Here is a 48,154-nt window from a genome sequence, read left to right as displayed (position 1 = left end):
TCGGACTACTTGACCGCATGATGGGCAAGACGGTATCTACCGCCACCGGCCCACGCAGCGGCAAGCTAGCCCAGACAACAACACGGACAAGGAACACAGAATGCAGCCACATTACCCCGGCCTCGTGCTGGAACAACACGGCACCACCTTGCTGGTGGTGATGGACAACCCGCCGGCCAATACCTGGACCGCACAGAGCCTGACGGCCCTTCACCAGCTGGTATGCGACCTTGACTCGCAGACCGTTATCCGTGCGCTGGTGCTCACCGGTGCCGGTAGCAAGTTTTTCTGCGCAGGGGCCGATCTCAAGCAGTTTGCCGACGGCTCGCACGCGGCGGCCACCGATTTGTCGCGCCTGTTCGGGCGCGCTTTCGAGGCACTGTCGGGCTGGCGCGGCGTCAGCATTGCCGCCATCAACGGCTACGCCATGGGCGGCGGGCTGGAGGTGGCGCTCGCCTGTGACATCCGCGTCGCCGCGCACGGCGCGCAAATGGCACTGCCCGAGGCGGCGGTGGGGCTGTTGCCGTGTGCCGGCGGCACCCAACTGTTGCCGCACCTGGTGGGCGAAGGCTGGGCCAAGCGCATGATCTTGCTGGGCGAACGCGTCGATGCGGCCACCGCGCTGCGCATCGGCCTGATCGAGGAAGTGGTGGCACCGGGGGATGCACGCGCCGCCGCGCTGGCTCTGGCGGAAAAGGTGAGCGGAGCGTCGCCCGATTCGGTTGCCGCCTGCAAGACGCTGATCCAGCGCGCACGCTTCAATGCGCCGGCCTTGAACCTGCCTTTGGAGCGCGAGCTGTTTGTCGGTCTGTTCGATGGTGCCAACCAGCAAGAAGGCGTCGCCGCTTTCCTGCAAAAACGTACGCCGCACTGGCAGTAAAGGACACCGGATGGACAGCCCTGTTTTATTCGACAGCTTCACCACCGCCAGCGGCCACCGTATCGCGTTAGCTACGCTGAATGCCGAAAAATCGCTGAATGCGCTAAGCCATGACATGGTCGGCCTGCTGGCAAACCAGCTCGCCCGCTGGCAGCGCGACCCTTTGGTCGCCTGTGTAGTGCTGCGCGGCGCCGGCGACAAGGCCTTCTGTGCCGGCGGTGATGTGCGCGCCTTGCGCGAGGCCTTGCTGCAAGATACGCGCTACCCCAGTCCTGCGGCGCAAAGCTTCTTTACCGATGAGTACCGGCTGGACTACGCCATCCACACCTACCCCAAGCCGCTTATCGTCTGGGGCAACGGCATCGTGATGGGTGGCGGGCTGGGGCTGCTTGCGGGGGCGAGCCACCGGGTACTCACCGAGCGTACCCGCATTGCCATGCCCGAGATCGCCATTGGCCTGTATCCGGATGTGGCCGGCAGCTGGTTTTTGCAACGCATGCCCGCCAGGCTGGGGCTGTTTCTGGGGCTGACCGGTGCCGCGATCAATGCCCATGATGCGCTGATCGCCAATCTGGCCGATTGTGTGCTGGATCACGCCAGTTGGCCCAAGCTGCTTGACGCCTTGCATCACGCAAGCTGGGATGGTGGCGATGATTTTGCCACCGTCAGCGCCTTGCTCGATAGTTTGGAAGACGCCTGCCCGCATGCCCTGCCCGACTCGCACATTGCACCAAGGCTGATTGCCATCCACCAGTTAATGAACCGCGGCAGCCTGACGGCAGTCGCCGACGCCTTGCAGCAAGCTCATGGCGGCAGCGATGCCTGGCTTGCTGGCGCGGCCAGCGGCTTTGCCGCCGGCTGTCCGATGTCGGCGGCGGTGACGTGGGAAATTTTCCGCCGTGCCCGTCATCTGTCGCTGGCCGAGGCTTTACGCATGGAGCTTGTGCTGTCGGTCAACTTCTGCGCCCGCCCCGATTTTCGCGAAGGGGTACGCGCGCTGCTGGTCGATAAAGACCGGCAGCCGCAATGGAGTAGCCAGAGCCTTGCCGATATAGATCCGGCGGCCATCGCCGCACATTTCACTTCGCCCTGGGCACGCGATGCGCACCCGCTGGCCGACTTGCTATAGGAAACAGAAAAATGGAAAAAATTGCTTTTATCGGGCTGGGGAATATGGGTGGCCCCATGGCGGCCAATCTGGTGCGCAAGGGCTTTGACGTCACAGTTTACGACTTGTCAGCCAGTGCCATGGACACGCTGGCCACACTGGGAGCCAAGGTGGCGACGAGTGCCGAAGATGCCGCCGCTGGTGCGGGCATTGTGCTGAGCATGTTGCCGGCTGCGCGCCATGTCGAGAGCCTGTACCGGGACATCCTGCCCCGGATGAAAGCAGGCACGCTGGCAATAGATTGCAGCACCATCGATGCTGCCACTACGTGCCGCCTGGCACAGGACTTAAGCCAGCATGGCATCGCGCTCTTGGACGCGCCGGTGTCCGGCGGTACGGCGGGCGCGGCGGCAGGCACGCTGACCTTTATGGTTGGCGGCGCAGCGCATGATCTTGAGCGGGCGCAGCCGCTACTGCAGGCCATGGGGCAAGCGGTATTTCATGCCGGCGAGAATGGTGCAGGACAAAGCGCCAAGATCTGCAACAACATGCTGCTGGGCATCCTGATGGCCGGCACGGCCGAAGCACTGGCACTGGGGGTAAAAAACGGGCTCGACCCTGCCGTCTTGTCGCACATCATGAGCAAAAGCTCGGGGCGCAACTGGGCACTTGAAGTCTATAACCCCTGGCCCGGCGTTATGGCCAACAGCCCGGCCAGTCGCGGTTACAGCGGCGGCTTTATGACCAGCCTGATGCTCAAGGACCTGGGGCTGGCACGCGACAGTGCCCATGCGTCTCATGCCGATACGCCGCTTGGCGCGCTGGCGTATACGCTATTTGAAAAACATGTGGCCGCCGGTCATGGTGCAGAAGACTTTTCCAGCATCCAGCAGCGCTACTGCTGAGGTAAATGCCCGGCGAAATTTATAGCGGCAATGCGGGTGGAAGCGTACAAATTGCACGTCTATGCTGAACAAGTCGACAGGTGGCGCAGCTTTATGCCGCCTGTGCGCCGATATCGACATTGTATACACCCGGGTCTATCCAGCAAGCCGGGTATTTACCTAGTTCAGGAGATGTTCACTATGGCTCGCCAGATTACCAATCAAATTTGTATGGTTCGCCCGGTTTCCTTCTATTTCAATCAGGAGACGGCAGCTAATGATTTTTACCAGCACAATCTGGGTGAAAAACGCGACATCGTGCAGGCCAAGGCGCTGATTGAATTCGACAATATGGTGGCCCTACTGCAGAGCAAGGGCATTACCGTGCATGTACTGCAGGACGACAACCAACTGTGCGAAACACCAGACAGCATTTTCCCCAACAACTGGTTCGTATCGCAGGAAGGCGGCAAGCTGGCACTGTGCCCGATGTTTGCCCATGACCGCCGTACCGAGCGCATCAAGTTCCTGGGCCGTCTGATCGAATCCATCGGCTTGGCGCATGTCGAATTGACCAACTACACGCAGTACGAAGAAAAGAACCAGTTCCTCGAAGGCACCGGCGCCATGGTACTGGACCGCGTCAACCGCAAGGCCTATTGCTGCTTGTCGGTACGCGCCGACGAGACGCTGTTCCGCCAGTTCTGCGCCGACAACGACTTCAAACCCGTCGCCTTTCACGCCTTCCAGACCTACCAGAACCGCCGCGCAGCCATCTACCACACCAATGTGATGATGGGTCTGGGCGAGAAATTCGCCGTGATCTGTCTGTCCTCCATCGACGACCCCGCCGAGCGCGCGATGGTGGTCAAGGAACTGGAAGAAAACGGCAAGGAAATCATCGATGTAAGCGAAGAGCAGATCAACCACTTCGCCGGCAACGAGATCGAACTGGAAGGCACCGGCGGCAAGCGCTTTACCGTGATGACCAAGGCAACCTACGACTGCCTGACGGCCGAACAGCGGGCCATCATCGAAAAAAGCAGCGAAATCATCTCGCCGGATGTGAAGACCATCGAAACCTACGGTGGCGGCTCGGTGCGCTGCATGATTTCCGAGCTCTTTATCTGAACGGATAGCGGCTTCGTGCAGTAATAAACATGCCGGGCGCTACGTATCGCTCACGTACCACCCGGCATTTGAGCGTTTAAAAGCGCTCGCCCATCATCAGATAGCGCCACTGGCCCTCTTCCAGATGTCCCAGGGCAATGCGGCCGATACGCTGGCGCTTAACCATCTGTGTCTTGAGACCGGCCTCATCCAGCAGGCGATGGACCAGATACTCGCGGTTCTCGCGCAGGACCAGACGTAGCTGCCGCCCGCCCTGACGACTGGCTTTGAATGGGAGCAAAGGGCCATCGTCCAGCTCGCGTATGGCATTCAAACGCACCAGTGCCGCCTCATCCAGCCCGCCATCCACCCATACCAAGTACTCTTGCTCGTAATCGCGCGCATCCCGCGTTAAGCGGTTGGCCAACGCACCATCCTGCGTTAGCACCATCAAGCCGCTACTGTCCGCATCCAGCCAGCCAGCTTCTTGCAAATGGGTGCTACAACGGGAAAGCCAGGCCCAGCCGCTGCGGTCTTTGTCGCAGCGTGTCGCAGCTTGCAATAAAGGCAAAGGATTGGCGACGCCAGCGGGCTTATTCAACAGCAGGGTGACACGGGAAGGCGGCGGCTGAATCTTGCTGCGCTCCAGCGTAATGGTTTGGGTGGCGCTGATGCGACTTCCCAGGGCTTGTACCGTTTCACCATCTACGCGGACAAAGCCCATTTCTATGCATTCATCGGCTTCGCGTCGCGATGCGACCAGACCCAGTTCGGTCAGGCGGCGACTCAGGCGGATATCTTCTGACATGACTACTCCCGGCTAGAGACACTAGCCTCGACATTATAATGATTAAATTATATATTGTTCGGTCGTCTCAAATGCTTCGTTTATCAATAAATCGACCTCATGCCCGCAGACCGTTTTAAAGACTTCAATGCCAAACTAGATGAAGCGCAAATGCGCTACGCCATCAATCTGGGTGACACGCTTGTCTGTCTTGAGCATTTGCTGGCCCGGACAGAGGCGCAGGATGCGCCGCGTCTCTTACAAGCCTTGCAATTGCGCGGCCAGATACGGACTGCACAAGGCCACTTTATGGTGGCGATGGAAGATCTGGTACGTGCCCAGCAGTTGGCAGTACAGGCCGCAGATAGTCAGGCCGAGGCCCGGCTATTGTGCCTGATCAGCAATATCTACATCCTGCAAGGCTTGTATCCGGATGCAATGGCCATTTTACTGGATGCTGTCCATACCCTGGAAAACGGAGAGCCCAGTACGTGGCTGGCACGCGCACTGAACAGCCTGGGTTTTACCTACTATTTTCTCGGGCAGCACGACAAGGCGGTCTCCTATCTGGAGCGCAGCATACAGCTTGCCCGGGAAACAGGCGACCTCATGGTAGAAAGTCTGGCTTTGGACAGCCTGGCCAATAGCAAACTTGCCATGGGGCAAGGGCGCGAAGCGCTGGTCTATATCCGGCGCAGCATTTTACTGCTACGTAGTCTGGGGCATGAAGAATATCTGGCAGAGTACCTCGTTACACTGGCCAAGGCCGAGGATGGCGTGGGTGAAGACGGCAGCGCCAGCCTGCATGAGGCACTGGCGCTGGCAAGACGCCTGCAACTGCCGCGTCACGAAGCCCAGACACTCTATTATATGGGGCTACGTCAAGTCAGATTAGGGCAGCTCAATGAGGCTGAAGAGCTACTTAGCAATGCATTAGCCCTTGCCGGCAAGACAGGTGACAGCCGGCTGGTTTATCTTGCCCATCAGCAGCTTTCCATGTTGCTACAGCAACAAGAACGCTATCGCGAGGCGCTGCTGCACTATCAGGGCTTCCATGAAAAAAAGGAAGCCTTGCTGGGTGAGGCTGCTGAGCGCCGCCTGCAATATCTGGAAATCCGTCACCGCATCCATGCCGCCGAAGATGCCAAGCATGCGGCGCTCAAGCGCAATGAAACGCTGGAAGAAGAAGTCAGACAGCGTACTGCACTACAAAGAAAAGCCGAAAAGCTGGCACGTATTGATTCCTTGACCGGTTTGTACAATCGACGCCATTTTCGTCATTGTGCAGAACAGTTGCAGCAGGAAGCCTTGCAAAATGGCATGCCACTTAGTCTGATTCTGTTTGATGCCGACCATTTCAAGCAGATAAACGATACCTGGGGGCATGCCGTCGGAGATCAGGCCTTGCAGGCTATCAGCCTGAACCTGCTGGATAGCACGCGGCGCGAAGACCTTTTCGGGCGCTATGGCGGCGAAGAATTCATTATGTTGATGCCGAACACGACAACAGATCAGGCTCTGGAAGCCGCGCGCCGCATGCTGTTCAAGGTCGAGCGCCAAGGTTTGCCCCTGGGAGACGCCACCATCCCGCTCACATTGAGTGCAGGCATAGCCGGCAGCCGCCGTGGCCAGCACATTAGTTTGGACCAACTGATCAAGTCCGCGGATCAGGCGCTTTATCTGGCGAAAAACAAGGGCCGCAATCAGGCGGTGCTGGCCGAAGATTAAATCTTTGCCCACCGCCCAACGGCGAACAAGGCCGCCGCGACTCAGAGCTGATTCTTAAGCAGGCTGCCTGCCAGCTGGCTGAAGCCGTCCCACATAATCTGCACCCCCAGACACAGCAATATAAACGCCGTCAGGCGCATAAAGACCAGTTCGCCGGTTTCGCCCAGATAACGCAATAGCTTCTCGCCATGGCGGTAACACAAAAACACCATCAGGCTGACCAGCGCCACACCGACCAGACTGGCAGCCGGGGCCAGCGTATATTTGAGCAGGCCGTGCTCGGCCTGGGTCATGGAGGCGCCCAGCGTAATGGCCACCGAAACCGAGCCGGGACCTACGGTCAAGGGAAATGCCAGCGGATAAAAAGCATGCTGTTTAAGCTCTTCCTTACTAATATGCTCGCCACCTTGCATGCTAGTCGGACTGGCATCGGCCGGCGTATCGTTCAGCAAACGCCAGGCCGAGAAGGTAATCAGCAAGCCGCCGCTAAGCTGCACCACCGGCAGGGAAACACCAAAAAACTCCAGCACGAAGCTGCCGATATACATACTGCCCAATAACAGGACAAAGCTGCTGATCGCGATACGCCGTGCCAGATAATGGCGCTGCGCTTCGCTATTACGCGAAGTTTGGGCCAGGAAGATGGGCACCATACCCGGCGGGTTCATGATCGGCAGCAAGGCGGCCATGACAAAAAATACTTTGCTGGTAAAAAGCATCAAGGTGGCAAGCATCGCTTATTCTTTCACGAAATTTTACCGCCGATATTAGGCTTTATTGACGTTACACATCGGCAGCCATAAAAACGCACAGGCCATTGCGACCATGCTTTCGTAATTTCGCTTCCGCTTGCCATGGTGAAATGCCACTGCCCGGTACTGCTTCAGCCAGGCTCGGGCCCCTCGGGGCCCGATTTGCCTCCAAATGCGTTCGCTGTCGTAGCCCTTGACCGCCGGGAGCGTCCGCGCCGTGCAGGTAAGCTTGGGGCTAGCCCTGGCTTATCATCAATCACGAAACTCGGCCTGCTGCCTGGTCATGCTGGCCATCACCGCTTTCTGGATGTCTTCCGACATCAACATCCCCGCATTCCAGGTCGCAATATACTGCAAACCATCCGCCACACTATGGTCGCGACTGTAGTTGATAACATGCTTACTCCCGCGCACTGCGACCGGACTTTTGCCCGCGATAGCGCGAGCTACGCTCAATGCGCCATCGACAACGGAAGCTGCATCATCGAATAGCTGATTGACCAGTTGCCACGCCTGGGCCTGTTCCGCTTTGACATCGCAACCCGTTAGCGCCATTTCCCGGCATACCCCCTGACCAACCACATGGTGCAAACGCTGCAAAGTGCCCACATCGGCCACCATTCCCATGTCGACTTCACGTACGCTGAAAACCGCATCCCGGCTGGCGTAGCGGAAATCGGCGGCCAGCGCGATATCCAGCCCACCACCTACGCAAGCCCCATGAATGGCAGCAATGACCGGCTTGCTGCAGTTCTCCAGACTGGATACGCAAGCTTGCAGCTCTAGAATCAGTTTGCGCAGCTTTTCGCGCTTGCGCGTATCGCACTTGTCAGCAACGGCCGCCTGCACCCCCATGAGCATGCTCAGGTCGATACCGGAACAAAAATGTTTACCTTCCCCGGATAATACGGCAGCACGCACTTCGGTATTTTCATCACACCACTCGAAAGCCGCCTTCAGTTCACGCCACATCTCTTCATTCAGCGCATTAGCCTTGTCTGCACGATTGAATCTGACATGGGCAACGTGGTCGATGACGGTTAACGTAAGGGTATTGAAATTCATCTCTGACTCTCCTGATGTATTATTGCGACGGGGTTTACTGACGCTTTTGGGGCACCCAGGCCCAGATCATTTTACAACGAACGGGTTCTTCCCCTGATTCATCCGTCACGCGTACGCTAACCGTGACATCCCCCTTGTCCTGTTCGTGCATGCTCCTTATCTGTTCGGCAGATAGTGTTGCCTCGGCACACATTCCGCCTTGCGCACGCTTCAAATAATCGACATGCATGGACTTGAGCAGCATCAGCTTATTGTCCGGCATATTCATGCCGACAACAAAACCAGTCGCGGTTTCCGCCAGTAATGCCATCGCTGCTGCGTGCACACCCTTGATATGGTTTTGGATCTTGCGCTGATTGCGAAGGGAAACGACCATTTTCTGAGGTGAGACCTCGTCAAAACGCAGCCCGGATGTAGCCAGGAAAGGAACAACACGGCCAAAAATCCGGCTCAAAACCATACTACGCATGCCAGTGGGCAAGCATAAGGTCTTATCCGCAATACGGCTCATCCTGTTTTTTTTATACGTCATACTATTTATCCGCCTTCTCGTGTAAACCGGCCATGTTGATGCCCAGCATGGCTCTAATCTGGTTTTTGACAGTCACCAGTATGTTTTCATCTATGCGTGCCAGTTGCAGTGCACCTTGTAATGTCGAAAACAGGACGGCTCCGATAGCCTCAGCTTCGCCGGCATAAGTCATCGTGGCTTCTGCCCTCCCCTTCAAGGCGATGAGTACAGCCCAGCTTCGCATCTCGTCAATGAATGCCGATGCTTCTGCCTGCATGATTTCGGGCAGGCGCGGAAATTCGGTAGACAGGACGCCACTTGGACAAATCTGCCTGTCTTTGGCGAAATAGGTTTCACTGAGCTCAAAATAACGCTCCAGTTGCTCCCGTCCGCTCAATAGCTGCTGGGAATCGGTAAAGCGGGCAAAACGCCGGCGGTAACGCTGTATCAGCGCCACACCCAGATCGGTCTTATGCGGGAAATGGTAGTGGATGGCTGCATTGCGCACGCCCAATACCTTGCTGATTTGCTGATAACTGAAACCATGGTAGCCATGGCTTAGCAGCAAAGCCTCGGCTAAATCGAGGATTTTCTTGCGGGTTTCCCCTTTGACGGCAGATTCCATTTTCATGGATCTGACTCTACTTACCGGTTAGTAAGCTGTCAATGCCCATGTCTTACCCGGTATTAAGTAGCACGCATATCGTTTATGATATGCCTTACCCTTTTGCACACTCTGCGTTCACATGAAACTAAAATTCAGCAAGATGCACGGCCTTGGCAATGACTTCATGGTGATAGACGGTGTGCGCCAGACAGTCAGCCTCTCTCCGGAACATATACGCGAACTGGGAGACCGCCACTTCGGCATCGGCTTTGACCAGTTGCTATTGGTCGAGCCCGCCCATCAGCCGGAAAACGATTTTTGCTACCGCATTTACAACAATGATGGCAGCGAAGTCCAGCAGTGCGGCAATGGCGCACGCTGTTTCGTCAAGTTTGTCATTGAACAGCAGTTGACCGCGAAGCGGGCTATCCGCGTCGAAACCGCGCGCGGTGTCATCGTCCCGGAAATGGATCTGACAGGGCGCATCGTCGTCAATATGGGCATTCCCCGCTTCACCCCGCAAGAGATTCCTTTTCTTGCCGACACTGCCGCACTCGCCTACCCCATCATGCTCTCTGGCAAGCCGTACCAGATAGCTGCCCTATCCATGGGAAACCCGCACGCGGTGTTACGGGTTGAAGATCTGGCAACGGCAGAAGTTGCGACGCTGGGACCAGTACTTGAATCACATCCGAGCTTTCCCGAGCGGGTTAATGCCGGCTTTATGCAAGTCATCAAGCGCAATGAAATCGCCCTGCGTGTATACGAGCGCGGTGCCGGCGAAACGCTAGCCTGCGGCACGGGTGCCTGTGCAGCCGTAGTTGCCGGCATTCGTCAAGGCTGGCTGGACCATGAAGTCTTGGTACATGCACGCGGAGGGGATCTGACGATACGCTGGCAAGGGGAAGGTCATGCAGTCATGATGAGCGGGCCTGCCGTTACAGTCTTTACCGGTGAAATAGAAATCGGAAAGGCTAGCTGATGCAAAGCGAGGAGGTGCTGGATTTCCTGCTTAACAACCCGGAGTTTATCCGCCAGAAAACCGAAGAATTTGGCTGGCTGCATCCAAAAGATCAGGTCATCATTCCTTTTGCCGAGCAGAGAATCCGCCAGCTTCAGTCACAAAATACCGAAATTAAGCGCCAACTGGCGCAATTGCAGCAACAGGCGCAAGAAAATGAAGTATTGCTTGACCGCATGCATCAACTGACGCTGAGCCTGCTGCCAAGACATTCAACCAATGCCTGCGTTCAGGCTGCACTTGATTGTTTTGAACAGCAATTCGGCCTGAATCGGGTACTGATCCGATTATGGGGCAGCAGTCAATTAGCCCCAAACCTTCGCGCTTCGACAGTACTACAACAGCAGGCGCACAAACTGCATGCCCCTAGCTGTGGCCACTATGCAAGCGAAGAGCTTGTTGCATGCTTTTTGCCCGAGCCCGTACTGCAATCCTTTGCCAAGCTCTCCCTGCGTAGCCCCGACGGAGAAGCCTTCGGCCTATTAGTGATTGCAAGCGAGGATACAGACCGCTTCAGCCCTGAACTGGATACGCACTATCTGGCACAGATCGGGACAATCCTGTCGCATGCCTTATGGCACAGCATGAGCACATGCCAGTGACAGCGGCAAACATCGGCCTTGCGTTGATGCTACTGCTTTATCTGCTACATGGCCTTTGGCTGATTTGTCGTAGCCGCAGCGCCACCGGCATGGCGGCGCTCTTTGCCGCCTACTTTATTGCCGCCATTCTGACCAAACTGACGCTCCCCTCACTCAAGCTCTGGGCGCTTTACCTGCCGCTAGCGTATTTCTACGCAGTGACAGGCATTGCCTCTGCCTTATGGTCACTTAGCAGTGCACGCTGGACGAGCAAAGGTCTGTACTACCCGGAAAAAAGCCGCAAACTTGGTGCTTATTACAACGCCCACTTGGCCGTACATAGCGGCATACTTTTGGCATCATTAAAAGCACCAGAGATCCTGACCGCCTATTTATTGCTACCCAGCCTGATGGTGCTGCTGATCTATGCGGCTTACCGCGTACTTCTGGCAGAGGCCAAGCATAACGGACAGACCCATTGGTCTATTTTTGTGCTACTTGCCATCACCAGCCCTATCCTGCTCAATCTGGCGCGCCAACTGCTGGCACCACTTAGCTATATGCTTGGGCAACCTTAGTCCTCATCTTCGGTGCACCAGATCGGCTTGCGCTTTTCAATAAAAGCCTGCACGCCCTCCAATTGTTCCGCACTGCCGATCAGCTGAAGAAATGCCGATCGTTCCGCCTCCAGCTGGCTCGTCAGCGTCACGTCACTGGAGTTGTCAATCAGCTGTCGTGCCGCCGCCACGGCGGACGTACCTTGCCCTCCGACTTTTTCAGCCAGGCTAACCGCGACAATTTTTGCAAAACCGGGGTCAACAATCTCTTCCAGCAGGCCGATGTCAAAACCTTTGCGGGCATCCACGGTCTCGCCCCCCAAGACAATGCGCTTAGCCCAGGCTTTGCCGACTTTGTCCGCCAGCATTTTGGTGCCGCCGGCGCACGGAATCAGACCAACCCGCGCCTCGGGCAGCCCCATCAGCGCACCTTGCTCTGCAACCATATAATCACAGCACAATGCAAGCTCCAGCCCACCGCCCAGTGCATAGCCATTAATGGCCGCGACGGTCACCCCGTCAAAGTTGCGGATAGCTGCAAATGAGCGATCAAAGGCATCAATGACTTGCGCGGCCTTCTCTTTGTCACCCGAGGTAAACATATTGAGATCGGCTCCAGAGCAAAAAAACCGATCCCCCGCACCTGTTACCACTAATGCGCGGATGTTTTCATCATTCGACAAGCTTTTTACCGTAGACTCCAGCTCAGCGAGGACATCCAGCCCAAGTGTATTGGCAGGGGCATTGTCAATGGTGACAATGGCAGACTGCCCCAGTTTTTCTACTACGATGAATTTCATTTCCACTCCTTTAATCTTGTTCTGCATAAAATCTGCTATAGGCGCAAGGCCTGACTTTAGCTACTTAAAATACAATCCTTGAGTTCTTTAAAGCCAGATCGATAGCAACCTGGCGGCCTGTTCTCAGGCTTTCTCACCAGTGCGTACAATTCGACACTGGCATGACACAGATAGATAACTCATGCTTTATAGACAAGCATCAGCCGTATATCTAAGCAGAGCCTGTTAAAATCTGAATTTTTTACAGGCCACCATGCTGGAAACCAGTCTGTTTTCTCTTTTTGTTGCAGGTTTGCTCGGCGGGGGGCATTGCCTGGGCATGTGCGGCGGCATTGTGACTGCGCTGTCACCACAACACGCCAAGCATCAAGCCAACTGGCTGCTTCTCGCCGGCTACAACACCGGCCGCATCGCCAGCTATGTCCTGATCGGTACATTAGCCGGTGGCATCAGCGGTTTTGCCTTGTCCGGCGGACATCTGGCAAAGGTGCAACTGCTACTTTATATTGCGGCCAATCTGATCCTGATCCTGATGGGCTTATATCTGGCGGGCCTGTCCGGTTTATTGAGCCGCATAGAGGCGATTGGTCGCCCGCTATGGCGTCGCCTGCAACCGCTGTCACGGCGGCTGTTGCCGATCAGGACGCTGCCACAAGCACTGGCTATCGGCGCGCTCTGGGGCTGGCTACCTTGCGGCCTGGTGTATAGCGCCAGCCTGTCGGCACTGGCTAGCGCAAGCGCCAGCCATGGCGCCCTGCTGATGCTGGCCTTTGCACTGGGCACTTTGCCTAATTTGCTGCTGATGGGGGTGTTTGCCACGCGGCTTAAACAGCTACTGCAGCAACGCTATGTCCGGCGGGGAGCCGGTCTGCTGGTTACGCTGACCGGCATCATCCCCTTGTTACGCCTGGCGCTTATTTAAGCGCAGAAACAATAGCCGAAACATTATGGCGGAACAGCGCAAGATAGCTGTCCGCCGGGCCGCCCGAGGGAGACAAGGCATCCGAATACAGCTTGCCACCGACCTTGACGCCAGCTTCACGCGAGAGCTGATCCATCAGGCGCTGGCTGGCCATATTTTCGGCAAATACTGCACGTATCTTGTCCTGTCTCACCTGGCGCACCAACCGGGCCACCGATTTGGCCGAAGCCTCGGCATCGGTACTGACCCCTTGAGGTGCCAGAAAGCTGATCTGGTAACGCGCCCCCAGATAGGCAAAAGCATTGTGCGAACTCAATACCTTGCGCTGTGCTAGCGGTATGGTGGAAAACTGCTGAACAGCCCATGCATCCATCGCCTTGACCTTGGCCGAGTAAGCCGCCGCACGCTGGCGATAGATATCGCGACCTGCAGGATCGGCCTTCGTCAAACCCGCCTCGATATTATGGATGTAGTTTTGCACCCGTACCGGATCATGCCAGGCATGAGGATCAATAGCACCATGACCATGATCGTGATCATCACTCGCCACTTTAAGCGCTGAAACACCAGACGCCGCCGAAACGACGACCCCCTTAAAATTGGCAGCGCGTGTCAGGCGCCCCATCCAGCCTTCGTAACCCAAACCATTGACCACAAAAACCTTAGCCTCACCCACGCGCTTGACGTCGGCCGGCTTAGGTTGAAATACATGCGCATCCTGATCAGGTCCAACCAGCGACACGACCTCAATCCGGTCGCCACCGATTTCACGGGTCATGTCGGCAATAATGCTAAAACTGGTGACAACAGGCATTTTGGCCCAGGCAGAAAGCGGGAAAGCTGCCATCAGCAGCAACATGGCTACTTTTTTCATATTTTACTCTTCAAAATGCCGGGCACGGATGTAGCGCGGCAGCGCGCCGCCTTGTGACCCGAACAACAAGGAAACCAGATAAAACAAGCCGGCCAGCAGGATGATGGAAGGACCGGACGGCAGCTCCACATGATAAGACAGCAACAGCCCGCCAAAACCGGAAAGCATGGCCACGCTCACCGACCAGAGCAGCATGCCGCCAACACTTTGCGCCCACAAGCGCGCAGTAATCGCCGGCAGCATCATCAGCCCCACCGCCATCAAGGTTCCCAGCGCCTGAAAACCGGCAACCAGATTCAGTACGACCAGCAGCAAAAATAACTGGTGCCACCATTGCCCGCCACCTCGCACAGCCGACAAAAAAACCGGATCCAGACACTCCAGCAACAGCGGACGCCAGATAATCGCCAGCATGGTCAAGGTTACGGAGGCCACGCCAGCAACCAGCAGCAAGGCCATATCATCTACCGCAAGAACCGAGCCGAACAGGATATGCATCAGATCGACATTGCTGCCACTCACGGAAACCAGCAACACACCGGCAGCAAGTGACAAGAGGTAAAACGCGGCAAAGCTCGCGTCTTCCTTGACCGAGGTGTAGCGCGTCGCCAGCCCCGCCAATATGGCAACCAGCACACCCGCCACAAAGCCGCCCAGACTCATCGCCGGCAAGGACAGGCCAGCCAGCATAAAGCCGATGGCCGCCCCTGGCAGCACGGCATGACTCATGGCATCGCCCATCAGGCTCATGCGCCGCATGACCAGCAATAGTCCGATAGGCGCCGAGCCCAGCGCCAGCGCGATACAGGCCACCAGCGCGCGGCGCATAAAGCTGAACTCGATAAAGGGCGCAAAAGCAAAATCATAAATAGTCTGCCAGATCATGCGGCCTCCTCATCGGTGTGACACACCGGCGCCTTGTCGTGCCAGCTGGCGGTGCGGTCGACTGCACGGCGCAAATTGGCATCGGTCAACACCGTTTCGGTCGTACCCCAGGCGATGACTTCACGCCCCATCAGCAAGGTATACGGGAAATAGGCGCGCACCTGCTCATAGTCGTGCAGCACGGCAATCACCGTTCTGCCCTCCTCTTTCCATTGCCGCACCAGCTCCAGCAAATCAAAGGTCGTCTTGGCATCCACCGCGTTAAAAGGCTCGTCCAGCAGAATCAGGCGCGCGTCCTGCACCAGGATGCGCGCAAACAGGACGCGCTGGAATTGCCCGCTGGACAAGGCACTGATGGGGCGAGCGGCAAAACCGGTGAGTCCCACCTGCTCGAGCGCATGGGCCACACGCGCCAAACCAGTCCGCCCCATGCGGCCAAAAGCACCAGACTCGTGCCATAAACCAGTCGCGACCAGATCGGTCACAGACACCGGCAAGGAGCGGTCTATTTCCGACTGCTGTGGCAAATAGGCGATGTCCCGCACCGCCAGACCCGATAGCTCAACCGACCCCGCATCCGGCTTGAGCGCACCCATCATCGCCTTAAGCAGCGTGCTTTTACCCGCGCCATTCGGCCCAAAAATCGCCGTCGCGTCACCCAGGGCAAACTCGCCCGATGCGTGATGTACTGCAGGGTGGCGCTGATAGGAAACCGTCAGGTTTTTGAGGGCTATTTTCATGAATTCGTCCCCAGCGCCCAGGCCACCAAGCCCCACAGGATAATCAGCAAGACGGCCACACCCAGCAAACGGTCCAGTGCCGACATCGTGATCAGGCTAAGGCGCAGGCGGCGCGGTTTTTCGTGCGAATGCGCATGCATCAGACTGACTCCAGACAGGCATTGAGCGCCGACTCGAGTGCTGCTGCATCTATTCCAGGCGCGATCACTTCAAAGCGGCTGTCACGCCGCCAGGCAACCTGTGCCGCCCCCCACTGCCCTTCGCTCCAGTTCAGCCACACCCAGCTGCCCAGAACGCGAAATACCCCTTTGGCCCGCACAAGGCCGGGCACGAGGCGAGGCAGATCATCGAACAGGCGGGTCAGACGCTCGCCGTCAAAGTCTCGCTCAGGTGGGAAGGTCCAGCCCTGAGACTGCCAACCACCATCGGTCCCTTTGGCCAGCGCCGGGCGATAGCGCGGCTTGGCCGCGGGCATCAGGCTCAGCCAGGCCGGATCTGCCGCACCTTGTGCAACCTCAGCTACCAGCATTTTGGCCGGGAACAATGCCGCAGCCTTATCGCGGAATGTGCCCAGCGTCGCGCTGTCGCACAAATCCAGCTTGGTCGCCAGCAACACATCGGCAATGGCAACCTGATCGCGATAGAGCGGCTGCAAGGCGTAATCGGGGTTCACAAACTGGCGCGGATCCACCAGGGTCAGCACCGCGCCGATTTCCAGCGCATCGCCCAAGGGCTTGGCGCGCAATTCGTCGATCACGCTGGCGGCGTGGGCAAGGCCGCTGGCTTCGATAATCAGCCGGTCAGGGCGTTCGCGACGCAGCAAAGTGGCAACGGTCACGGTCATTTGCGGCCCCGCCACACAACACAGGCAACCGCCGGCAATTTCGGCCACCGGCACCTCGCCATCGGAGAGCACGGCGCCATCGATACCGATTTCGCCGAATTCGTTGACGATAATGGCCCAGCGCTCGTGTGCCGGCTTGTGTGCGATCAGGTGTCGCAATACGGTCGTCTTGCCGACGCCGAGAAAGCCGCTGAGCAGATTGACTATGGTTTTTTTCATGGCTGGCAATGTTTGCAACTGCCGGTCAGTACCAGACTTTGCGCACGCGGCACAAAACCGGCACGGGCCGTTGTTTGGGAAAGAGACTGAAAAGTCGCGTCGGCATCGAGTTCTTCGACCCCGCCACACTGTTCGCAGGCCAGAATCAGGGCTTGATGGCTGCACTCGAAATGGTGGCAGACAATATAACCGTTCAAGGCATCAACACGATGCAACATGCCGTACTGAGCCAGATAGTCCAGTGCGCGGTAGACGGTAGGGGGCGCAGCCGCGCCGCGGTCGCGCTGTAAATCGGCCAGCACCTGATACGCCTTGACCACGCCGGGGTAGCCCAGCACCAGCTCTAGCACCTGGCGCCTGAGTTCGGTCAGCTTGCCGCCATTGGCGGCACAAAGCCGCTCTGCCGCTTGCAGATAATGTTGCGTATCCATCGCACGCCATCCCCGGCCATTTTCAAGATCGCGGATGTTACTGTATAACATTACCTGATGGCAAGGCTAAGCAGGGCATGCTCCCGATCAATAATCCGCCCCCAGATAGAAATAGCCAATCAAGCGCCCGCCTTCACCATAACCGGCACCGACAAACAAAGGACCAATCAGGGAGTCGGCACCGATAAACACCGAGCCTGCAGGCAGCCAGCTACTGCGCTTCTCTTGCCACAGTCCGCCCCATACCCGCCCAGCCTCAAGCGAGCCGCCCAGATATACCCCGGTACCCAGCGCCGAGGGCAAGGAAGCCACACGCCAGTAGCCCATCACCCTAGCCAGGGCCGCGCGCTGGCCTAGCAACTCATCCTTCTGGTAGCCGGACAAATTAAGGAAACCGCCCAAGGGCGCAATATAGCGGCCCTCGTCAGTGCCTCCATTAAACTTGCCGGTCAGGCGCAAGGTCAGGTCCTGCGCGGTGGTGGTGACATAATCAAAACTGCCGTCGAAAGTGACGAGTTGGTCAAAGGCCGGGTCCGTCCAGGCCTCGATGGCTTTTTGCACCTTCAGCTGCATGGCGTAGCCCTTGCGCGGCCAGCGTGGATTATCGAACTGGTCAATGGTGAGCGAGGACTCGATGCCGCCGATATGGTAGCGGGTGTCGGACAACAAGGCTGGATCGCCAACCTTGACGGCTGAGTCGAGGTCGCCCCGAAACAGTCCCAGTCGCCACTCGCCATACTTGCCCAGCGCAAGCCCGCCTGCCAGGCCTATCTGGCGCTCGCGCAGATTAAAATCGGCCAGCCGTTTATGCGAGCCGTCATACAGCGAATATATATCGTCACGCACAAAAGCCCGCGCCGAAACAAAAAAGGGCGATGTAGCCGTCAGGGGCTGATAAAACTCGCTGCCCAAATACAGATTCTCGCCAACGCGCGCCTCGTTAAACCAGGTGCCGCCCGCCGTATTCATCCATACACGGCGCTGGCTGGCCAGCAAGGCAAACGTGGCATCCCCATCGCTCGCCCCCTCCAGGCTCAGGCCAAAACGTAGCGTATTGGGGCCACTATTGCGCTCGACCGGCATGACCGCAGCGACATTGCGCCCGTCGACATGCTGCAAGGTATAAGAGAGGCTGTCGTAATCCCCCTCGGCAAACACCGATTGCAACCGGTCGAGAAAATCTTTCTGTGGCACCTCGCCCGCTGGAATGGCCAGCTTTTCCTGCAAGGCCTGCCGGTTGACCGTACTGGTTTCCTTGAGCTGTACCTCGTTGATATGTGGTGCCGCCTTACGTTTTAAACTGGCACGCCAGGCCTGATAATCCTGATCCGAGCGAGAGAAACGGGACAATAATGCCGCATGCTCACGCACCGCCTGACGCCCGGTTTCCGCAATAGCCATGCTGTCGGAAAACGCGGTGGCAGAAGTGCTCCCCAGCTTGGGCTGCAACAACACATCATCCGGACCAAGCAAGGCCAATTGCTCGCGCACATTGCGATTGACACCCAAGTTGATACTTTGGCTCAAGACATCCAGCCAGCTCTCGATATCCTTGCTTTTCTTCAGGGGCTCTCCCACATCAATGGCAATCACCACATCGGCACAACGCCCCTTGATATCGGACACCGGCAGGTTGCGCGCCAGCATCCCATCGACCAGAACACGGCCATCGACATTAACTGCGTCAAACACACCGGGCACCGCCATACTGGCGCGTAGCGCCGTAGACAGATCGCCTTTGTCAAATACCACGGCGTCCCCGGTTTCCAGATCGGTGGCTAATGCCCGAAACGGGATGGGGAGCTCATCAAAGCTGCCAGCTGCCGCATCGCGGGTCAGGTAGCGTATATAAAGATCTATGGACTGAGAATTGATGGCGCCGCGCGGCAGGCGCAACTTGCCATCGGCTACGCCTAGCGTCAGATCAAGATAGTTGCGGGTGTCTTCACGCTTGCGGATATAAGGTACATCGGCGCGGGGCGGCTTGCCCGATGTCAATAGATCCCAGTCTGTTCTGGCAAAGGTCTCTGCAAGCTGCGACAATGGCACACCACTTGCATAGATACCGCCAATCAGCGAGCCCGCACTGGTGCCCGCGATGCAACTGATGGGGATTTTCAGTTTTTCCAGTTCCTGTAGCGCACCAAGGTGGGCAAAACCACGTGCTCCGCCGCCGCCCAGAACGACACCAATACGGGGTGGTGTCGACAAATTGGCCAGAGCAGGATGGGCGGTAATCACGAAGAAAATAGAAGTGAGTAATATCCGACACAGTTTCATTGGGCTTCTTGGTACTGGTTTTACATTTTCACTGGCATAGCTGAAAAATTAAAATTATGAAAATTAAACAATACAACGCAGCGGGTACAGCGCGACATGTTTGATCTTAAAGCTTTTATCGGCTCGGTGATGGGGCGTAACGGATCGCAGCATGCGAGCGCCGCAACGGTTACCCAACTGGCGCAGAACCTGCCCGAAGCCGAATTTCACAGTGCTTTCATTGATATCATCAAGGCGATCAGCCGCCTCAACAGCGATATGGATGTGCCGCTCAAAGAGCGCTTGCAGGCCTTGCTTTATGTCGACGAAGCATCCTACACATTCCATGAAAAAATATGCGCTGAATTGCTGGACAATAATGCCAGATCGCAATCCTACCTGCCCAGTATTCTGTCTTACTGGAGTGAGCTGTCCAACGGATACCAGCTATGTATCCGCCAGTTCCAGCGCAGCAAAAACACCCCGCTAGACGACATCAAACTGGCCACCTTGCGCGCCCTGCATCACCAACTGGGGCTGGTGAAATGGAGCGCCTTGCGCTACCTCACCGCCGATGCCTCGATCTGGCAACAGGCTTATCACATTTATGCGTTTACTGAAGCACAGCATTTTCAGCGTGAAATGCTGCGTATCTATCCTAAACACGAAGCATCCTCCGCCGAAGGCCTGCTGATTGCCGCTGCCATGCTGCATCTGGCCCAAACCGACAATCTGCTACCTCAGGAAATAGAAGGGGTCAGCCACCTGCTGATGGGCATGGTGCGTGATGTCAAGCTACAGGAGGAGCCTGCTGCGAGCGAGTTTCAATACGTATTGAACCTGAATCAAGCACAGGCCCCACAACTATTACGTCGCGGCACAATTGGCAAGGGTTGCCGCTATTGGTCCGGTGAGTCTGTCCTTAACCGTCTGGCCGACCTGATGCTGGCATTTGACCAGCAGACACCGGAAAACCTGACCCGTGCCCTGCCGGCACTGGACCGCCAGGCATGGCAGAACCTGCTGGACAAACTGGCCACCCGCTGGTCACAGGATGGCGGCAAATCCATGCGCCGCCACGAACGTACCATTACATTCGCCAACAGTCTAGTCGAAGTCGGGCTGGAACGTATTGCCTTGGCCATCAAGCTCAGCCGCAGCAGCGAAGAGCGGGGCGACAACTGGAAAGTGAACGACATCAGCGATACCGGCATGGGGCTGGTCTATCTGGGCCGTAATGTGGACGGCCTTAAGCTTGGACGCCTGATCTGGGTCTCGACGGAAAGCCAGAACAGCACATTGGGCGTTATCCGCCGCATCCAGCGCTTGTCCGAGGGCGGAACCAAAGTCGGCGTGGAAGTCATTGCCTACAGTCCGCTGGTGGTCGGCCTGTCGGAAACGCATACCGACACGACCAACCCGCTGGCTGCACTTTACGTGACTCAGGCCAATGCCAAGTGCGGGGAGCGCATGCTGCTGATACCACAACGGCTGGCCGAAGCCGGGCGCACACTGATCTTTTCCGCCAATGCCAAAGCCTATCAAATCCGTATCAAGGCATGCCTGGCAAAGCTGGAAGAAACCGCACAAGTCGATTTCGAAACACTGGAACGCGTCAATACCTGACAAAAGCGTTTGCCCACAAACAAAAACGCCAGTCTCAAAGACTGGCGTTTTCCATTTCCGGCCAGCATGCCACCTGGCCGGTTTACATAGGCATTACAGGATTTCCAGAATCCCTGCCGCACCCATGCCGGTACCGATACACATGGTCACCATGCCGTAACCTTTTTCGCCACGATTACGCATGCCATGCACCAGCGTAGCGGTACGGATCGCTCCGGTAGCGCCCAGCGGGTGACCCAAAGCAATGGCGCCACCATTCGGGTTGACCAGATTCAAATCCAGCTCCAGATCACGAGCCACCGCCAGCGCCTGGGCGGCAAAGGCTTCGTTCAGCTCCATCCACTTGATGTCGGACTGGCTGATGCCGGCCTGACGCAAGGCAAGCGGGATCGCTTCTTTCGGGCCAATCCCCATGATTTCCGGCGGCACGCCCTTGACTGCAAAAGTCACATAACGCGCCAGTGGTACCAGATTGAACATCTTGAGGATCTTTTCCGATACCAGAATCACGGCAGCGGCACCGTCCGACATCTGCGAACTATTGCCTGCCGTCACCGAACCCTTGGCGTCGAACACGGTGCGCAGCTTGGCCAGGCCTTCCATCGTGGTTTCGCGACGCGGGCCTTCGTCGTTTTCCAGCAGTTTCTTGCGGATCACGACTTCGCCGGTTTCCAGGTTCGGCGTGCGGTAGATGGCTTCCAGCGGGCTGATTTCCGCCTTGAACGCGCCCGAGTCGATCGCGGCAATGGCACGGCGGTTGGATTCGACCGCGAATGCATCCTGGTCTTCGCGCGAGATGCCCCACTGCTGGGCGACTTTCTCGGCAGTCAGGCCCATGCCGTAGGCAATGGCCAGGTTTTCATCCTTGGCGAAGATTTCAGGGTTAAGCGATACCTTGTTGCCCATCATAGGCACCATGGACATCGACTCCGAACCCGAAGCGATGCAGATATCGGCTTCGCCCAGACGGATGCGGTCAGCTGCCATCTGCACGGCGTTGATGCCGGACGAGCAGTAGCGGTTGATGGTGATGCCGCCAACCGTTTCCGGCAGGCCGGCAAGCAAGGCGCCGATACGCGCCATGTTCAGGCCCTGCTCGGCTTCCGGGAAGGCGCAGCCGGTCACCACATCCGAAATCAGAGATGGATCAAGGTTAGGCACTTGAGCCATCGCGCTACGGATCACATGCGCCAGCATGTCGTCCGGACGCACATTGCGCATCATGCCGCGCGGTGCCTTGCCTACCGGCGTACGGGTCGTCGCAACGATGTAAGCTTCTTGAACTTGTTTGGTCATCTTCTTTTACTCCACTTCGGGAATGGGGCGCCGGCAGCGGGTCGTGCTACACCCGGCTGGCAGGCCATCACCCACACCCGATTGACTCCATAGTCGTCTATTGAGGGAAAGCAACAGGGCGAAAGGCAAACGTGTGCCTCGCACCCCATGACACCCTGCCCTATCAGTTACGCAGCGGCTTGCCGGTGGTCAGCATATTGGCGATACGCGCCTGGCTCTTCGGGTTTTGCAGCAAGGTGATGAATGCCTTGCGCTCCAGCGTCAGGATCCATTGCTCGTCCACCAGCGTACCTTGCTCGACATCACCACCGCACATCACATCGGCAACCAGACCGGAGATATAGTAGTCATGCTCGGAGATAAAGCGGCCCGCCAGCATATTCACCAGCTGACCCTTGATCGAAGCGGCACCGGCGCGCCCCGCTACCGGGAAGCCCTTGACCTTGAGCGGCGGACGGTAGCCGGCATTAGCCATGGCCAGCGCTTCGCTCTTGGCGACGCACAACAGCTCATAAGCGTTGAACACCACCACATCGGACTTTTTCAGGAAGCCCATTTCCTGCGCTTCAACCGCGCTGGTGGCGACCTTGGCCATGGCCACCGTCATGAAGTAGTCTTTGAGTGCGGCCAGAATGTCGCCACGCGCTTCTTGCGATGCACGCAGGGCAAACTCCTTGCAACCACCACCGGCCGGCAGCAAGCCAACGCCCACCTCAACCAGACCGATATAGCTTTCCAGATGCGCAACGACGCGGTCGGCGTGCAGCACGAACTCACAGCCGCCACCAAAGGCGTAACCCTGCGTAGCTGCCACCACCGGAATCTGGCTGTACTTCAGACGCATCGACATGGCCTGGAAGCGGCAAACAGCCGTATCGATCGCTTCCCAGTCGCCAGTCATGAAGGCCGGCATCATTGATGCGAGGTCAGCCCCCACCGAGAACGGCTCTTCGGTCTGCCAGATCACCAGACCCTTGAAGCGGGACTCGGCGATATCAAGCGCGGTGTTCAGCCCTTCCAGCACGTCCGGACCAATGGCATGTGCCTTGGACTTGAACGACACCACCAGTACGTCATCACCGGTGGTGAAGGCACGCACGCCGGCGTTTTCAAATACGGTTTCACCCAGAGGGGCGCTGGTTTCGCCCAGCACTTTGGCCGGTGCCAGCTGACGCTGGTAAACGTCCAGCGTCGAGCGGCCAATCAGCTTGCCGCTGGCTGCATCGAACGAGCCGGCATCAAAATGTACGCCCGCACGATCTTCTTCCAGCACCCAGGCTGGCAGCGCGGCAGAAGACAAGCCCTTGCCGGCGGCGATGTCTTCGGCGATCCAGCCGGCCACTTGCTGCCAGCCGGCCGATTGCCAGGTCTCGAACGGGCCGGTAGACCAGCCAAAGCCCCAGCGGATGGCGAAATCGACGTCGCGCGCGCAGTTGGCGATACCGCCCAGATGGAAGCCGATATAGTGGAATACGTCGCGGAAGCATGCCCACAGGAACTGAGCCTGCGGATGGCTGCTCTCGCGCAGTTTCTTGAATTTTTCTGCCGGGTTGGCAATCTTGAGGATGTCCTTGACCGCATCGTCACCCTTCTGGCCGCCGGCCACATAGGCGCCGCTTGCCGGGTCGAACACGGTCATCATCTTGCCGTCTTTTTTGTAGATACCGGCACGGGTCTTGGCACCCAGCGCACCGGCAGCGATCAGCTTTTGCAGCCACTCAGGCGACTTGAAGTAAGCGTGCCACGGGTCTTCCGGCAACGTGTCGTCCATGGTCTTGACCACATGGGCGAAGGTGTCCAGACCCACTACATCGGCAGTACGGAAGGTCGCGGATTTCGGACGCCCCAGGCGCGGACCGGTCAGATCGTCGACCACATCAAAGCGGATGCCGAATTTTTCGGCGTTGGCGATGGTCGCCAGCATCGAGAACACGCCAATACGGTTAGCCACAAAGTTAGGTGTATCTTTGGCGCGAATCACGCCCTTGCCCAGGGTGGTGACCAGGAAGCGCTCAAGATTGTCGAGCATGGCGACGTCGCTGGTGACGCACGGGATGATTTCCACCAGATGCATATAGCGCGGTGGATTGAAGAAGTGCACGCCGCAGAAACGCGGGCGCACCGAATCAGGACAAGCTTCGGCCAGCTTGTTGATCGACAGGCCGGAAGTATTGGTGGCGAAAATGGTCTGCTCGCCAAGGAACGGTGCCACCTTGTGATACAGGTCGGCTTTCCAGTCAGCGCGCTCGGCGATCGCTTCGATCACCACATCGCAATCCTTCAACAGGTGCAGATGGTCTTCGTAATTGGCAGGGGTAATGTACTGAATGGCTTCCTTGCTGGAAACCGGCGACGGCTTGAGCTTTTTCAAGCCTTCGAGCGCCTTGAGTACGATACCGTTCTTATCGCCTTCTTTTGCCGGCAGATCGAACAATACCGTCGGGACCTTGGCATTCACAAGATGGGCGGCGATCTGCGCACCCATCACGCCTGCGCCGAGCACGGCGACCTTGCGTACGATGAATTTGGATTGAGACATGGTTTCCTCGTTGGTTGAAACACACAATCATCAGGTGCGCGCATCATGCGCCACCTTGTTTTCATAGGGGCAGGCACCGGCCAACCGGCCACCCGCCCCGAGAACTCACGCTCCCAAACCCATCAAAGGGCGATCAGAAGCGGTAGTTGTACTGCACGCCCAGCAAGTTGGCGTAGGCCTTGTAGTCGGCGGAGCCCTTGGTGTAGCTGGATACGCAATTCACCGTACCAGCCGTACCCGGAGCGGTACCACCGCAGTAGCCGTTGACCTTGGCCGAACCATCGCGAATCTTGATGAAGCTGTAAGCAGCATCAATCGAAGACTGCTTGTTCAGCTTGTAATTACCGCCGAACGAGAACCAGATACGGTCATTATCCGGCATGGTTGCCAGGCGCTTGTCTTCCGATGGGACCGGCGACTTATCGTATGCGATACCGCCACGCAGTTGCAGCGGCTCACTGTACTGGTAGGAAGCACCCAAGGCCAGCTTGTAGGTATTCTTCCACGACGGGCTCAGGATGGTCTTGTTTGTTGGGCCCAACGGACCCGGCTTGTTGTTGCCATAGACGACTTCAGCACGATCAAATTGCGAGTGACGCGTCCAGGTCAGGTCAGCAAAACCGGTCCACTGCGGATCGTACTTGTACAGCCCATGAAGGGAAAGCGACTCGGGGGTCTTGATGTCGACCTTAGCCGACTCATCAGCTGCATAACCAGCAGTTCGCAGGAATGCTGCCAAGGCGGCAGGAGTTGCAATCGTTGCTCCGTTCGCCAGCTTAATCTGACTCGGCAGAGTCCACTTTGCACTACCTTCCAGAGAGTGCTTGATTGATGAGCGATAGTTCAAGCCAACGGTTGCTTGATCATTGATATCCCACAACCATGCCAAATTAAAACCAAACCCCCAATCATCGCCTTCTACTTCGGAATAGCCATCAGCACCACCGTTGTTAGGCCCACCAAGGTTGGCTGGCAGTCGCGCACCAAAGTTTGCATATTGACGCAGTTTGGCCTCTGCATGCTGGGCAATCACGCCGACAGCGACCGAATGCTGCTCGTTGAGCTTGAACGCGATGGTCGGGTTGAAGTCGATGGTGGTCAGTTCGGTCGCATTCAGGTTGTAACGCAGAACAGAATCACGGTCATAAGATGTTTTGGAAGCAAATGGAACGTAAACACCGAGACCGGCGGTGATCTTGTCGTTAAGCTGGTGCGTCAGATAGAAGTGTGGAACAGCAATCACGTCGTCGGTAATTTTGCCACTGCTGCTACCAGCAATGGCTGCAGGCGAACCACTCGCATAGGAGCCCTTTGCATTTTCATACTTCACGCTCGGTGCCACCAGATTCAGTGCGCCGGAGAAATTGGTGCCTTGCAGCTTGGTCATGCCAGCAGCGTTATAGAAGATGGTCGATGCATCGGACGCTTCGGCAGCGCTGGCGTTGGCCGTCGACTGCGAGCTAACCGACTGGGTACCGAAGTGGTAGCCGGAAGCATGCACGGTGGAAACGGCGCCGATGAGCATCACGGACAGGCTGAGGTGTTTGAGCTTCATTATGTGTCCCTCTTATGCTTTGCAGCTTTAATGTTGTTTGCCTATTTGAACTGCAAATTGCAGTCATCCGAGATACTACCAGAGCCCTAGAGTATTTCCACCACTTTTTAGATTGATCGTTCTAAACGGTCGTTTGAATGACCGACACGCGAACTGTAGCGCATTTTATACAGTGTGAATACCCCCTGAACGCGGGTAAAACCAAGGTTTCAGCAGATTTTTTGCTGTGTAGCATTCCTGCTACGCAAGCCGCACCACACGCCGACCGTTCAGCCTGATTTTTCACAGCAAACGCCGGCCATCACGACCGGAACACCAGCTTATTTTCTATCTGCCCGCCCTTGTAACAAGAGGCTATGAATCCACCAGGCATGCTATATAAGCAAAACAAAACAAATCCGCTTTTACCATTAAACACAGGCAGCAAGGTCTCCGCTCAGCCCAAAGAAAATGCCCGCGCAAGCGCGGGCATCAATCAAAGCGAGAGCAGGCTAGATAATCAGAACACACCCAGACCGCTCAACATCACCAGCAGCACCAGCAAAGGTGTGACGTAGCGGATGACAAAGAACAGGGCACGCAGCAAGCCCTCGTTCTGCAATTGGCCATGGTTGCTCAGCGCATCGCGCATACGGTCAAAACCCCATACCCAGCCCACAAACAGGCACAAGGCAATACCGCCAGCCGGCATGATCAGTTTGGAGCTCACTTCGTCAAACAGATCAAACATATTCAGGCCAAACAGTTTGAAGTCTGCCAGCAGGCTGCCGGACAGTGCGCAGGTCGAACCGATTGCCGCCAGCAGCAACAGGGTAAACAGCACCGCACGCGGCCGGCTGACACCAAAGCGCCCAACCATGACCGATACCGGCACCTCCAGAATGGACAGCATGGCACCGGTCGCGGCGATAGCCGTCAAAACGAAAAACAGCACCATAAACACATGACCGAACGGCATGCTGGCAAACACGGCAGGGATGGTAATAAACACCAGCGAAGGACCGGCGGCAGGCTCGAAGCCGAACGAGAACACGGCAGGGAAAATGGCAATACCGGCCAGCATGGAGACAAACAGGTCAGCGCCCATCACGCGCAAGGTGGTCAGCGGGATATTCTGGTCATCCTTGAAGTAGCTGCCATAGGTAATCATGGTACCCATACCGATAGACAGCTTAAAGAAAGCCAGACCCATTGCCGTCAGCACCACACCAGCGGTGATTTTGGAGAAGTCCGGCGTAAACAGGAAACTCAAGCCTTGGGCGGCACCTGGCAACATCAGGCTGCGCACACCCAGCACAATCAGCAACAGGAACAAAACCGGCATCAGCTTTTTGGTGACGGCTTCAATCCCCTTGGACACCCCCAGCAGCAAAATACCGCCAATAAACAGCAATACCCCCCATTGCCATAACAGCGACTGGACCGGATCAGCCACCAAAGCAGCAAAAGCGGCCGATGTCACGGCGGGGTCACTGGACAGGATGCTGCCCCCCATGGCCTTAAATACATAGGCAAACACCCATGCTGCCACTTCCGAATAAAACGACATGATCAGAAAGGCGGCCAATACGCCGAATGCGCCGATCAGCCACCATGGCTGCCCGGCTGGCGCCAGTATTTTCAGGCTGGACACCGCATCACGCTTGGCCGCTCGCCCCAGCATGATTTCCGAGATCATAACCGGCAGGCCAACCAGCAAGGTCGCCAGCAAATAAACCAGCAGGAAGCTCGCACCACCGTTAGCACCGGTCAGATAAGGAAACTTCCAGATATTACCCAAACCCACCGCCGAGCCCAGCGTGGCAGCCAATACACCGAAGCTGGAGGTAAAACCGTCCCGGGCCAGCTTGGCACTACTCGTTGTTGTGTTCTGTTGCGTCATGATCGCTCTTGTCGTTGATCCAAATATAAACATGCCGACTTTTGCCCGGCACGCCGTCCCTTCTATTGTGCTTGAGCACGCAGATGGCGTAAACGCATGACACGTCATTGCGAGCACACCACCTCCCCTAACCAGCACAAGCTAGGATAAAAAGATAGCAACAAAGCGCAGGCTAGCATGAAGACATCGACGAGGCTTGCCTTGGCGGCGAATTACCGCTATAGTCCGCCCCGTAGTTTCTATGGCGGGCCTCCCCGCATTGCACGGTAGTGAACCTGGTCAGGTCCGGAAGGAAGCAGCCACAGCTATTTAGTGCAAGTGCCGGGGGTCGGGCTCGCCACCCCTCCTCTTGTTTTCCCCAGATACACCCCCAATTCTTTCGTCATGGCGACAGACGCATTTCCATTTGCGACACATTCAGCATATACCGCTGTACTTCTGTATTAGCTGGCGCTAAAATAAGACTTATACGATATAAAAACAAATCCACCTGCATTTGACTTGGTGGAATGTAGTTTTTTGCTATGGTACAGGGTGTGCAACGCCCATAACGATAATTACCTTTTCATAAGCTGAGGAAATCACCATGAAACTCTTCGAAAAAATCGCCAACCCACGCGAAATCCGCCGCAAGCTCGGCCTGAACCAGCAGGAATTCTGGAGCCGTATCGGCGTCACCCAGTCCGGCGGCTCCCGCTACGAAAGCGGCCGCAATATGCCTAAGCCTGTGCGCGAACTGCTGCGTCTGGTTCATATCGAACAGATTGATCTTGCCAAGGTCAAGCGCGAAGACTTCGAGATCGTCGAGTACTTGAAAGAGACCCATCCCGACCTGTACAAGAGCCTGCGCAAGGCTGTACGCGCTCGTATTGAAGCACTGGAAGGCGAAGGCGGCGATGCTGCAGCTGCCCATAGCTGATATTTAAAGCAAAGAAGCCGAACCAAGCGTGTTGTTTCATGGTGAAACAGGTTCGGCTTTTCCTGCGCTACCGTCATGACGGCTCTGCCGGCCATAGCGGTAGCACACAACATCAAGTCCTGTTATTCCTGCTCGCTGTTTCGCACCAAGAGTACCGGCACATCCGCCAGCTTAAGCAGGCCCTCGGCAACACTCCCCATCAGGATATGCATCAACCCGCTGTAACCGTGGGTACCCATCACAATCAAATCCGCCCCCCACTCGCCCGCATCATCCATCAGTACTGACGAAATCTTGTCGCCCCAGCTTTCCAGTATCTGCGTTTCGGCCACCACACCCAGCCCTGCGGCCAGGCTTTCCGACTGCGCCAACACCTGGGAACCAGCCTGCTTGATTGACTGCTGCAACTCGCTGGCATCCAGAAACTCGGTACCGCCCCAGCCAAACTGTGCCAGATCAACCACATGCACCAGTCTGACAGCTGCCGACATTTCCTTCGCCAAGCGGCAAGCCTCATTCAAGGCCAGGTTGGACGTCTGGCTATCATCAACCGGGACATAGATACGTTTGTACATGCTGTTCTCCGTACGGGGTTTGTCATGTTATGAGCCTAGTCTAACAAAGCGGCACGCCCGAGACTTGATTCAAATTAAATAGATCATTATTCTGCAGCCGATCAGCAAACGAAAGTTCGACATGGCCCGCCTGCAGTTACCCCTCCCCGACCCTATCCTGTTCAACACCCGGATCACGGTTCGTATCGGTGACATCAACTACGGCGCACATCTGGCCAACGACGCTGTTTTATCGCTGGCACATGAAGCAAGGCTGCAGTTCCTCAAATCGCTAGGCTATAGCGAAATGGATACGGAAGGACTGGGCATTATCATGACGGATGCGGCCATTTGCTACAAAAGCCAGGCCTTCCACGGCGACACGCTATCCTTTTCCATCGGGCTGACCGACTTCAATCGCTATGGCTGTGACATTCTTTACCAAGTAAACGATGACAATACTGGTAAGGAAGTGGCAAGATTGAAAACAGGTATTGTGTTTTTTGATTATCCGCAACAAAAAGTAGCCCGTATGCCTGAGGCTTTTTCCCGGCGATTCGGTATAGATACAGGAGACATGTCTTGAACGGTTACGCACCCAACAGTCCGGAATCCATGGCAAGACTGCTTGCCATGTTCATGATTACCGATGGCAATATGGATGAAAGAGAGCTCGACGCACTGGAAAACCTGCACGTTTACTCCTTGCTCGGGCTGTCACGCAAACGTTTTGTCGCCACCCTTACCCAACTCTGCGACGAAATTTCGGATGAAGCCCAGGATGACGGACTCATCAGCATGTTCGACAAAGACCGGATCGATGGCTACCTGGATGCCATTACCGACCGGCAAAAACGCCTGTTGACCGCAGCGCTGGCGATTGACGTCTGCAAATCGGACGGTGTGATCAGCGATGCCGAGATGGCCCTGCTGCGCTATATGCTTGGCGCCTGGCGCATTACGCTGGACGATGTAGAGGCCGAGCTGATTCGCCGCTAGCCCACTTCCGCGTCCAGCCAAGAGCCGCCAAAGAGCGGCTCTTTCCTTATCAAAAAACAACAGGAAACCACGAGATGAAACCACGCTTTGCCGGTACCCATGACTATGTTGCCACCGATGACCTGATGATGGCGGTCAACGCAGCCATCACACTGGAGCGCCCCTTGCTGATCAAGGGTGAGCCCGGTACCGGCAAAACCATGCTGGCAGAGCAGGTCGCCAAGAGTCTGGGGCGCGAGTTGATCGTTTGGCCCATTAAATCCACCACCAAGGCACAACACGGCCTGTATGAATACGATGCGGTTTCCCGCCTGCGCGACTCGCAACTGGGAGACGCCAAGGTCAGCGACATCCGCAACTACATCGTCAAAGGCAAGCTGTGGCAGGCTTTTGATGCGGAAGTCGCGCCGGTATTGCTGATTGATGAAATAGACAAGGCCGACATTGAGTTCCCGAACGATTTGCTGCGTGAACTGGACCAGATGGAGTTTTTTGTGCATGAGACGCAGGAATTCGTGCGGGCGCGTCACCGCCCCATCATTCTGATCACCTCCAATAATGAAAAGGAACTGCCGGACGCTTTCCTGCGTCGCTGCTTCTTCCATTACATCCGCTTTCCCGAACGGGACACCATGCAGGCCATTATTGATGTGCATTATCCGCAGTTGCAGCAGCAACTGGTGCAAGAAGCGATGAATGTATTTTTTTCGGTACGCGACTTGCCCGGCCTGAAAAAAAAGCCATCTACCTCAGAACTACTGGACTGGATACGCCTGTTGGCAGCCGAATCGGTCGCCCCCGCAACCTTGCGTGCCCAGCATGCCGCACAAACACTGCCACCCATGGCCGGTGCCTTGCTTAAAAGCGAGCAGGACATGCAGTTGTTCGAGCGCCTGATGCAGATGGCGCGCCTGCGCCGCGGTGCCTGACATGGACTGGCAAGTCGCGCGTGCCGCCTTTGTTTCGCACCTGCAACTGGAAGGACTCAGCAGCCACACTGTCGCGGCTTACGAGCGCGATCTTGCCATTTTGCAACAAAGCTATCCGGTGCAGCCGCCCGCCAGCCTGACGCGGGAGCAACTCGCCCGCGAACTGGCACGCCTGGCCGCACGAGGCTTAAATGGCAAGTCGCTATCACGTGCCCTGTCGGCATGGCGACGATTTTTCAGCTTCATCAGCCAGAAAGAGGCCATCAGCGACGCCCTCTTTCTAGGGCTGAAAGCGCCAAAGTCTGCCAAGCGCTTACCGAAAGCCTTGCCCGTCGATAAAGCCATGCACCTGCTGGACGAAAGCCCCGGACAAGGTGACGAACGCCTGATCATGCGTGACCAGGCCATGTTCGAGCTGATGTATTCGGGCGGATTGCGACTGGCCGAATTGTGCGCACTGGACCTTAGCGACCTCAGCCTGAATGAAGGGCTGGTTCGCGTCATGGGCAAGGGCAAGAAGGCACGTTTGTGTCAGGTCGGTAGCCAGGCTGCACAAGCCATCTGCGCCTGGCTTGAAGCACGCCAAAGCCTGAATGCAGGAGAAGCTTTGTTTGTCAGCCTGCGCGGCACCCGGCTTGGCGCGCGCCAAGTGCAAAACCGCCTCGCCAGCTGGGCCGCACAAGCCGGTATGGATCGGCGCGTCCACCCGCATATGCTGCGCCACTCGTTTGCCAGCCATATCCTGCAATCATCGGGCGACCTGCGCGCCGTACAAGAAATGCTCGGCCACGCCAACCTCAGCAGCACCCAGATTTATACTGCCGTGGACTTCCAGCATCTGGCACAGGTCTACGACAAGGCGCACCCCAGGGCGCATAAAAAAGACTAAACACCGTCAACCTTTTATACAGAGGACACGACCATGCTGCTTATGATAGATAACTACGACTCATTCACATACAACCTCGTCCAGTATTTTGGCGAGTTGGGGCAAGAGGTCAAAATTTTCCGCAACGACGAGATCACGCTGGAGCAAATAGAAGCTCTGGCGCCGCAGTTTCTGGTGATTTCTCCCGGCCCTTGCTCTCCCAACGAGGCCGGCATTTCGGTTGCCGCAATCCACCATTTTGCCGGCAAGCTGCCGATTATGGGGGTTTGCCTGGGCCACCAGAGCATAGGACAGGCGTTTGGCGGCAAAATCGTACACGCCAAACAACTGATGCACGGCAAAGTGTCCGACGTATTTCACAACAATACCGGCATGTTCCGCGAGCTGCCCGACCCGGTGGTCTGTACCCGCTATCACTCACTGGTGATCGAACGCGAAACGCTGCCCGACTGTCTGGAGATCACCGCCTGGACAGCCGATGGCGAGATCATGGGCGTGCGTCACAAAACGCTGCCTATCGAAGGCGTGCAATTCCACCCCGAAGCCATCTTGACGCAACATGGCCACCGCATGCTGGACAATTTCCTCAAGGAATTCGCCTGAGCCCCGGCATACACTGCGTGCAACACAACAATAACAAACCGGAGAAACCATCATGATTACCGCGCAAGCCGCCCTTAACCGCCTGATAGACCAGAACGAGCTGTTCTACGACGAGATGCTGGATCTGATGCGCCAGATCATGCGCGGCGAAATCTCGCCGGCGCTGACCGCCGCCATTCTGATCGGCCTTAGGGTCAAGGTGGAAAACGTATCGGAAATTGCAGCGGCCGCCACGGTAATGCGCGAGTTTGCCACGCCGGTTCCGGTCAAGGAGCGGCACTTTCTGGTCGACACCTGCGGCACCGGTGGCGACAAATCGCATACCTTCAATATCTCGACCACCTCCGCTTTTGTCGCGGCAGCGGCTGGTGCGCGCGTAGCCAAGCATGGCGGCCGCTCGGTCAGCTCAAGCTCGGGCAGTGCCGATGTGCTTGAAGCGCTGGGCGTCAGCCTGCAGCTGGATGCCGCCGCTGTGGCGCGCTGCATCGATGAAGTCGGCCTCGGCTTTATGTTTGCGCCCAACCATCACTCGGCCATGCGCCATGTCGCACCCATCCGCAAAGAGCTTGGCGTGCGCACCATTTTCAATATTCTGGGCCCGCTCACCAACCCCGCCGGCGCCGACAATCAGGTAATGGGGGTCTTCCACCCCGATCTGGTCGGCATTCAGGCGCGCGTACTGCAGCAGCTGGGCAGCCGCCATGTGATGGTGGTGCATGGCAGGGACGGGCTGGACGAGATCAGCCTGGCCGGTACGACGCTGGTCGCCGAACTGAAAGACGGCCACATCACCGAATACGAGCTAGACCCGCGCGACTACGGTCTTGATTACATCGATCCGGCGCAGATCCGTGCCGATAATGCCGCACAATCCAAAGCCTTGCTGCTATCGGTACTGGAAGGCAAAAGCGGCGCGGCGCGCGATATCGTTTTAATCAATGCCGGCGCCGCCATTTACTGCGCCGGCGTGTCTCCTACGCTGGCAGAAGGCATCGCTGCCGCACGCAGGGCAATAGACAGCGGCCGGGCACATGAAAAGCTGACCGAACTGGTACAATTGAGCACCCGATTAGCCAACTAACCCTTCAATTGCTGCCTGCGGGCGGCTTTATGTACCTGAAAGAGCCCGGAATGACCAAACTTTCCAAGGAAATTTTCAAGGCCTACGATATTCGCGGCGTAGTCGGCAAGACGCTGACCCAGGAGACCGCCCAGCTGATTGGCCAGGCACTGGGCTCGGAAGCCCGCGCCCGCCACGTCAAGGCTATGGTGGTCGGTCGTGATGGACGTCTGTCCGGCCCGGATCTGGCCGCAGCCATTGCCAAAGGGATACGCGCAGCCGGTATCGATGTTATCGATGTCGGCATGGTGGCCACGCCCATGCTGTATTTCGCCGCTTACGAACTGGGCACACTGTCGGGCGTGATGGTCACCGGCAGCCATAATCCGCCGGAATACAATGGTTTCAAAATGATGCTCGCCGGTGACACCCTGTCCGGCGAAGATATTCAGGCCCTTTACCAGCGCATTGTGGCCAAGGATCTCGCCAGCGGCGAAGGCAGCTATCGCGAACACGATATTGCCGATGCCTATCTCGAGCGCATCACCGGCGATATCAAGCTGTCGCGTCCGATGAATATCGTCATCGACTGCGGCAACGGTGTAGCCGGTGCCTTTGCACCAACCTTATATCGCCGTCTGGGCTGCAAGGTGCGCGAACTGTTTTGCGATGTGGATGGCACCTTCCCCAACCATCACCCCGACCCGGCCAAACCGGAAAACCTGGCCGATGTGGTCACGGCGCTGAACAAGACAGATGCAGAAATCGGTCTGGCCTTCGATGGCGATGGCGATCGCCTCGGCGTCGTCACCAAGGAAGGGAATATCATCTGGCCGGATCGCCAGCTGATGCTGTTTGCCGCCGACGTACTGGAGCGCAACCAGGGTGCCAAGGTCATTTACGATGTCAAGTCCACGCGCCTGCTTGCGCCGTGGATACGCGACAATGGCGGCATTCCGGTGATGGCGCGTACCGGCCACAGCTTTATCAAGGCCAAGATCAAGGAGACCGGCGCGCTGATGGCCGGCGAAATGAGCGGCCATGTGTTCTTCAAAGAGCGCTGGTACGGTTTTGACGATGGGCTCTACGCCGGCGCCCGCCTGCTGGAAATCCTGTCGCGCGTCGATGACCCTAGCGCGCTTTTGAATGCGCTGCCTAACGCCATCTCCACCCCCGAGCTGAATATCAAGCTCGCGGCCGAGGGCGAAAACCATGCGCTCATCGCCAAGCTGCAAGAAACGGCCGTCTTTGATGGCGCAGAAGAAATCATCACCATGGACGGCCTGCGCGTCGAATACCGCGATGGTTTCGGTCTGGCGCGCGCATCCAACACCACGCCGGTTATCGTGTTGCGCTTCGAAGCCGACAGCGAAGAAGCGCTGGAGCGCATCAAGGCAGATTTCCGCCGCACGCTTTGTGCCGTCACCGACGCTGCGCTTCCATTCTGATTTTTATCCGCTTGAATGACAGGGCGTGCGCGATGCACGCCCTTCCCTATTAAGCCCTAGCCGGAACACCATTATGTACACACAAGCCGCCAGCACCTTGCTGACCATCCGCGACCTGTTGCGCTTCGCCATCTCCCGCTTCAACGAAGCGGAGTTGTCCTATGGACACGGCAGCAGCAATGCCCATGACGAGGCCGCCTACCTGATTTTGTCCACACTAAAGTTGCCTATCGACACGCTGGATCCTTATCTGGACGCACGACTCTTGCCAGGCGAAGTCGAAGCCGTACTGGACATCATTGCGCGGCGTGCCGTCGAGCGCGTACCGGCGGCCTACCTGACCCACGAAGCCTGGCAGGGTGAGTTCAATTTCTATGTGGACGAGCGCGTACTGGTGCCGCGCTCCTTTATCTATGAGCTAATGGGCGAGCCGCTTGAGCCGTGGATCGAACACCCGGAACTGGTGCATCGCGCGCTGGATCTGTGCACCGGCTCGGGCTGCCTCGCTATCCAGCTGGCACACCATTATCCGGACGCACAAGTCGATGCCGTCGATATCTCGCTGGACGCGCTAGAAGTGGCATCCATCAATATCGAAAACTACGGCTTGCAGGAACGCATCCAGCTCATCCACTCCGACATGACCGAAGGACTGGAAGAGCCTTACGACCTGATCATCTCCAACCCGCCTTACGTCGATCAGGAGTCGGTAGACGAACTGCCGGAAGAGTATCTGCACGAACCGGAACTGGCACTGGGCTCCGGCCGTGACGGGCTGGATGCAACCCGCGTCATCCTGGCCGAAGCCAGCCGCCTGCTTAACCCCAAGGGGGTACTGCTGGTCGAAATCGGCCACAACCGCGACGTACTGGAAGCCGCCTACCCACAGCTGCCGTTTGTCTGGCTGGAAACCAGCGGCGGCGATGGCTTTGTCTTCCTGTTGACGCGCGAAGACCTGATCGAAGCCGGCCTGTAAAACAGCAGTATCCGCAAAAAAGCCCGGCCTGCCTTATCAGACAGCCGGGCTTTTTGATTGCGCGGGCAAGACCCGCGCTCAAGCAATACTCAGAAAATCACGCGCGACAACATTTGCTCGTCGTGGTGGGTCATGCTCTTGTCGAAATCATCGACCATGATCACTTCGCGCTTCAGGCGGCGGGCGCGGGTCACCGCAGCAAACTCCTCCTGCGACAACCAGCCCTTGGCCAAGGCCACGTCCAGGGATTCGCGCGCGGCAATGACCGGGAAATGATGCAGCGGAAAATAGAATATTAGAATAGCTCTTTTAAGTAATTATGTTAACATCAATATATTAATAGATACCAAACTAGCGATTTAAAATGTTTTTGCATACTGATAGCAAATGGAAGGCCGTCGCCATGTCAGTAACGACAGCCATATTTGTTCAAATAGTTGGAATCACGATCATTTGGTGTGTTTTTTTAGATATGTTGAACATTACATCCAAAGTGAACAGGATAATAATATTGAAAAATTTGAAGAATATATTGATGGGTTGCGACGTACCACAGAAAAAGCTCATTTAATTTCATTAGGCCTAAAAGAAAGAGAATGTGATCTGATCTTGGATGAATTAAGGTTAATGCTAGCATCCACGGTCAACGTAAATGCAATCGGGGTGTCAAACTTGGCTAGCGGCAGAATGTGCGGCACCACTGTTGGGGACTCTATTTTAACAAGTGAAGTTCGTAAGATGCAGGATAATATGTATGGAATTCTCCAGCTCAGCGACCATAAAAATGTAAAATCATCTTATATTTATTATAGGAAAATATTGGGTGACCACATGGGGTGGGCCCTACTTCCAGCAAGTAAATTTACAAGCAAAATTGGCAAAAATGGCAGTATAGAAGTGCTTTTAGGCTCGCAAAAAATTGACCATAAAAAGACAATAAAAGACACATCTAATTACAAATACTACAGCCATCAATATGATGTCTCATCAAAAAAATACCCTATAAAAATATCGTACAGATTCACAAAAATGCAAATGAAACATTGGTTTTTTGCTGAGTGCAAATGGTATATATTGTCTTTGCTTGTTTTATCAATTTTACTTAGCATAGCCGTGCTTTTATTTGCAACTAGATCTCTTCCAATAGCAAGCCAATTTGCCATTGGGCTAAAAAAAAATGAGTTTGAACCTTACTTGCAACCGATTGTGAATGCGATGACTGGGGAATGGGTTGGTGCAGAAGTATTGATTAACTGGCCAAATGCACCCGATGCTGCAAGAACACCAGAGATGTTCATGCCCATGGCGGAAAATTTTGGACATATGGAAGATATTACATGGCAAGTAATGAGAAAGACGGCACAGTCATTAAAAGACATGAACTATCCCGATGGTTTTTTTGTATCATTCAACGCCAGCAGAAATATAATTTCCAACCCGTTATTTGCCAGAGAGTGCCGTTATTTTCTTAATTATTTCAAAGAAAATAAAGAAAAAATTACATTATGCATTGAAACAACAGGCCAGCACAACGACAACAATGAAATACCGCACCCTGCGCTAATGGACTTTTCTCGAATGGGGGTAAAACTTACCATAGATAACTTTGGAGCTGGGTATAACAATATTGAATCACTTCAAATGACAAACCTGATAGACAAAATTAAAATAGACAAAATATTCATCGACCAAATCGATCCTTTTAAAAAAACATCCTTCTAAACGCAATAGTTTGCCTAGCCGACTCTATGAAATTGAACATCATCGCTGATGGTGTAAAAAAAGAATATCAACGAAAAAAATTAATAAACAAAAAAATATTATTGCATCAAGGATCATTATACTCACCTCCGATCCATGCTTCGGAGTTTCCTATAAAACTACAGGCCAATAACCATAAAAATCTATCCAACGATTCGGTGCCATCTACAATATCGCATAGTTGATCTAGAACTATTCAAACCGGCCAATGACGTCTACGGCCATCCCTTTGGAGATCGTGTGCTGCGTCAGCTTGCCGCACTCCTGCAGAGCAGGGTGCGCCAATAAAATAGCCTCGGACGTCTGAGCGGGGAGAAATTCATGCGAATACTCAGGGATAGCTGATCAAAGGCCGCAAGCGAGTTGCTAGAACATGTGCTTGGACAGTTACGTTCACAGCATTGCTTTCCGGCATATCCTGACTGGTTTTACACCTGCTCTGTCGGTGCATGACGATACGACTGAGGCGGCTTACAAACGGGCTGACGATGCCCTTTATCGAGCCAAACATGCGGGGCGCGACTGTCTGCACTGGAGCTGAACGCAGTGAATACGAAAACAGGCATAGCACCACCATATTGGCCCGCTGGCATGTATGTATCTGGACATTGCAGGTACTTAAAGAGCGGTTCACCCGCTACCAAGGCATGCAGCAAGCAGACCGACAAGCCACCCTCAGTGACGTCTAATGATAAATAAAAACTTGTTGTGCGAATTCGTACAAGCAGCCCACATTCCCCCAATACTGGCTACGCTGAATACCCAGCGTAGCCATATCCCATATGGTGTTCTTAAAGCAAGACCCCACCCCGCTAATCGACGGCATGCGGCATTTGCCCTACACTCAGTGTCATCCGTTCGGCGCGGCCTACTCCAGCCCTGCCGTAGTTAGCGACATCAGAACAGGACCTTGCGCGTGAGCACTGACATCAAGCCGGAAGCAAACGGCAACACCGAATACAAAACGCCCGTCTCCAGCCGCATCCGCGAACGCATCCGCCGTAGCGGCCAGCGTTTTCACGCCAACGACAATATTTCTGCCTTTATCGAGCAGGGCGAAATGGCAGAACTGCTGGATGAAGTTCAGCTCAAGATGAAGGGCGTGCTGGAAAGCCTGGTAATCGATACCGAGAGCGACCACAACACACAGGACACAGCACGGCGCGTGGCCAAGATGTACCTGAACGAGGTATTCAAAGGCCGCTATGTCGAGCAGCCGCCAGTGACCGAGTTCCCCAATGCCGAGCACCTGAACGAGCTGATGATAGTCGGCCCGATCACCGTGCGTAGCGCCTGCTCGCACCACTTCTGTCCGATTATCGGCCGTCTGTGGATAGGCATTATGCCCAACGAGCACTCCAACCTGATCGGCCTGTCCAAGTATGCGCGCCTGGCCGAATGGACGATGAGCCGTCCGCAGATACAGGAAGAAGCCGTTATCCAACTGGCCAATTTACTGCAAGACAAGATGAGCCCGGACGGGCTGGCTATCGTGATGGAGGCGGACCATTTCTGCATGCACTGGCGCGGCGTAAAGGATATGGATTCCAAGATGATCAATAGCGTGATGCGTGGCTCTTTCCTGAAGAATCCAGACCTGCGTCGTGAATTCCTTGCCCTGCTTCCCAATAAAAACTGAGGACCCACTCCATGCTCGTTCGCCTGCTTTACGCTAGTCGTGCCGTTCAGCCCCATACTCAGGATCTGCTGGACTCCATTCTGGCCCAGTCTCATGCACACAACCCGGCCAATGGCCTGACCGGCATTCTGTGTTTTAGCGGGGATATTTTCATGCAGGTACTGGAGGGCGGCCGTGCCGAGGTTTCAGCACTTTACAGCCGGATTTCCGCCGACACGCGCCATCATGGCGTCGAGTTGCTGCATTTCGAGGAAATCAGCGAGCGGCGCTTTGCCAACTGGACCATGGGTCAGGTCAACCTGGCCAAGGTCAATCCGGGCACTTTGCTTAAGTACTCGGAAAAGCCCGAACTGAACCCCTTTGTGGTCAGCGGCAAGGCCTCGATGGCTCTGCTTGAAGAGCTGATTGCCACCGCAGCCATTGTTGGCCGCGTAGGTTGATACCGGCCGGCGGCGTCCTGCCGCCGGTTTTCAACTTAACGCGACATCGGCAATATATCGCCGCGCACCAGTTCGCGCAGCCAGCGCGGCAAACTGGGCTTAACACCCGCCGACAAGACGATGCCGCCCATAATTCCAGCAAAGCCCAGCAGGTGAAAACCTTGCAGCATCTCGCCCAAAAAAACAAACGACAGCAAGCTTGAGGCCGCCGGCAACAGGTTCATAAAGTTGCCGGTACGCTCGCCGCCCAGCACCTTAACCGCACGGTTGTAGAACACATAAGCCAGCACTGAGGGGAAGACGCCCAGATACAGTACGGCCACCATGGTTTCGCTACTCCACAAGGCCGGTGCCAGCGTCGCTGGCTCGAACACGAGCGCCAAGGGCAGCAAAAGCAAAGATCCCAGCGCCATCTGGATAGCCAGCAAGGCACCGGCATTCAGTTCGCGTGGCAGGGTCATCACAATCAGTGTGTAAATCGCCCAGCACAGGCTAGCAGCAATCAGCCAGGCCTCTCCTGCACCCATCTGCAGCGCCACAATAGCGGCCAGATTTCCTTCGGAGGCAATGGTCAACGCTCCCGCTACCGCACACACCACCCCGGCCCATGCCAGTAAAGGCAGACGTCGCCCCAGTACCAGTGCGCCGAGCAGCATAATCCACACCGGAGTAAAGGTCTGCAAGGCGGCCGCGCTAGTGGCACTGGCACTGGCGACCCCAAGATAGATAAAGGCGTTGTTACCCATAATGCCGAACAGTGCCAGCCAGAACAGCCGCCCGCGCACCGCCCACAGCAGCGCACGCTCCCGCCACAAGGGCTTGAGCACAAAGGGAAACAATACCAGTGTCGCGCAGGACCAGCGCCAGAACGCCAGCCAGAAAGGGGTTAATTCGGCGCGAAAGGCGCGCGCAATCACCACATTACTGGCCCAGAACACAATGGCACAAATGACAAGCAGCACCGCATGCGCGGTGCTGCTGGAAGAACGGGAATCCATGGTTTAAACCAAACAAACAAAAGGCGATAGCGGATAGTAGAATCCGCTATCGCAAACGACCTTGATCTCGCGCAATATTGTATACAATCTACAATAAAATCTGACAGGTCAGTCTGACTTAGTCACGGAAATTATTGAACTGCAAGGGAAAGTCAGTCACTTCCTTTTTCATCATGGCAATAACCTCTTGCAGAACATCGCGCTTGGCACCGCTGACGCGTACGGACTCGCCCTGAATACTGGCCTGCACTTTGACCTTGGAGTCCTTGATCATGCGGGTGATTTTCTTGGCCAGTTCGGTTTCTATGCCTTCCTTGACCGTGATGACCTGCTTGGCCTTGTTGCCGCCCACGCTTTCCAGCTTGCCGTAATCGAGGCAGCGTACATCCAGGCCGCGTTTGGCCAGTTTATTAACCAGAATATCCTTGACCTGCTCGATCTGGAACTCGGAGTCGCCATACAAGGTTACGACCTTCTCCGTCAGTTCAAGACGCGCACTGGAGCCCTTGAAGTCATAACGGGTGGCTACTTCCTTGCTGGCCTGATCAACCGCATTGCGCACTTCAACCAGATTCACTTCCGAGACAATATCAAACGATGGCATGATGGCTTCCTTCTTAATGAGGCTGCACATTCTAGCGCCCGCCCCTGTACTTGTCAGCGCCACGCATACACCGTGGCCGAGTAAAAACAGTTAACTCTCTTTTTGCAAAATCCGCTGCAGCAAAGGATGCTGCACCTTTTTTTCATTGCCGATGGCAAAAAAACACTCCTCCACCCCGTGGCAGGTCGCGATACGTTCAACACCGACACTGCGCGTCAACTCCTCATGCACCCGCTCCGGCGCAGGAAACACCCCCATTCCGCCGGCGGCAAAGGTATTGAGCAAGGCACTATCCTCAAACTCGCCCACCACGCAAGGCTTGACACCCTCACGCTCGAACCATAGCTCTAGCCTGGCACGCACGGCGCTGTGGGCACTGGGCAGCAGCACCGGCACCCGCGCCAGTGAGTGCGGAAAATCCACACTGGCCTCGGCGATCAAGGCAGGCGTGCCATACCAGGCCAGCGCAGACACCGCCAAAGCATGGCTATACACCTTGATATTGGGGTTGGCAGGAGCAGGCCTGTCCGCCAGCACCAAATCCAGCCGATGCAAAGCCAGATCAGCCAATAAGTCGTCAAACTCGCCTTCGTGACAATGCAGACGCATCCCCGGCACGCCCATCACCGGCTGCAGTAGCCGATGTACCATCAGCTTGGACAAGCCATCCGATGTGCCGATGGATAAGCGCAACACAGGCACACTCACCGCATCACGAACAAGCGCCGGCAATTGTTCTCCCAACTGGAAAATCAGATCCGCCTGCTGCAATGCGGCAACCCCAGCCTCGGTCAATACCAGTTTGCGTCCGGCAGGCTTCAGCAACTCAACACCCAGACTGCGCTCCAGCTCGCGCACCTGCGTACTCACGGTCTGCACCGCCATCCCCAGGCGCTCTGCCGCACGGGACATCCCGCCTTCCTTGCCTACTACCCAGAAGTAATACAGATGACGATAGCTGAAACTCAGGCTCATATTCAGTTTTCCAGAACAATATGTTCGTTATTGTCTGCTTTTTCATGAGACAGCAACACCCTATATTGTGCCGGTCTGCACATCGTGTGCAAACAATACCGCCTTGGAGAAAGACCGCATATGCGCAGCTATCCGAACAACAGCCCGCAATCTGCCGCACGCATCATCATCCTGGCCATGCTGGCCGATGGCCACCTGTCCCAGGCCGAACTGGATGTACTGGAAAAGATGGATGCCTATCCGCGTCTGGGCCTGAGTCGCACTGAACTGCATACGCTGCTGCACACCTTCTGCGAGGATATGCTGCCATCCCTTAGCTGGGCGGATGCCCGTTCATTCAGCCCGCAGGCACTTAACTGCTATCTGGCTGAGGTTGACGACGCAAACTTGCGCCTGACCGTGCTGCAGCTATGCGCCCAAGTCATCGAAGCGGACCGACACATTGCCGATGCGGAGTGCGAACTACTGGCTTCCGTGCTCGAACGCTGGGGAGTGCCTTGCAGATCTGGCTACACGGGCAGGCAACAGGGGGGCTGGCTGCATGACTGAATTCGCGATCATGGCCGCGCTACTGTCACCCCCGCTGCTGATTGCAGCATGGCGTGAATTCCGAGATGACAACCGGCGCGATGCAGCGCTACTGGGCAGCTTGGGCACCATCAGCAGTGCAAGCACCCTGCTGGCGTCACTCGGCTGAACATTGAAACCGGAAGTAAAAAAATGAAGATACTGACTGCCGCCAGCTTTTTACTGCGCTATGCGCCCTACCTGGCTAAAGTACTGCCACGCGTGACCGCGATACAGCGCGGTACATGGATCAAGCTGGGGCTGACCTTGCTGGCCACCCTGTTCGTCACCGGGTTGGGGCTAGCCCTGCTGCTGGCCTGGCTGGTGCAACTGGTTTTCGATCTGATCGGGGACAGCGGTCTGCTGCAGACACTGTCGCAACTGCTGTCAACGCTGGCCGGCTAACCCCTCCAGGCCAGCACCTATTTGAGCAGGATGAATTCAACCAGCGCATTCTTGAATACAAAGCCGGCCACGCCGGTACCCAGAGCCAGAAACAGGACAAAGGTGCCGAACTTGCCGGCCTTGGATTTCTTGCCCAGATCCCAGATGATAAACCCCATGAACAGGATCAGGCCGCCCAGAAAGACGATCATGGAAAGATTGGTAAACTGCTCTTCGCTCAAATGTGACAGATCCATGGCATGCACTATTCCGACAAAACTTGATCAGGATCATAACCGATTTCCGCCGGTCACGATTAGGAAAAACCACTTACTCCTGCAACAGACCGGCCCGGTCCAGCGCTGAACGCAGCGCATCCATACGTGAGCGATTGACACCCAGATCGCTATAACCCAGGCGTGACGCCGATCTCAGCTCCAGACGGCTCGCGCCGGGCGCCCGGTACAACTCCACATCATCGACAAAACCCAGCAACGCACTACGGCTCTCGGCATGCAGATAGCCTTCCTGCTGCCGGATCACCCGGGTACGCGGCAAGGCCGCTGCGACCGCCACCACCTCCTGCCAACGCACATCGGCTGCACGTAAATCCAGCGCCGTAATATGGTGCTGGCCGTCACTTTGCGGCGCCTGACTCGACACGCAGTTGGGCGAAGCCGGACAAGCAGCCAGTTTGCCGTCCTTTACGCCCAGATGGCTGGGCATCGTACCGGCACAGCCAGCAAGACCCAGCGCCAGATACACAACAGTCAATTTGCCAAACATAGGATTCCCCAGTAAAAAACGGCCCCTCACAAGGGGCCGTTTCGCTTAGACCATCACAAGATCAGGCAGACACGCCATCGGCGACATCCTGATAGTCCTTGATCTGGTTGAAGTTCAGGTACTTGTACACCTCTGCGCTGCTGGCGTTCAGGATACCGACATTGGACAGATATTCTTCCACCGTCGGGATCTTGCCAAGTTTGGAGCATACCGCAGCCAGTTCGGCCGAGCCCAGGAACACATTGGTATTTTTACCCAGACGGTTCGGGAAGTTACGGGTCGAAGTCGACATCACGGTTGCGCCCTCGCGCACCTGTGCCTGGTTACCCATGCACAAGGAGCAGCCTGGCATTTCCATACGTGCGCCGGCACGACCCAGCACGCCGTAGTGACCTTCTTCGGTCAACTGCTTGGCGTCCATCTTGGTCGGCGGAGCCACCCACAGTTTCACCGGAATGTCCTGCTTGCCTTCCAGCAGCTTGGAAGCAGCACGGAAGTGACCGATATTGGTCATGCACGAACCGATGAACACTTCATCGATTTGGGTGCCAGCCACTTCGGACATGAATTTCACATCATCCGGGTCGTTCGGGCAGGCCACGATAGGCTCTTTGATGTCGGCCAGATCGATCTCGATCACGGCGGCGTACTCGGCATCTTCGTCGCGCTTCAAGAGTTCGCCATTGGCAATCCACTCTTCCATCGCCTGGATGCGGCGCTCCAGCGTGCGCGCATCCTGATAGCCTTCGGCGATCATCCACTTCATCAGTGTGATATTCGACTGCATGTACTCGGCGATAGGTGCCTTGTCCAGTGCAATGGCACAAGCAGCAGCCGAACGCTCGGCCGCGGCGTCGGACAATTCGAACGCCTGCTCGACCTTCAGATTCGGCAAGCCTTCAATCTCCAGGATACGGCCGGAGAACACGTTTTTCTTGCCTGCCTTGGCCACGGTCAACAAGCCGGCCTTGATCGCATACAGCGGAATCGCACCCACGAGGTCACGCAGAGTGACGCCAGGCTGCAATTCGCCCTTGAAGCGTACCAGTACCGATTCCGGCATATCCAGCGGCATCACGCCGGTAGCGGCGGCAAATGCTACCAGACCGGAGCCGGCCGGGAAGGAAATACCGATAGGGAAGCGGGTGTGGCTGTCGCCACCGGTGCCGACGGTGTCCGGCAGCAGCAGGCGGTTAAGCCAGGAGTGGATCACGCCATCGCCCGGACGCAGGGATACACCGCCACGGGTACTGATAAAGGCCGGCAGTTCCTTGTGCATGCGCACATCCACAGGCTTTGGATAAGCGGCGGTATGGCAGAACGACTGCATCACCAGATCGGCGGAGAAGCCCAGGCAAGCCAGGTCTTTCAGCTCATCACGGGTCATCGGGCCGGTGGTGTCCTGCGAACCGACGGTGGTCATTTTAGGTTCGCAGTAGGTGCCCGGACGCACGCCCTGCCCTTCGGCCAGACCGCAGGCGCGGCCAACCATCTTCTGCGCCAGGCTAAAGCCCTTGCTCGAGCCGGCCGGATCTTTTGGCAGGCGGAATTCGGTCGACACCGGCAGACCCAGCGCCTCGCGCGCCTTGGCAGTCAGACCACGGCCGATAATCAGGTTGATACGACCACCGGCGCGCACTTCGTCCAGCAGCACCTGGCTCTTGAGCGCGAATTCGGCGAGTACGACGCCGTCTTTCTCGATCTTGCCGTCGTACGGGTAGATATCGATCACGTCGCCCATTTCCAGCTTGGAAACGTCGACTTCAATCGGCAACGAGCCGGAGTCTTCCTGGGTATTAAAGAAGATAGGCGCAATTTTCCCGCCTAGGGTCACACCGCCGAAACGCTTGTTCGGTACAAACGGGATGTCCTGACCGGTCGCCCACACCACCGAGTTGGTGGCGGATTTGCGCGAAGAACCGGTACCGACCACGTCGCCGACATAAGCGACCAGATGGCCTTTCTTCTTCAGGTCTTCGATAAACTGCATCGGGCCGCGCTTGCCGTCTTCTTCCGGCTTGAACGCCGCATCCGGACGGGTGTTCTTCAGCATCGCCAGATAGTGCATCGGGATGTCGGGACGGGTGGTGGCATCCGGTGCCGGCGACAGATCGTCGGTGTTGGTCTCACCCGGTACCTTGAATACAGACACGGTGATTTTTTGTGCTACTTCAGGGCGCGAAGTGAACCACTCGGCGTCGGCCCAGCTTTGCAGCACGGCCTTGGCGTAGGCATTGCCGGCGTCGGCCTTGACCTTGACGTCGTGGAAGTAATCGAACACCAGCAGGGTTTTCTTCAGGCCGGCCGCTGCTACTTCGGCCACGGCCTCATCGTCCAGAAGATCAATCAAAGGCTTGACGTTGTAGCCGCCGAGCATGGTGCCCAGCAGTTCGGTTGCCATCGCGCGCGACAGCAAAGGCGACACGACCGACCCTTCGGCTACGGCCGCGAGGAAGGAGGCCTTGACCTTGGCCGCATCATCCACACCGGGCGGCACACGATGGGTAATCAGTTCAACCAGAAAATCTTCTTCGCCTGCAGGCGGGGCTTTCAGCAGCTCGACCAGTTCTTCAACCTGGGAGGCGGAAAGTGCGAGGGGCGGAATACCCAGCGCGGCGCGCTCGGCAACGTGCTGACGGTAGGCTACGAGCATGGCTTCTGACCTTTTTGCTTGATTGTATTTGCAGATAATGCTGGCACACGGGGCGTCCAGCCTCCGGCGCACGGGGAAAACCCATTACACCGAGATGGCGTTAGCGTACGCGCTATGCCTCACAGATACAAAGGATTATTCGCCACAGTGTTTGTGAGATAAAATCACAGCATGAACACCTACCCACCCCTGAATGCACTGCGTATTTTCGAGGCGGCAGCAAGGCTGGAGAGCTTTTCTGCCGCCGCCGAAGAGCTGTTTGTCACGCACGGCGCTGTGAGCAAGCAGATCAAGCAACTGGAAGCCTGGCTGGGCGTCACGCTGTTTGCGCGCAGCGGCGGTCGTGTGCGCTTAAGCGATGCCGGCTGGCGCTACCTAATTCAGGTGCAAGATGGCCTGGATCTGATTGCCAACGCCACCAGCCAGCTGATGCAGGCCGACCGCTTGCGCCGCCTGACCATCAACGCGACGCCGACTTTCGCCATGTACTGGCTACTGCCCAGGCTC

Annotated in this window: 52 protein-coding genes, 1 other RNA gene and 1 pseudogene (1 of these 54 only partly in view); 28 read left to right on the top strand and 26 right to left on the bottom strand. The window is 56.4% G+C overall.

Annotated elements, in window-relative coordinates:
• The first annotated feature begins 100 nt into the window (after positions 1 to 100).
• The 4 genes from GQF02_RS12955 (at position 101) to ctlX (ending at position 4,003) form a co-directional block, all read left to right on the top strand.
• Positions 101 to 880, top strand: a complete 780-nt coding sequence (locus tag GQF02_RS12955; protein ID WP_160797712.1) for an enoyl-CoA hydratase — start codon at positions 101 to 103, stop codon at positions 878 to 880.
• A gap of 10 nt (positions 881 to 890) precedes the next feature.
• Complete coding sequence (locus GQF02_RS12950; RefSeq protein WP_160797710.1) at positions 891 to 2,009, top strand: enoyl-CoA hydratase/isomerase family protein; 1,119 nt, start codon at positions 891 to 893, stop codon at positions 2,007 to 2,009.
• Between the two features lie 11 nt (positions 2,010 to 2,020).
• Positions 2,021 to 2,893, top strand: coding sequence for a 3-hydroxyisobutyrate dehydrogenase (gene mmsB / locus GQF02_RS12945; RefSeq protein ID WP_160797708.1), 873 nt, complete (start codon positions 2,021 to 2,023; stop codon positions 2,891 to 2,893).
• 180 nt (positions 2,894 to 3,073) lie between these two features.
• A complete protein-coding gene (gene ctlX, locus GQF02_RS12940) occupies positions 3,074 to 4,003 on the top strand; it encodes a citrulline utilization hydrolase CtlX (protein WP_160797706.1) in 930 nt (309 codons plus the stop codon).
• 76 nt (positions 4,004 to 4,079) lie between these two features.
• Here ctlX and GQF02_RS12935 read toward each other — a convergent pair whose 3' ends face one another.
• Positions 4,080 to 4,790 (bottom strand): pseudouridine synthase, encoded by a 711-nt coding sequence (locus GQF02_RS12935; RefSeq protein WP_124734010.1) that lies wholly within the window; start codon positions 4,788 to 4,790, stop codon positions 4,080 to 4,082.
• A gap of 99 nt (positions 4,791 to 4,889) precedes the next feature.
• On the opposite strand from GQF02_RS12935, the gene GQF02_RS12930 reads away from it, so the two are divergent.
• On the top strand, positions 4,890 to 6,497 hold the full coding sequence (locus GQF02_RS12930) for a tetratricopeptide repeat-containing diguanylate cyclase (protein WP_160797704.1): 1,608 nt from the start codon (positions 4,890 to 4,892) through the stop codon (positions 6,495 to 6,497).
• A gap of 41 nt (positions 6,498 to 6,538) precedes the next feature.
• Here the strand turns inward: GQF02_RS12930 and GQF02_RS12925 are convergent, their stop codons facing one another.
• From GQF02_RS12925 to GQF02_RS12910, 5 genes and pseudogenes are all read right to left on the bottom strand, one after another.
• The gene (locus GQF02_RS12925; protein ID WP_160797702.1) at positions 6,539 to 7,231 is read right to left on the bottom strand and encodes a MarC family protein; all 693 of its coding nucleotides are present in this window, start codon (positions 7,229 to 7,231) and stop codon (positions 6,539 to 6,541) included.
• A gap of 33 nt (positions 7,232 to 7,264) precedes the next feature.
• Positions 7,265 to 7,495: pseudogene (locus GQF02_RS16010) on the bottom strand (hypothetical protein); the annotation flags it as partial.
• Positions 7,496 to 7,501: 6 nt separating this feature from the next.
• A complete protein-coding gene (locus tag GQF02_RS12920; RefSeq protein WP_160797700.1) occupies positions 7,502 to 8,314 on the bottom strand; it encodes a crotonase/enoyl-CoA hydratase family protein in 813 nt (270 codons plus the stop codon).
• 34 nt (positions 8,315 to 8,348) lie between these two features.
• The gene (locus GQF02_RS12915; RefSeq protein WP_160797698.1) at positions 8,349 to 8,846 is read right to left on the bottom strand and encodes a DUF4442 domain-containing protein; all 498 of its coding nucleotides are present in this window, start codon (positions 8,844 to 8,846) and stop codon (positions 8,349 to 8,351) included.
• A gap of 1 nt (position 8,847) precedes the next feature.
• Positions 8,848 to 9,456: a TetR/AcrR family transcriptional regulator gene (locus GQF02_RS12910; protein ID WP_160797696.1), complete on the bottom strand. Its 609-nt coding sequence runs from the start codon at positions 9,454 to 9,456 to the stop codon at positions 8,848 to 8,850.
• Positions 9,457 to 9,571: 115 nt separating this feature from the next.
• Between GQF02_RS12910 and dapF the strand changes: the two genes are divergently transcribed.
• Genes dapF through GQF02_RS12895 form a run of 3 tightly spaced genes read left to right on the top strand, consistent with a single transcriptional unit; the run spans position 9,572 to position 11,612 of the window.
• Positions 9,572 to 10,414, top strand: a complete 843-nt coding sequence (dapF, locus tag GQF02_RS12905; protein WP_160797694.1) for a diaminopimelate epimerase — start codon at positions 9,572 to 9,574, stop codon at positions 10,412 to 10,414.
• Complete coding sequence (locus tag GQF02_RS12900) at positions 10,414 to 11,055, top strand: DUF484 family protein (RefSeq protein WP_160797692.1); 642 nt, start codon at positions 10,414 to 10,416, stop codon at positions 11,053 to 11,055. The genes dapF and GQF02_RS12900 overlap by 1 nt, the downstream gene beginning before the upstream one ends.
• Positions 11,046 to 11,612, top strand: a complete 567-nt coding sequence (locus GQF02_RS12895) for a hypothetical protein (RefSeq protein ID WP_160797690.1) — start codon at positions 11,046 to 11,048, stop codon at positions 11,610 to 11,612. The genes GQF02_RS12900 and GQF02_RS12895 overlap by 10 nt, the downstream gene beginning before the upstream one ends.
• Here the strand turns inward: GQF02_RS12895 and GQF02_RS12890 are convergent.
• On the bottom strand, positions 11,609 to 12,391 hold the full coding sequence (locus GQF02_RS12890) for an enoyl-CoA hydratase (RefSeq protein ID WP_124734019.1): 783 nt from the start codon (positions 12,389 to 12,391) through the stop codon (positions 11,609 to 11,611). The two genes, GQF02_RS12895 and GQF02_RS12890, sit on opposite strands and share 4 nt — an antisense overlap.
• 253 nt (positions 12,392 to 12,644) lie before the next feature.
• On the opposite strand from GQF02_RS12890, the gene GQF02_RS12885 reads away from it, so the two are divergent.
• The gene (locus GQF02_RS12885; protein WP_160797688.1) at positions 12,645 to 13,313 is read left to right on the top strand and encodes a sulfite exporter TauE/SafE family protein; all 669 of its coding nucleotides are present in this window, start codon (positions 12,645 to 12,647) and stop codon (positions 13,311 to 13,313) included.
• On the opposite strand, the gene GQF02_RS12880 is transcribed toward GQF02_RS12885, so the two are convergent.
• The 7 genes from GQF02_RS12880 to GQF02_RS12855 form a co-directional block, all read right to left on the bottom strand.
• Positions 13,306 to 14,187 (bottom strand): metal ABC transporter substrate-binding protein, encoded by an 882-nt coding sequence (locus tag GQF02_RS12880; protein ID WP_160797686.1) that lies wholly within the window; start codon positions 14,185 to 14,187, stop codon positions 13,306 to 13,308. The genes GQF02_RS12885 and GQF02_RS12880 overlap by 8 nt on opposite strands.
• A gap of 3 nt (positions 14,188 to 14,190) precedes the next feature.
• Entirely contained in the window at positions 14,191 to 15,072 is an 882-nt protein-coding gene (locus tag GQF02_RS12875; protein ID WP_124734022.1) for a metal ABC transporter permease, read from the bottom strand.
• Positions 15,069 to 15,812, bottom strand: coding sequence for a metal ABC transporter ATP-binding protein (locus GQF02_RS12870; protein WP_160797684.1), 744 nt, complete (start codon positions 15,810 to 15,812; stop codon positions 15,069 to 15,071). Before GQF02_RS12870 ends, GQF02_RS12875 begins: the two co-directional genes overlap by 4 nt.
• A complete protein-coding gene (locus GQF02_RS15845) occupies positions 15,809 to 15,952 on the bottom strand; it encodes a hypothetical protein (RefSeq protein WP_220789469.1) in 144 nt (47 codons plus the stop codon). The genes GQF02_RS12870 and GQF02_RS15845 overlap by 4 nt, the downstream gene beginning before the upstream one ends.
• Complete coding sequence (locus tag GQF02_RS12865; protein ID WP_220789471.1) at positions 15,952 to 16,884, bottom strand: CobW family GTP-binding protein; 933 nt, start codon at positions 16,882 to 16,884, stop codon at positions 15,952 to 15,954. The genes GQF02_RS15845 and GQF02_RS12865 overlap by 1 nt, the downstream gene beginning before the upstream one ends.
• The gene (locus tag GQF02_RS12860) at positions 16,872 to 17,306 is read right to left on the bottom strand and encodes a transcriptional repressor (RefSeq protein WP_124734025.1); all 435 of its coding nucleotides are present in this window, start codon (positions 17,304 to 17,306) and stop codon (positions 16,872 to 16,874) included. The genes GQF02_RS12865 and GQF02_RS12860 overlap by 13 nt, the downstream gene beginning before the upstream one ends.
• An 87-nt stretch (positions 17,307 to 17,393) precedes the next feature.
• The gene (locus GQF02_RS12855) at positions 17,394 to 19,586 is read right to left on the bottom strand and encodes a patatin-like phospholipase family protein (RefSeq protein ID WP_160797680.1); all 2,193 of its coding nucleotides are present in this window, start codon (positions 19,584 to 19,586) and stop codon (positions 17,394 to 17,396) included.
• A 96-nt stretch (positions 19,587 to 19,682) separates the two neighbouring features.
• Between GQF02_RS12855 and GQF02_RS12850 the strand changes: the two genes are divergently transcribed.
• Positions 19,683 to 21,191 (top strand): PilZ domain-containing protein, encoded by a 1,509-nt coding sequence (locus GQF02_RS12850; RefSeq protein WP_160797678.1) that lies wholly within the window; start codon positions 19,683 to 19,685, stop codon positions 21,189 to 21,191.
• Between the two features lie 93 nt (positions 21,192 to 21,284).
• On the opposite strand, the gene GQF02_RS12845 is transcribed toward GQF02_RS12850, so the two are convergent.
• The 4 genes from GQF02_RS12845 to GQF02_RS12830 all read right to left on the bottom strand — a co-directional run bounded on the left by GQF02_RS12845 (position 21,285) and on the right by GQF02_RS12830 (position 28,463).
• Entirely contained in the window at positions 21,285 to 22,487 is a 1,203-nt protein-coding gene (locus GQF02_RS12845) for an acetyl-CoA C-acyltransferase (RefSeq protein WP_124734028.1), read from the bottom strand.
• Between the two features lie 163 nt (positions 22,488 to 22,650).
• Positions 22,651 to 25,026, bottom strand: coding sequence for a 3-hydroxyacyl-CoA dehydrogenase/enoyl-CoA hydratase family protein (locus GQF02_RS12840; protein WP_160797676.1), 2,376 nt, complete (start codon positions 25,024 to 25,026; stop codon positions 22,651 to 22,653).
• A gap of 133 nt (positions 25,027 to 25,159) precedes the next feature.
• Positions 25,160 to 26,581 carry an OmpP1/FadL family transporter gene (locus tag GQF02_RS12835; protein ID WP_160797674.1) on the bottom strand — a complete coding sequence of 474 codons (1,422 nt, stop codon included), beginning with the start codon at positions 26,579 to 26,581 and terminating at the stop codon, positions 25,160 to 25,162.
• A gap of 499 nt (positions 26,582 to 27,080) precedes the next feature.
• Positions 27,081 to 28,463 carry a sodium-dependent transporter gene (locus GQF02_RS12830; protein ID WP_160797672.1) on the bottom strand — a complete coding sequence of 461 codons (1,383 nt, stop codon included), beginning with the start codon at positions 28,461 to 28,463 and terminating at the stop codon, positions 27,081 to 27,083.
• Positions 28,464 to 28,706: 243 nt separating this feature from the next.
• Here GQF02_RS12830 and ffs point away from each other — a divergent pair.
• Both ffs and GQF02_RS12820 read left to right on the top strand, forming a co-directional pair.
• Positions 28,707 to 28,805: signal recognition particle sRNA small type (ffs, locus tag GQF02_RS12825), an RNA gene on the top strand.
• A gap of 244 nt (positions 28,806 to 29,049) precedes the next feature.
• Positions 29,050 to 29,382: a helix-turn-helix domain-containing protein gene (locus GQF02_RS12820; protein WP_124734032.1), complete on the top strand. Its 333-nt coding sequence runs from the start codon at positions 29,050 to 29,052 to the stop codon at positions 29,380 to 29,382.
• 122 nt (positions 29,383 to 29,504) lie between these two features.
• Here the strand turns inward: GQF02_RS12820 and GQF02_RS12815 are convergent, their stop codons facing one another.
• The gene (locus GQF02_RS12815) at positions 29,505 to 29,957 is read right to left on the bottom strand and encodes a universal stress protein (protein WP_124734033.1); all 453 of its coding nucleotides are present in this window, start codon (positions 29,955 to 29,957) and stop codon (positions 29,505 to 29,507) included.
• Between the two features lie 121 nt (positions 29,958 to 30,078).
• Here GQF02_RS12815 and GQF02_RS12810 point away from each other — a divergent pair, with 121 nt between their 5' ends.
• From GQF02_RS12810 to prmB, 8 genes are all read left to right on the top strand, one after another.
• The gene (locus tag GQF02_RS12810; protein WP_124734034.1) at positions 30,079 to 30,522 is read left to right on the top strand and encodes an acyl-CoA thioesterase; all 444 of its coding nucleotides are present in this window, start codon (positions 30,079 to 30,081) and stop codon (positions 30,520 to 30,522) included.
• On the top strand, positions 30,519 to 30,935 hold the full coding sequence (locus GQF02_RS12805) for a tellurite resistance TerB family protein (protein ID WP_220789468.1): 417 nt from the start codon (positions 30,519 to 30,521) through the stop codon (positions 30,933 to 30,935). Before GQF02_RS12810 ends, GQF02_RS12805 begins: the two co-directional genes overlap by 4 nt.
• 74 nt (positions 30,936 to 31,009) lie before the next feature.
• Complete coding sequence (locus tag GQF02_RS12800; RefSeq protein ID WP_160797670.1) at positions 31,010 to 31,864, top strand: AAA family ATPase; 855 nt, start codon at positions 31,010 to 31,012, stop codon at positions 31,862 to 31,864.
• A gap of 1 nt (position 31,865) precedes the next feature.
• Positions 31,866 to 32,753, top strand: coding sequence for a tyrosine recombinase XerC (locus tag GQF02_RS12795; RefSeq protein ID WP_160797668.1), 888 nt, complete (start codon positions 31,866 to 31,868; stop codon positions 32,751 to 32,753).
• Between the two features lie 33 nt (positions 32,754 to 32,786).
• Positions 32,787 to 33,356: an aminodeoxychorismate/anthranilate synthase component II gene (locus tag GQF02_RS12790; protein ID WP_160797666.1), complete on the top strand. Its 570-nt coding sequence runs from the start codon at positions 32,787 to 32,789 to the stop codon at positions 33,354 to 33,356.
• Between the two features lie 52 nt (positions 33,357 to 33,408).
• Positions 33,409 to 34,437, top strand: a complete 1,029-nt coding sequence (gene trpD / locus GQF02_RS12785) for an anthranilate phosphoribosyltransferase (RefSeq protein ID WP_160797664.1) — start codon at positions 33,409 to 33,411, stop codon at positions 34,435 to 34,437.
• 50 nt (positions 34,438 to 34,487) lie between these two features.
• Positions 34,488 to 35,864, top strand: coding sequence for a phosphomannomutase/phosphoglucomutase (locus tag GQF02_RS12780; protein ID WP_160797663.1), 1,377 nt, complete (start codon positions 34,488 to 34,490; stop codon positions 35,862 to 35,864).
• Between the two features lie 73 nt (positions 35,865 to 35,937).
• Positions 35,938 to 36,840 carry a 50S ribosomal protein L3 N(5)-glutamine methyltransferase gene (gene prmB / locus GQF02_RS12775; RefSeq protein ID WP_124734041.1) on the top strand — a complete coding sequence of 301 codons (903 nt, stop codon included), beginning with the start codon at positions 35,938 to 35,940 and terminating at the stop codon, positions 36,838 to 36,840.
• Positions 36,841 to 36,929: 89 nt separating this feature from the next.
• Here prmB and GQF02_RS12770 read toward each other — a convergent pair whose 3' ends face one another.
• Complete coding sequence (locus GQF02_RS12770; RefSeq protein WP_160797662.1) at positions 36,930 to 37,073, bottom strand: hypothetical protein; 144 nt, start codon at positions 37,071 to 37,073, stop codon at positions 36,930 to 36,932.
• A 154-nt stretch (positions 37,074 to 37,227) separates the two neighbouring features.
• Between GQF02_RS12770 and GQF02_RS12765 the strand changes: the two genes are divergently transcribed.
• From GQF02_RS12765 to GQF02_RS12750, 4 genes are all read left to right on the top strand, one after another.
• A complete protein-coding gene (locus GQF02_RS12765) occupies positions 37,228 to 38,562 on the top strand; it encodes an EAL domain-containing protein (RefSeq protein ID WP_160797661.1) in 1,335 nt (444 codons plus the stop codon).
• A 168-nt stretch (positions 38,563 to 38,730) separates the two neighbouring features.
• A complete protein-coding gene (locus GQF02_RS16220; RefSeq protein WP_160797718.1) occupies positions 38,731 to 38,889 on the top strand; it encodes a diguanylate cyclase in 159 nt (52 codons plus the stop codon).
• A gap of 628 nt (positions 38,890 to 39,517) precedes the next feature.
• Complete coding sequence (gene folE / locus GQF02_RS12755; protein WP_328698621.1) at positions 39,518 to 40,240, top strand: GTP cyclohydrolase I; 723 nt, start codon at positions 39,518 to 39,520, stop codon at positions 40,238 to 40,240.
• Between the two features lie 11 nt (positions 40,241 to 40,251).
• Positions 40,252 to 40,680, top strand: coding sequence for a BLUF domain-containing protein (locus GQF02_RS12750; protein ID WP_124736179.1), 429 nt, complete (start codon positions 40,252 to 40,254; stop codon positions 40,678 to 40,680).
• Positions 40,681 to 40,715: 35 nt separating this feature from the next.
• Here the strand turns inward: GQF02_RS12750 and GQF02_RS12745 are convergent, their stop codons facing one another.
• From GQF02_RS12745 to GQF02_RS12735, 3 genes are all read right to left on the bottom strand, one after another.
• A complete protein-coding gene (locus GQF02_RS12745; RefSeq protein ID WP_160797660.1) occupies positions 40,716 to 41,678 on the bottom strand; it encodes a DMT family transporter in 963 nt (320 codons plus the stop codon).
• Positions 41,679 to 41,796: 118 nt separating this feature from the next.
• Positions 41,797 to 42,282, bottom strand: coding sequence for a YajQ family cyclic di-GMP-binding protein (locus GQF02_RS12740; protein WP_124736177.1), 486 nt, complete (start codon positions 42,280 to 42,282; stop codon positions 41,797 to 41,799).
• Positions 42,283 to 42,372: 90 nt separating this feature from the next.
• Positions 42,373 to 43,257 carry a LysR family transcriptional regulator gene (locus tag GQF02_RS12735; RefSeq protein ID WP_160797659.1) on the bottom strand — a complete coding sequence of 295 codons (885 nt, stop codon included), beginning with the start codon at positions 43,255 to 43,257 and terminating at the stop codon, positions 42,373 to 42,375.
• 120 nt (positions 43,258 to 43,377) lie between these two features.
• Here GQF02_RS12735 and GQF02_RS12730 point away from each other — a divergent pair, with 120 nt between their 5' ends.
• From GQF02_RS12730 to GQF02_RS12720, 3 genes are read left to right on the top strand one after another with little or no spacing between them, the layout of a single operon-like run.
• Positions 43,378 to 43,806, top strand: coding sequence for a tellurite resistance TerB family protein (locus tag GQF02_RS12730; protein ID WP_160797658.1), 429 nt, complete (start codon positions 43,378 to 43,380; stop codon positions 43,804 to 43,806).
• Positions 43,799 to 43,954: a hypothetical protein gene (locus GQF02_RS12725; RefSeq protein WP_160797657.1), complete on the top strand. Its 156-nt coding sequence runs from the start codon at positions 43,799 to 43,801 to the stop codon at positions 43,952 to 43,954. Before GQF02_RS12730 ends, GQF02_RS12725 begins: the two co-directional genes overlap by 8 nt.
• Before the next feature lie 23 nt (positions 43,955 to 43,977).
• Entirely contained in the window at positions 43,978 to 44,229 is a 252-nt protein-coding gene (locus GQF02_RS12720) for a hypothetical protein (RefSeq protein WP_160797655.1), read from the top strand.
• Between the two features lie 17 nt (positions 44,230 to 44,246).
• Here the strand turns inward: GQF02_RS12720 and GQF02_RS12715 are convergent, their stop codons facing one another.
• The 3 genes from GQF02_RS12715 to acnB form a co-directional block, all read right to left on the bottom strand.
• Positions 44,247 to 44,450, bottom strand: coding sequence for a DUF2788 domain-containing protein (locus GQF02_RS12715; protein WP_124736183.1), 204 nt, complete (start codon positions 44,448 to 44,450; stop codon positions 44,247 to 44,249).
• Between the two features lie 88 nt (positions 44,451 to 44,538).
• Positions 44,539 to 44,994 carry a DUF1499 domain-containing protein gene (locus GQF02_RS12710; protein ID WP_124736173.1) on the bottom strand — a complete coding sequence of 152 codons (456 nt, stop codon included), beginning with the start codon at positions 44,992 to 44,994 and terminating at the stop codon, positions 44,539 to 44,541.
• A gap of 61 nt (positions 44,995 to 45,055) precedes the next feature.
• Entirely contained in the window at positions 45,056 to 47,647 is a 2,592-nt protein-coding gene (acnB, locus tag GQF02_RS12705; protein ID WP_160797653.1) for a bifunctional aconitate hydratase 2/2-methylisocitrate dehydratase, read from the bottom strand.
• Positions 47,648 to 47,818: 171 nt separating this feature from the next.
• Between acnB and gcvA the strand changes: the two genes are divergently transcribed.
• Positions 47,819 to 48,154, top strand: the 5' end (the start) of a protein-coding gene (gcvA, locus tag GQF02_RS12700; protein ID WP_124736171.1) for a transcriptional regulator GcvA. The gene runs 555 nt beyond the window's last position; the window shows 336 of its 891 coding nt (coding positions 1-336); its start codon is at positions 47,819 to 47,821; its stop codon lies beyond the right edge, outside the window.

The sequence above is a fragment of the Craterilacuibacter sinensis genome, assembly GCF_009831765.1.
In the GTDB taxonomy this organism is placed as follows: domain Bacteria; phylum Pseudomonadota; class Gammaproteobacteria; order Burkholderiales; family Chromobacteriaceae; genus Craterilacuibacter; species Craterilacuibacter sinensis.
Note: the sequence above shows the minus strand (reverse complement) of the source record. Positions and strands in the feature narration are given on the sequence as shown.

What these genes read in the sequence shown, in the direction of transcription:
- GQF02_RS12955 (WP_160797712.1), top strand. Translation starts at nt 101, where the DNA reads ATGCAGCCACATTACCCCGGCCTCGTGCTGGAACAACACGGCACCACC.
- GQF02_RS12950 (WP_160797710.1), top strand. Translation starts at nt 891, where the DNA reads ATGGACAGCCCTGTTTTATTCGACAGCTTCACCACCGCCAGCGGCCAC.
- mmsB (WP_160797708.1), top strand. Translation starts at nt 2,021, where the DNA reads ATGGAAAAAATTGCTTTTATCGGGCTGGGGAATATGGGTGGCCCCATG.
- ctlX (WP_160797706.1), top strand. Translation starts at nt 3,074, where the DNA reads ATGGCTCGCCAGATTACCAATCAAATTTGTATGGTTCGCCCGGTTTCC.
- GQF02_RS12935 (WP_124734010.1), bottom strand. Translation starts at nt 4,790, where the DNA reads ATGTCAGAAGATATCCGCCTGAGTCGCCGCCTGACCGAACTGGGTCTG.
- GQF02_RS12930 (WP_160797704.1), top strand. Translation starts at nt 4,890, where the DNA reads ATGCCCGCAGACCGTTTTAAAGACTTCAATGCCAAACTAGATGAAGCG.
- GQF02_RS12925 (WP_160797702.1), bottom strand. Translation starts at nt 7,231, where the DNA reads ATGCTTGCCACCTTGATGCTTTTTACCAGCAAAGTATTTTTTGTCATG.
- GQF02_RS12920 (WP_160797700.1), bottom strand. Translation starts at nt 8,314, where the DNA reads ATGAATTTCAATACCCTTACGTTAACCGTCATCGACCACGTTGCCCAT.
- GQF02_RS12915 (WP_160797698.1), bottom strand. Translation starts at nt 8,846, where the DNA reads ATGACGTATAAAAAAAACAGGATGAGCCGTATTGCGGATAAGACCTTA.
- GQF02_RS12910 (WP_160797696.1), bottom strand. Translation starts at nt 9,456, where the DNA reads ATGAAAATGGAATCTGCCGTCAAAGGGGAAACCCGCAAGAAAATCCTC.
- dapF (WP_160797694.1), top strand. Translation starts at nt 9,572, where the DNA reads ATGAAACTAAAATTCAGCAAGATGCACGGCCTTGGCAATGACTTCATG.
- GQF02_RS12900 (WP_160797692.1), top strand. Translation starts at nt 10,414, where the DNA reads ATGCAAAGCGAGGAGGTGCTGGATTTCCTGCTTAACAACCCGGAGTTT.
- GQF02_RS12895 (WP_160797690.1), top strand. Translation starts at nt 11,046, where the DNA reads ATGCCAGTGACAGCGGCAAACATCGGCCTTGCGTTGATGCTACTGCTT.
- GQF02_RS12890 (WP_124734019.1), bottom strand. Translation starts at nt 12,391, where the DNA reads ATGAAATTCATCGTAGTAGAAAAACTGGGGCAGTCTGCCATTGTCACC.
- GQF02_RS12885 (WP_160797688.1), top strand. Translation starts at nt 12,645, where the DNA reads ATGCTGGAAACCAGTCTGTTTTCTCTTTTTGTTGCAGGTTTGCTCGGC.
- GQF02_RS12880 (WP_160797686.1), bottom strand. Translation starts at nt 14,187, where the DNA reads ATGAAAAAAGTAGCCATGTTGCTGCTGATGGCAGCTTTCCCGCTTTCT.
- GQF02_RS12875 (WP_124734022.1), bottom strand. Translation starts at nt 15,072, where the DNA reads ATGATCTGGCAGACTATTTATGATTTTGCTTTTGCGCCCTTTATCGAG.
- GQF02_RS12870 (WP_160797684.1), bottom strand. Translation starts at nt 15,812, where the DNA reads ATGAAAATAGCCCTCAAAAACCTGACGGTTTCCTATCAGCGCCACCCT.
- GQF02_RS15845 (WP_220789469.1), bottom strand. Translation starts at nt 15,952, where the DNA reads ATGCATGCGCATTCGCACGAAAAACCGCGCCGCCTGCGCCTTAGCCTG.
- GQF02_RS12860 (WP_124734025.1), bottom strand. Translation starts at nt 17,306, where the DNA reads ATGGATACGCAACATTATCTGCAAGCGGCAGAGCGGCTTTGTGCCGCC.
- GQF02_RS12855 (WP_160797680.1), bottom strand. Translation starts at nt 19,586, where the DNA reads ATGAAACTGTGTCGGATATTACTCACTTCTATTTTCTTCGTGATTACC.
- GQF02_RS12850 (WP_160797678.1), top strand. Translation starts at nt 19,683, where the DNA reads ATGTTTGATCTTAAAGCTTTTATCGGCTCGGTGATGGGGCGTAACGGA.
- GQF02_RS12845 (WP_124734028.1), bottom strand. Translation starts at nt 22,487, where the DNA reads ATGACCAAACAAGTTCAAGAAGCTTACATCGTTGCGACGACCCGTACG.
- GQF02_RS12840 (WP_160797676.1), bottom strand. Translation starts at nt 25,026, where the DNA reads ATGTCTCAATCCAAATTCATCGTACGCAAGGTCGCCGTGCTCGGCGCA.
- GQF02_RS12835 (WP_160797674.1), bottom strand. Translation starts at nt 26,581, where the DNA reads ATGAAGCTCAAACACCTCAGCCTGTCCGTGATGCTCATCGGCGCCGTT.
- GQF02_RS12830 (WP_160797672.1), bottom strand. Translation starts at nt 28,463, where the DNA reads ATGACGCAACAGAACACAACAACGAGTAGTGCCAAGCTGGCCCGGGAC.
- GQF02_RS12820 (WP_124734032.1), top strand. Translation starts at nt 29,050, where the DNA reads ATGAAACTCTTCGAAAAAATCGCCAACCCACGCGAAATCCGCCGCAAG.
- GQF02_RS12815 (WP_124734033.1), bottom strand. Translation starts at nt 29,957, where the DNA reads ATGTACAAACGTATCTATGTCCCGGTTGATGATAGCCAGACGTCCAAC.
- GQF02_RS12810 (WP_124734034.1), top strand. Translation starts at nt 30,079, where the DNA reads ATGGCCCGCCTGCAGTTACCCCTCCCCGACCCTATCCTGTTCAACACC.
- GQF02_RS12800 (WP_160797670.1), top strand. Translation starts at nt 31,010, where the DNA reads ATGAAACCACGCTTTGCCGGTACCCATGACTATGTTGCCACCGATGAC.
- GQF02_RS12795 (WP_160797668.1), top strand. Translation starts at nt 31,866, where the DNA reads ATGGACTGGCAAGTCGCGCGTGCCGCCTTTGTTTCGCACCTGCAACTG.
- GQF02_RS12790 (WP_160797666.1), top strand. Translation starts at nt 32,787, where the DNA reads ATGCTGCTTATGATAGATAACTACGACTCATTCACATACAACCTCGTC.
- trpD (WP_160797664.1), top strand. Translation starts at nt 33,409, where the DNA reads ATGATTACCGCGCAAGCCGCCCTTAACCGCCTGATAGACCAGAACGAG.
- GQF02_RS12780 (WP_160797663.1), top strand. Translation starts at nt 34,488, where the DNA reads ATGACCAAACTTTCCAAGGAAATTTTCAAGGCCTACGATATTCGCGGC.
- prmB (WP_124734041.1), top strand. Translation starts at nt 35,938, where the DNA reads ATGTACACACAAGCCGCCAGCACCTTGCTGACCATCCGCGACCTGTTG.
- GQF02_RS12765 (WP_160797661.1), top strand. Translation starts at nt 37,228, where the DNA reads ATGGAAGGCCGTCGCCATGTCAGTAACGACAGCCATATTTGTTCAAAT.
- GQF02_RS12750 (WP_124736179.1), top strand. Translation starts at nt 40,252, where the DNA reads ATGCTCGTTCGCCTGCTTTACGCTAGTCGTGCCGTTCAGCCCCATACT.
- GQF02_RS12745 (WP_160797660.1), bottom strand. Translation starts at nt 41,678, where the DNA reads ATGGATTCCCGTTCTTCCAGCAGCACCGCGCATGCGGTGCTGCTTGTC.
- GQF02_RS12740 (WP_124736177.1), bottom strand. Translation starts at nt 42,282, where the DNA reads ATGCCATCGTTTGATATTGTCTCGGAAGTGAATCTGGTTGAAGTGCGC.
- GQF02_RS12735 (WP_160797659.1), bottom strand. Translation starts at nt 43,257, where the DNA reads ATGAGCCTGAGTTTCAGCTATCGTCATCTGTATTACTTCTGGGTAGTA.
- GQF02_RS12730 (WP_160797658.1), top strand. Translation starts at nt 43,378, where the DNA reads ATGCGCAGCTATCCGAACAACAGCCCGCAATCTGCCGCACGCATCATC.
- GQF02_RS12725 (WP_160797657.1), top strand. Translation starts at nt 43,799, where the DNA reads ATGACTGAATTCGCGATCATGGCCGCGCTACTGTCACCCCCGCTGCTG.
- GQF02_RS12720 (WP_160797655.1), top strand. Translation starts at nt 43,978, where the DNA reads ATGAAGATACTGACTGCCGCCAGCTTTTTACTGCGCTATGCGCCCTAC.
- GQF02_RS12710 (WP_124736173.1), bottom strand. Translation starts at nt 44,994, where the DNA reads ATGTTTGGCAAATTGACTGTTGTGTATCTGGCGCTGGGTCTTGCTGGC.
- acnB (WP_160797653.1), bottom strand. Translation starts at nt 47,647, where the DNA reads ATGCTCGTAGCCTACCGTCAGCACGTTGCCGAGCGCGCCGCGCTGGGT.